General features: G+C 40.5%; 55 protein-coding genes and 2 tRNA genes (2 of these 57 running past the window's edge). 26 read left to right on the top strand and 31 right to left on the bottom strand.

Annotated elements, in window-relative coordinates; genetic code table 11:
• From ACO05G_RS18395 to ACO05G_RS18375, 5 genes are all read right to left on the bottom strand, one after another.
• Positions 1-683, bottom strand: partial view of an SUMF1/EgtB/PvdO family nonheme iron enzyme gene (locus tag ACO05G_RS18395; RefSeq protein WP_348283390.1) — the 5' portion only. The gene continues 352 nt to the left of window position 1, outside the view; only the first 683 of its 1,035 coding nucleotides appear in the window; the start codon lies at positions 681-683; its stop codon lies off the left edge, out of view.
• Between the two features lie 145 nt (positions 684-828).
• Positions 829-1,782 (bottom strand): PorP/SprF family type IX secretion system membrane protein, encoded by a 954-nt coding sequence (locus ACO05G_RS18390; RefSeq protein WP_421764060.1) that lies wholly within the window; start codon positions 1,780-1,782, stop codon positions 829-831.
• Between the two features lie 43 nt (positions 1,783-1,825).
• Positions 1,826-2,617: a uroporphyrinogen-III synthase gene (locus ACO05G_RS18385; RefSeq protein WP_421764059.1), complete on the bottom strand. Its 792-nt coding sequence runs from the start codon at positions 2,615-2,617 to the stop codon at positions 1,826-1,828.
• 21 nt (positions 2,618-2,638) lie between these two features.
• The gene (locus tag ACO05G_RS18380) at positions 2,639-3,721 is read right to left on the bottom strand and encodes a DUF4271 domain-containing protein (protein WP_421764058.1); all 1,083 of its coding nucleotides are present in this window, start codon (positions 3,719-3,721) and stop codon (positions 2,639-2,641) included.
• Positions 3,721-5,334 carry a hypothetical protein gene (locus tag ACO05G_RS18375; protein WP_421764057.1) on the bottom strand — a complete coding sequence of 538 codons (1,614 nt, stop codon included), beginning with the start codon at positions 5,332-5,334 and terminating at the stop codon, positions 3,721-3,723. The genes ACO05G_RS18380 and ACO05G_RS18375 overlap by 1 nt, the downstream gene beginning before the upstream one ends.
• Before the next feature lie 25 nt (positions 5,335-5,359).
• Here ACO05G_RS18375 and hemW point away from each other — a divergent pair, with 25 nt between their 5' ends.
• Complete coding sequence (hemW, locus tag ACO05G_RS18370; protein ID WP_421764056.1) at positions 5,360-6,493, top strand: radical SAM family heme chaperone HemW; 1,134 nt, start codon at positions 5,360-5,362, stop codon at positions 6,491-6,493.
• A gap of 82 nt (positions 6,494-6,575) precedes the next feature.
• A complete protein-coding gene (locus ACO05G_RS18365) occupies positions 6,576-6,941 on the top strand; it encodes a hypothetical protein (RefSeq protein ID WP_421764055.1) in 366 nt (121 codons plus the stop codon).
• Positions 6,942-6,950: 9 nt separating this feature from the next.
• Here ACO05G_RS18365 and ACO05G_RS18360 read toward each other — a convergent pair whose 3' ends face one another.
• On the bottom strand, positions 6,951-7,661 hold the full coding sequence (locus ACO05G_RS18360; protein WP_348283384.1) for a LytR/AlgR family response regulator transcription factor: 711 nt from the start codon (positions 7,659-7,661) through the stop codon (positions 6,951-6,953).
• Positions 7,662-7,728: 67 nt separating this feature from the next.
• Positions 7,729-8,772 (bottom strand): sensor histidine kinase, encoded by a 1,044-nt coding sequence (locus ACO05G_RS18355; protein WP_421764054.1) that lies wholly within the window; start codon positions 8,770-8,772, stop codon positions 7,729-7,731.
• Positions 8,773-8,965: 193 nt separating this feature from the next.
• On the opposite strand from ACO05G_RS18355, the gene ACO05G_RS18350 reads away from it, so the two are divergent.
• Entirely contained in the window at positions 8,966-9,271 is a 306-nt protein-coding gene (locus ACO05G_RS18350; protein ID WP_348283382.1) for a hypothetical protein, read from the top strand.
• A gap of 26 nt (positions 9,272-9,297) precedes the next feature.
• On the opposite strand, the gene uvrA is transcribed toward ACO05G_RS18350, so the two are convergent.
• The 3 genes from uvrA to ACO05G_RS18335 are packed head-to-tail and all read right to left on the bottom strand — an operon-like array spanning position 9,298 to position 13,790.
• The gene (gene uvrA / locus ACO05G_RS18345) at positions 9,298-12,114 is read right to left on the bottom strand and encodes an excinuclease ABC subunit UvrA (RefSeq protein ID WP_421764053.1); all 2,817 of its coding nucleotides are present in this window, start codon (positions 12,112-12,114) and stop codon (positions 9,298-9,300) included.
• A 15-nt stretch (positions 12,115-12,129) separates the two neighbouring features.
• The gene (locus tag ACO05G_RS18340) at positions 12,130-12,861 is read right to left on the bottom strand and encodes a TIGR00730 family Rossman fold protein (protein WP_421764052.1); all 732 of its coding nucleotides are present in this window, start codon (positions 12,859-12,861) and stop codon (positions 12,130-12,132) included.
• A 2-nt stretch (positions 12,862-12,863) separates the two neighbouring features.
• A complete protein-coding gene (locus tag ACO05G_RS18335) occupies positions 12,864-13,790 on the bottom strand; it encodes a TIGR01777 family oxidoreductase (protein ID WP_421764051.1) in 927 nt (308 codons plus the stop codon).
• Between ACO05G_RS18335 and ACO05G_RS18330 the strand changes: the two genes are divergently transcribed.
• Positions 13,789-14,364, top strand: coding sequence for a hypothetical protein (locus tag ACO05G_RS18330; protein WP_348283378.1), 576 nt, complete (start codon positions 13,789-13,791; stop codon positions 14,362-14,364). The two genes, ACO05G_RS18335 and ACO05G_RS18330, sit on opposite strands and share 2 nt — an antisense overlap.
• Positions 14,365-14,419: 55 nt before the next feature.
• On the opposite strand, the gene ACO05G_RS18325 is transcribed toward ACO05G_RS18330, so the two are convergent.
• The 9 genes from ACO05G_RS18325 to arsB form a co-directional block, all read right to left on the bottom strand.
• A complete protein-coding gene (locus ACO05G_RS18325) occupies positions 14,420-17,293 on the bottom strand; it encodes a TonB-dependent receptor domain-containing protein (protein WP_421764050.1) in 2,874 nt (957 codons plus the stop codon).
• A gap of 76 nt (positions 17,294-17,369) precedes the next feature.
• Positions 17,370-18,578: a hypothetical protein gene (locus tag ACO05G_RS18320; RefSeq protein ID WP_421764049.1), complete on the bottom strand. Its 1,209-nt coding sequence runs from the start codon at positions 18,576-18,578 to the stop codon at positions 17,370-17,372.
• Positions 18,579-18,762: 184 nt separating this feature from the next.
• Positions 18,763-19,755 (bottom strand): AAA family ATPase, encoded by a 993-nt coding sequence (locus ACO05G_RS18315; protein WP_421764048.1) that lies wholly within the window; start codon positions 19,753-19,755, stop codon positions 18,763-18,765.
• A 96-nt stretch (positions 19,756-19,851) separates the two neighbouring features.
• The gene (locus ACO05G_RS18310) at positions 19,852-21,177 is read right to left on the bottom strand and encodes an NAD(P)/FAD-dependent oxidoreductase (protein ID WP_421764047.1); all 1,326 of its coding nucleotides are present in this window, start codon (positions 21,175-21,177) and stop codon (positions 19,852-19,854) included.
• Positions 21,178-21,231: 54 nt separating this feature from the next.
• Positions 21,232-21,825 (bottom strand): low molecular weight phosphatase family protein, encoded by a 594-nt coding sequence (locus ACO05G_RS18305; RefSeq protein WP_421764046.1) that lies wholly within the window; start codon positions 21,823-21,825, stop codon positions 21,232-21,234.
• Positions 21,826-21,896: 71 nt separating this feature from the next.
• Positions 21,897-22,319, bottom strand: coding sequence for an ArsI/CadI family heavy metal resistance metalloenzyme (locus ACO05G_RS18300; RefSeq protein WP_421764045.1), 423 nt, complete (start codon positions 22,317-22,319; stop codon positions 21,897-21,899).
• A 12-nt stretch (positions 22,320-22,331) separates the two neighbouring features.
• Positions 22,332-22,709 carry a hypothetical protein gene (locus tag ACO05G_RS18295; RefSeq protein ID WP_421764044.1) on the bottom strand — a complete coding sequence of 126 codons (378 nt, stop codon included), beginning with the start codon at positions 22,707-22,709 and terminating at the stop codon, positions 22,332-22,334.
• Between the two features lie 40 nt (positions 22,710-22,749).
• Positions 22,750-23,076, bottom strand: a complete 327-nt coding sequence (locus ACO05G_RS18290) for an ArsR/SmtB family transcription factor (RefSeq protein WP_421764043.1) — start codon at positions 23,074-23,076, stop codon at positions 22,750-22,752.
• Positions 23,077-23,099: 23 nt separating this feature from the next.
• Positions 23,100-24,137 carry an ACR3 family arsenite efflux transporter gene (gene arsB, locus ACO05G_RS18285; protein ID WP_421764042.1) on the bottom strand — a complete coding sequence of 346 codons (1,038 nt, stop codon included), beginning with the start codon at positions 24,135-24,137 and terminating at the stop codon, positions 23,100-23,102.
• Positions 24,138-24,202: 65 nt separating this feature from the next.
• On the opposite strand from arsB, the gene ACO05G_RS18280 reads away from it, so the two are divergent.
• From ACO05G_RS18280 to ACO05G_RS18205, 16 genes are all read left to right on the top strand, one after another.
• The gene (locus ACO05G_RS18280; RefSeq protein WP_421764041.1) at positions 24,203-24,856 is read left to right on the top strand and encodes a DUF4230 domain-containing protein; all 654 of its coding nucleotides are present in this window, start codon (positions 24,203-24,205) and stop codon (positions 24,854-24,856) included.
• 109 nt (positions 24,857-24,965) lie between these two features.
• The gene (locus ACO05G_RS18275; protein ID WP_421764040.1) at positions 24,966-25,781 is read left to right on the top strand and encodes a 1-acyl-sn-glycerol-3-phosphate acyltransferase; all 816 of its coding nucleotides are present in this window, start codon (positions 24,966-24,968) and stop codon (positions 25,779-25,781) included.
• A gap of 153 nt (positions 25,782-25,934) precedes the next feature.
• Positions 25,935-26,861: a GNAT family N-acetyltransferase gene (locus ACO05G_RS18270; protein WP_421764039.1), complete on the top strand. Its 927-nt coding sequence runs from the start codon at positions 25,935-25,937 to the stop codon at positions 26,859-26,861.
• 58 nt (positions 26,862-26,919) lie between these two features.
• A complete protein-coding gene (locus tag ACO05G_RS18265) occupies positions 26,920-27,192 on the top strand; it encodes a hypothetical protein (RefSeq protein ID WP_421764038.1) in 273 nt (90 codons plus the stop codon).
• Positions 27,193-27,287: 95 nt separating this feature from the next.
• Positions 27,288-27,557 (top strand): hypothetical protein, encoded by a 270-nt coding sequence (locus ACO05G_RS18260; RefSeq protein ID WP_421764037.1) that lies wholly within the window; start codon positions 27,288-27,290, stop codon positions 27,555-27,557.
• A 271-nt stretch (positions 27,558-27,828) separates the two neighbouring features.
• Positions 27,829-29,148: an aspartate aminotransferase family protein gene (locus tag ACO05G_RS18255; protein ID WP_421764036.1), complete on the top strand. Its 1,320-nt coding sequence runs from the start codon at positions 27,829-27,831 to the stop codon at positions 29,146-29,148.
• Positions 29,145-30,089, top strand: a complete 945-nt coding sequence (locus tag ACO05G_RS18250) for a carbon-nitrogen hydrolase family protein (RefSeq protein WP_421764035.1) — start codon at positions 29,145-29,147, stop codon at positions 30,087-30,089. Before ACO05G_RS18255 ends, ACO05G_RS18250 begins: the two co-directional genes overlap by 4 nt.
• A 10-nt stretch (positions 30,090-30,099) precedes the next feature.
• On the top strand, positions 30,100-30,501 hold the full coding sequence (locus ACO05G_RS18245) for a VOC family protein (RefSeq protein WP_348283360.1): 402 nt from the start codon (positions 30,100-30,102) through the stop codon (positions 30,499-30,501).
• A gap of 5 nt (positions 30,502-30,506) precedes the next feature.
• Positions 30,507-33,251 (top strand): aminotransferase class I/II-fold pyridoxal phosphate-dependent enzyme, encoded by a 2,745-nt coding sequence (locus ACO05G_RS18240; protein ID WP_421764034.1) that lies wholly within the window; start codon positions 30,507-30,509, stop codon positions 33,249-33,251.
• 24 nt (positions 33,252-33,275) lie between these two features.
• The gene (locus ACO05G_RS18235; protein ID WP_421764033.1) at positions 33,276-34,862 is read left to right on the top strand and encodes a biotin carboxylase; all 1,587 of its coding nucleotides are present in this window, start codon (positions 33,276-33,278) and stop codon (positions 34,860-34,862) included.
• Between the two features lie 64 nt (positions 34,863-34,926).
• A complete protein-coding gene (locus ACO05G_RS18230) occupies positions 34,927-35,130 on the top strand; it encodes a hypothetical protein (protein ID WP_421764032.1) in 204 nt (67 codons plus the stop codon).
• Positions 35,131-35,134: 4 nt separating this feature from the next.
• Entirely contained in the window at positions 35,135-36,490 is a 1,356-nt protein-coding gene (locus tag ACO05G_RS18225) for an NAD-dependent succinate-semialdehyde dehydrogenase (protein ID WP_421764031.1), read from the top strand.
• A complete protein-coding gene (locus ACO05G_RS18220) occupies positions 36,487-37,884 on the top strand; it encodes an APC family permease (RefSeq protein ID WP_421764030.1) in 1,398 nt (465 codons plus the stop codon). Before ACO05G_RS18225 ends, ACO05G_RS18220 begins: the two co-directional genes overlap by 4 nt.
• Positions 37,885-38,086: 202 nt before the next feature.
• Positions 38,087-38,159 (top strand) — tRNA-Gly (locus tag ACO05G_RS18215).
• 57 nt (positions 38,160-38,216) lie between these two features.
• Positions 38,217-38,301, top strand: a tRNA-Leu gene (locus tag ACO05G_RS18210).
• A gap of 295 nt (positions 38,302-38,596) precedes the next feature.
• Positions 38,597-38,794: a hypothetical protein gene (locus ACO05G_RS18205; RefSeq protein ID WP_421764029.1), complete on the top strand. Its 198-nt coding sequence runs from the start codon at positions 38,597-38,599 to the stop codon at positions 38,792-38,794.
• Here the strand turns inward: ACO05G_RS18205 and mutS are convergent.
• Complete coding sequence (mutS, locus tag ACO05G_RS18200; RefSeq protein ID WP_421764028.1) at positions 38,791-41,412, bottom strand: DNA mismatch repair protein MutS; 2,622 nt, start codon at positions 41,410-41,412, stop codon at positions 38,791-38,793. The genes ACO05G_RS18205 and mutS overlap by 4 nt on opposite strands.
• 178 nt (positions 41,413-41,590) lie before the next feature.
• Between mutS and ACO05G_RS18195 the strand changes: the two genes are divergently transcribed.
• A complete protein-coding gene (locus tag ACO05G_RS18195) occupies positions 41,591-42,130 on the top strand; it encodes an RNA methyltransferase (RefSeq protein WP_421764027.1) in 540 nt (179 codons plus the stop codon).
• 108 nt (positions 42,131-42,238) lie between these two features.
• On the opposite strand, the gene ACO05G_RS18190 is transcribed toward ACO05G_RS18195, so the two are convergent.
• From ACO05G_RS18190 to ACO05G_RS18155, 8 genes are all read right to left on the bottom strand, one after another.
• Positions 42,239-42,766 carry a ferritin gene (locus tag ACO05G_RS18190; RefSeq protein ID WP_421764026.1) on the bottom strand — a complete coding sequence of 176 codons (528 nt, stop codon included), beginning with the start codon at positions 42,764-42,766 and terminating at the stop codon, positions 42,239-42,241.
• 39 nt (positions 42,767-42,805) lie between these two features.
• Entirely contained in the window at positions 42,806-43,141 is a 336-nt protein-coding gene (locus ACO05G_RS18185; RefSeq protein ID WP_348283350.1) for a hypothetical protein, read from the bottom strand.
• Positions 43,122-43,307: a hypothetical protein gene (locus tag ACO05G_RS18180; protein ID WP_421764025.1), complete on the bottom strand. Its 186-nt coding sequence runs from the start codon at positions 43,305-43,307 to the stop codon at positions 43,122-43,124. The genes ACO05G_RS18185 and ACO05G_RS18180 overlap by 20 nt, the downstream gene beginning before the upstream one ends.
• Positions 43,308-43,432: 125 nt before the next feature.
• Positions 43,433-43,879, bottom strand: a complete 447-nt coding sequence (locus ACO05G_RS18175) for a hypothetical protein (protein ID WP_421764024.1) — start codon at positions 43,877-43,879, stop codon at positions 43,433-43,435.
• Positions 43,879-46,458 carry a TonB-dependent receptor domain-containing protein gene (locus ACO05G_RS18170; protein WP_421764023.1) on the bottom strand — a complete coding sequence of 860 codons (2,580 nt, stop codon included), beginning with the start codon at positions 46,456-46,458 and terminating at the stop codon, positions 43,879-43,881. Before ACO05G_RS18170 ends, ACO05G_RS18175 begins: the two co-directional genes overlap by 1 nt.
• Positions 46,439-47,848, bottom strand: a complete 1,410-nt coding sequence (locus ACO05G_RS18165) for an HTTM domain-containing protein (RefSeq protein ID WP_421764022.1) — start codon at positions 47,846-47,848, stop codon at positions 46,439-46,441. Before ACO05G_RS18165 ends, ACO05G_RS18170 begins: the two co-directional genes overlap by 20 nt.
• A 54-nt stretch (positions 47,849-47,902) precedes the next feature.
• Entirely contained in the window at positions 47,903-49,024 is a 1,122-nt protein-coding gene (locus tag ACO05G_RS18160; RefSeq protein ID WP_421764021.1) for an imelysin family protein, read from the bottom strand.
• 50 nt (positions 49,025-49,074) lie between these two features.
• A complete protein-coding gene (locus ACO05G_RS18155) occupies positions 49,075-50,289 on the bottom strand; it encodes a DUF4856 domain-containing protein (RefSeq protein WP_421764020.1) in 1,215 nt (404 codons plus the stop codon).
• A gap of 209 nt (positions 50,290-50,498) precedes the next feature.
• Here ACO05G_RS18155 and ACO05G_RS18150 point away from each other — a divergent pair, with 209 nt between their 5' ends.
• On the top strand, positions 50,499-50,648 hold the full coding sequence (locus ACO05G_RS18150; RefSeq protein WP_421764019.1) for a hypothetical protein: 150 nt from the start codon (positions 50,499-50,501) through the stop codon (positions 50,646-50,648).
• Positions 50,649-50,657: 9 nt separating this feature from the next.
• Here the strand turns inward: ACO05G_RS18150 and ACO05G_RS18145 are convergent, their stop codons facing one another.
• From ACO05G_RS18145 to ACO05G_RS18135, 3 genes are all read right to left on the bottom strand, one after another.
• Entirely contained in the window at positions 50,658-51,890 is a 1,233-nt protein-coding gene (locus ACO05G_RS18145) for a tetratricopeptide repeat protein (protein WP_421764018.1), read from the bottom strand.
• Between the two features lie 71 nt (positions 51,891-51,961).
• Positions 51,962-52,123, bottom strand: coding sequence for a hypothetical protein (locus ACO05G_RS18140; protein WP_421764017.1), 162 nt, complete (start codon positions 52,121-52,123; stop codon positions 51,962-51,964).
• A 55-nt stretch (positions 52,124-52,178) separates the two neighbouring features.
• The gene (locus ACO05G_RS18135; RefSeq protein ID WP_421764016.1) at positions 52,179-52,817 is read right to left on the bottom strand and encodes a response regulator transcription factor; all 639 of its coding nucleotides are present in this window, start codon (positions 52,815-52,817) and stop codon (positions 52,179-52,181) included.
• A gap of 127 nt (positions 52,818-52,944) precedes the next feature.
• Here ACO05G_RS18135 and fumC point away from each other — a divergent pair, with 127 nt between their 5' ends.
• The 4 genes from fumC to ACO05G_RS18115 all read left to right on the top strand — a co-directional run.
• Positions 52,945-54,348, top strand: coding sequence for a class II fumarate hydratase (fumC, locus tag ACO05G_RS18130; RefSeq protein ID WP_421764015.1), 1,404 nt, complete (start codon positions 52,945-52,947; stop codon positions 54,346-54,348).
• A 75-nt stretch (positions 54,349-54,423) separates the two neighbouring features.
• On the top strand, positions 54,424-55,041 hold the full coding sequence (locus tag ACO05G_RS18125) for an Ezrin/radixin/moesin family protein (protein ID WP_421764014.1): 618 nt from the start codon (positions 54,424-54,426) through the stop codon (positions 55,039-55,041).
• A gap of 78 nt (positions 55,042-55,119) precedes the next feature.
• On the top strand, positions 55,120-55,911 hold the full coding sequence (map, locus tag ACO05G_RS18120; RefSeq protein WP_421764013.1) for a type I methionyl aminopeptidase: 792 nt from the start codon (positions 55,120-55,122) through the stop codon (positions 55,909-55,911).
• A 24-nt stretch (positions 55,912-55,935) separates the two neighbouring features.
• Positions 55,936-57,671: the 5' portion of a chloride channel protein gene (locus ACO05G_RS18115; RefSeq protein WP_421764012.1), read on the top strand. The gene runs 58 nt beyond the window's last position; the window shows 1,736 of its 1,794 coding nt (coding positions 1-1,736); its start codon is at positions 55,936-55,938; the stop codon falls past the right edge of the window.

The following is a 57,671-nucleotide window of genomic DNA, read 5'->3' as shown; positions in this document are numbered from 1 at the left end:
GCCAGGAGACATCCTTTAGCATTTCTAATGTACGGATTACCCCATGGATATTTTGCCATATCTCTTCCTCCTCTGGAGGCATATTCCCACTCAGCTTCTGAAGGCAATCGGAAATTTGGCATTACCGGCAAACCTACGCTTGTTCGGTAATCATTTAGATAGTTGGTCCTCCACTCACTGAAGTATTTTGCAGCATTCCAATCAACCCCTACTACAGGGTAATCGTCAAATGCTGGGTGTGACCAATAGTAAGTTACTAACGGGTCTCCCATGTGGTGAGTGTAATCTCTAGTCCAGACTGTTGTGTCGGGTAAAAGATCTGCAATCGAATAACCGGTAGGTAAATCAATTTCAGAACTTTCCTGAAGATTCTGTGTGAACTGTCGATATTCATTATTAGTGATCTCAGTATCATCCATGAAGAATGCCCCAATGGTCACCTGTTTATTGAAATTTATCTGAGTTGCTGCCACATCCTCATCAGCTTGGCCCATGTGAAATGTGCCCGACGGAACGGAAACCATTCCATAAGGCCTGGTCATTTCCCAGCCTAATCTATCGGGAGCACCTATAAGTTCTCCCTTGTCACCTTGGTCTCCGCCAAAAAGTCCACAACCTGAAAGAATTATGGCGCAGCAAATGACAACACAATTTGATATTGTTAAAACACGCATTTTATTCATAACACCTTTATTGAACATGCAAGTATGTAAAATAAACAAACTTTAGCAAGAATTATTGCACGATATTCTGCCTAAATATATAATCATAAATCGATTTAGAACAAGTTTTGCCTCCAATTTTGGATGAAGGCTTTTCTTATTCTGACTAAAATGTGAATCGAGGAGTTTTTACGGCCTTTCTTCCACCAAAAATTAAACCGGGCAAATCATACCTTAAAAACACCTCGTGAGAAGTAGGTTGCTTTGCATCCTGATCTTTTATTATATAATCAAATGAATAGCCAGCCTTCAACTTATTGTTTTCAAGAAAAGAATAACCCAGCAGTAAACTAATGGATTCTGCTCTCCTGAACGCAACTCCGCCCCACATTCGCTCTTGATAAACGGCGATTGTGCTAATATCGTATGTGTAAGCTTTTAAATCTGACCTAATCATGATGCTTGGTTTCAGAATCAAGTCTCTTGCCAGGCCTATGGCAGTTCCTCCCATTAAAGTATAATTATTTGGTATCTCGTTTTTGGCATCAGTGCCAAAATCAAAGCCTGGCTTTAAAATATTTTCTATTGAAGCTCCAATAAAATATTCTCTTTTTGATTGAAAATATATACCAGCGTGCAAATTGGGTTGAATCTGAGATTCGCTCCCTTCTGGAATAAAAGAATCCCCTTGATCAACAAAGCGATAGTTCGCATTTATCGAGGCTACATTCAATGCTGGCATCACACCAAGTGATACACTACCAATGGCCAACTCCTTTCTAATTGAGACTGAAGCTCGAGCCTGAACGGTATTCAATGGGCCCGTCCTGTCATTAGAAACAGACAGACCAATCCCGGAAAACCTTCCTTCAATTGGAACTACAATTGATAAAAGTTGAGTGGAGGGAGCTCCTTCAGGATCAAATGATGCATCATAGCCAGCCCATTGTGTTCTGTGATGCATAGCTGCAAATGCCTTGGTTTCGGTTCCAACCCAGGCAGGATTGTAATAAGATGGGTTGAACATGTAATGATTAAAGAAATAATCATTTTGACCCCATCCTATTAGACTGCACAAGAATAAACTGAAAACTAATGTGACCCTTAGGTAACGATTCATATTGTAAGTATAACGCTTACAACTAATATACCCTTACAGTCCCCTAAATGTTATTTGCTTCCTTGATATAAACCTCTAGTGCTCCTGTCATTGACGGGGCGTTTGGTAAAGGTGCCTGAATATCTAAGATTAGCCCAGCTTCCTTCACTGCTTTTGAGGTTGTAGGGCCAAACGCCGCTATTCTGGTATTGTTCTGCTTAAACTTTGGGAAGTTATGCATCAAAGATTCAATACCGGATGGGCTAAAAAAAGCAATTACATCATAGGTGACATCATCCAAATCTGATAAATCAGAAGCTACCGTACGGTAAATAGTAGCCTCAGACCACTCATATCCGTTCTCATTTAAGAAATCCGGAATGTGATCCGTGCGGATATTTGAACATGGAAATATAAATTTTTCTCCCTTGTGCTTTTTGATCACTTCTAAAAGATCTGCAGCGGTGCGCTCTCCAGTGAAAATTTTCCTTTTTCGAATGACAATATATTTCTGAAGATAATTGGCAGTTGTTTCAGAAATACAGAAATACTTCATGTCTGTCGGTATCTCAATTTTATTTTCAGTTGCCAGTCTGAAAAAATGATCAACCGCATTGCGACTGGTAAAAATCACTGCAGTATGATCCAAAATGTTGACTTTTTGTTTTCTGAACTCTTTGACGTCTACAGGATCTATTTCAATGAATTGTCGGAAGTCAATTTTCAAATTGTACTTTTCCGCTAATTTATGGTAGGGTGAATTTGGATCGGATGGCTCAGGTTGTGATACTAAAATACTCTTTACTTCCTTCAAACGCGCTTTATCCATTACCAAAAGATCATCAGTGGCACTCATGTAGTATCTGCTTAAGTTTAATTATTTAAAGAATAATCCCAACAAAATGACAGCAGGGATGATTTCCGTGGCACAAAGGTAGGAAATAATCATAAGTTTTTTACGCGGGGAATTACTAACAAATTTTAAAGTGAACCAGATTATAAATATTGAAACCAAAATTGGAAACACAATGATGAAGTCATTTCCAATCCAACTCTGCTCAGCAGTATTAAGAATGAAGTCGAGTATCACAAAAAATAGTATAGGTATAAGTAGTAAAATTTGAAAATTGATGAAATCGAATAATTGATAGTTTCTCAATCCTTTAAAATTAAAGAGATGAGCCACAATGGATATGAGGACCCATTTAGCAATTATCAAAAAGAAAACAATTAAGCTTGATTTTAACCATGCAATCAACAAATTAAATACGGTATCACCGCTTTCAATAATGCCATAGTCTAAAAGCGTATTTAGATATACTCCAATAAATGCAATTGACATGGAGTAGCAAATAAGTAAATTCATACTAGCAGCACTAAAAAAACTGGTGTTAACAAATTCGTAAGCACTGATTTTAAATGTGAACGCTTTTTCCAACAAATAAGAAATACGACTTGGATAACTCGATGTAATGATTCCTGTCATTATCAATAATATAATCACGGAGGTAATCACATATTCTCTAAAAGCATTTCGCACATCCCTGGGGATTGGGGCGTCTTCTTTAATAATTCTTAGTTCTTCAAAAGTTACCCAATCGCATTTCAGATCTGCAAGTGAAGATTTTGAGCTAATGGCTATAAATAAGGTATCTGAAGATGAAACCTTTAATAATTCCTTTTGGGAGATAAGATCGCATCCTTCAATCAATTTTAAAAGCTTCCCATTGACCCAGAGCGATGTAGCCTCCTCGTTGCAAACCCTTAACATTCCAGTTTCAAATTCGCTCAGGAAAAAACCGACCTGATAAGCATCCTCTAAAGAAGTAACCGGTTGTAATTGACCACCTGGGCCTGACTCAACAAATACATTGGTGAAATCTGTGACAACTATGGTATCGCTTTGACCAAAAGCATTTGTAGAAAAAATGATAAATACGAATACTAAGAGTCTTTCCATTAAAATTTTGAAATATATCCAAAGTGTGCCTTCATCGCTGAGAAAGAAATTGGTTGAGTCTCAGAATCTCCAACTGCCAGTGCAAAACTAAATTGTCCTGAAGAGGTTGCAAGGGCAAAGCCCAAACCAATCCCGAATGGAGCATCTTTTTTTTCATTGGCGGCAAGGATCAGCTGATCATAAAATAGGTAGGCATAGCTTTCATTTTCAAAGTAAGATCTAAACTCAGCTCGACTTAACATATAGGATTGAGCAAAAATTGATTTTTCATTGAAGCCCCTCAGCGAGTTTAACCCGCCAATTCTAAATAATTCGTTTCTAAGCAATTCATCGTTTATTAAGGAACCCGCACTTAATGAATGAAAAAACGATTGTCTTTTTAAGACTAACAGCTGATAGTCAAGGCCTACTTCCATTCGAAAATAGTCAGTACTAAGTTGAATTGAATCATAGTAGGTGTCCGGAAGACTGAGGTTTCTATCAATTGTTTTTCTTCCTCCTGAAATGGAAATATTCCATGCAATTGAACTGGCATAATTTCTGAAATAGGATTTATTTCCTTCAAATAGCTCTACTTTATATAGCGTGCGATTGAAGTCTGCCAACCCAGACCTGCTCACATTTTCAATATCTGTAGATAGTAGCGTTCCTACTGCTCGCTCATACACTAATGAAATTCCAATTTTGGGAGAAAGGTACGCTTGAATGCCTAGTCCAGTATTTCTTGTTATGAAAGTGGTGTCCTGCTTCAATAAATCAAAGGAGAAGGTGGGTGTTATTTTAGAATCAAATAAAAATGGGTGTTTATAAAAGATATTTAACCGCTGAGACTGCTCCGAAAATCGTTCCCAGGCAAACTGAAATTGTTTACCTGACCGGAATAAGTTTTGAATGTCCAGATCAATATTTCCTACTACTGATGTCTCCCCTGAGGGAACCTGTTGTAATCCTACAACACCCTGAAATGTGTTAGATGCTTGCTCTTTGATATCAAGAAAAATTTTTGCTTTCTTATTCTTGAATGACAAGTCGGTTGGGCTTTGCAACTCAAGAAACGAAGATCGCTTTATTTTTTCATTAATTTTTTTGTATCCCTTTTCGCTAAACTCATCATCGGGAACAATATCCAGCAATTGGTAAACATACTTATGGTTGGTTTTGATCGGGCTTAAGAATTGTGCAGAATCATAAATCACCTCCGGACCCGGCTGTATTACTAGTTTACCTGTCAGCGTTTTATCATTGACACGTACTGAATCGATCTTCATGGAAGCAAATGGATAACCATTATTTACATATTCAGAAAGTGATTTTGACAATTTTGAAATCACTCGTTTTCCCGAAAGGCCATCAATCTGCACGTCTAGTTTGTCTCCCTTGTGCAGATAGACATTTATTGTGTCTAATATATTCGTGATGGAATCTCTACTGGTAAAGTAGTAGCCGTCATTTAACCACTTAATTTGCAGACTCCTGATATGTGCGGAAAGTGCCAGAGAATCCTGAAAAGGATAATATTCATAGGGTTTCGAATCCACAAAAAGCTGTGATTTCACTTGTGCTTGAACACAGCCAGCATAGACAAAAACCAATAGAATGATCATTCTTTGCATCGGTCTTTGCAATTTAGCCCAAATCATGGCTGGTATCTACATTCATATTCCATTTTGCAGGCAAGCCTGTCATTACTGTGATTTTCACTTCAGTACCAATCTTACCCGGATGGAGGAAATGGTACAGGCGATTGGGAAAGAAATAGTTGACAGGAAAGAATATTTAAAGGAACCAATTGAAACCATTTATTTTGGCGGTGGTACGCCTTCCTTACTCACATTCGATCAGATCATGTTCATTTTAGACATTATCGACGGGTCGCATTCCATTTCATCTGAAGCGGAAATCACAGTAGAAGCTAATCCCGAAGACCTTTCAAAAGAAAAGACTAGTCAGTTTTTTAAAGCTGGTATCAACCGATTAAGTATTGGTATTCAAACTTTTGATGAAGCAAAATTGAAATGGATGAATCGAATCCATGATACTAATGAATCATTTACAGCAATAAAAAATGCACGAAACGCTGGGTTTCAAAATATCTCACTGGATCTGATCTATGCCATACCAGACCATAGTCGGGAAAAATGGCAATCCGACCTTGAACAGATCATCAAATTGAACCCCGAGCATGTGTCTTTGTATGGGCTAACAATCGAGGATAAGACCGTTTTTGGGAAATGGGAACATGAGAACAAGCTTATTCAGGTGCCAGAAGATGAAGCTGCTGCTCAATATCTATTGGCAATTGATTTTTTAACAGAGAATGACTACCTGCAATATGAAGTATCCAACTTTGGTAAGCAGGGGTTCTATTCGAAACATAATAATGCCTATTGGTCAGGCGTACCGTATCTCGGCGTAGGGCCTGGTGCGCATTCTTTTGACGGAGAACACACTCGTCGATTTAATGTCAGCAACAATGCTAAATACCTGAAGGCACTACAAGGAGATGGTATTCCATTTTCAGAAAACGAAGTATTATCTACCAAACAACGTTTGAATGAGATGATCTTGACTCAACTACGCACCAAAAAAGGACTTAACCTCAAAGTATTTGAACAGTCAAGCGGTCACGCTCTAGCAAAAGTCCATCAACATTTTCTTGAAGAAACTGCTCATCAAAACTTAGTTGAAATCAGCAATGACTTCCTGCGATTAAAGCCTCTCGGATTTTTAGTGGCTGATGAAATTGCCTTGCGGTTATTTCTGCCGGAGTGATATTCAAAAAATGTTTAAGAGTATAATTAGCTACTTCAATGGGTTAGGGATAATCCATGATAAAGTCTACTTTTGAGCCTGAATGGACGCAACTACTAAAAAGGCTCTTTTACTCTTAAAATCGCTCATCTTTCACTACCACGGACTGGACGATGAGGAGCGCGAAATGTTGGAAGAAACCGCTCAAAAGATGAACGCCAAAGAGGAGATGGACTGGGCCAATAAATTCATTTCTGAGGATTACCTTTCGGCGTTTGAACGTTCCAGAGAATTCCTATCAAAGATCTTTAGCAAGATGGATGAGTCCGACAGGATTAAGCACCTAATGGAGGTCTGGGAAGAAACACACAAAAAGGGATATGTCACCGAAATGGAAACCACTGCTATTCTAACCCTATCCAAAGATTTTCATGTAGAGAAGCAGTTTTTAGAAGCAGTGAAGGGTTGATTATTGAATTTACAAACTCATCATTTCCCTGAACCTCGCCGACTGGCGTCTGCTCACCTCAATTTTTTCGCCTCCTTTAAGTTGTACTAATAATCCACCATTAAACCAGGTGTCGATAGACTCTACCCAACCCAGGTTAATGATGTGTTTTCTACTTGCTCTAAAAAAATGACGATCATCCAGCCGCTCATCAAGTGCGTTCAAGGATTTGTGAATCATGGGTTTGAACTTATCAAAATAGACTTTAATGTAATTTCCGTCTGATTCGAAAAGCCTGACATCTTCCAGTTTTACAAACCAACACTTATCTCCGTCCTTCACAAAAACCTGGTCTTTGCTGCTTAGCTTTTGATCTTTTGCGGCGTTTTTAGCGGCCTTGATGGAAACTTTATTCAAGCTCTCTGTCAGCCTTTCCGGTTGAATCGGTTTTAGCAGATAATCAAGGGCATTGTACTCAAAGGCCTTAAGCGCAAACTCATCGTATGCAGTAGTGAAAATAACCTGAGGGACGCGCTCCATTTCTTCGAGCATTTCAAATCCGGTCTTGCCAGGCATTTGGATATCCAGAAACACAACATCCGGGTCATGTTTTTCAATTTTCTCAACCGCCTCATCCGCATTTGCAGCCTCGTCTATTACTTCTATTTCCGGATGACTAGCTAATAGTGACATTAGTTCTTTTCTCGCCAATCGCTCATCATCAACTATAATCGCTTTCATATTATTCTTATTTGAATGCTTCAGTGAAATCACTTTCACTCATTTCATCTAATTAGGTTACTCTTACTTAATCCAATTCTCTCATCAACTCTTTGATAGGAGGGATGGTTATCGAAGTTAAGACAGTTTTTTTATTCTCGTTCTTTATTTCAAATTTGGCTTCATCCCCAAAGATTAGCTCCAACCTTTTTCTGGTATTAGCCAAGCCAAATCCACTTTCGATACTAATGTCACTGGACAACTGACCGGTATTACGAATTTGCAGCTGAAGTTGTTTTCTCTTAATAGCTGTAGTTATACTAATCTCGCCTCCATGCTTTAAGTTCGAAATGCCATGCTTAATGCCATTCTCCACTAGTGTTTGTAACATCAAGGGTGGAATCATATACTTCCCTGAGTTTCTATCAATATCAAATTTAGTGATCAATCTTTCTTCGTAACGAATGGATTCCAATGCTAAATAATCCATTACTGTTTTTAGCTCTTCCATGAATGGAATCAGTTTCTTTCGATCACTTATAAGGGAATTCCTTAGAATATGTGAGAGTTGAGTGATTGATTCTTTTGATTTTCGAGGGTTTTCATCTACTAGCGCTCTGATACTATTAAGGGCATTAAAAATAAAGTGCGGGTTCAGCTGGGCTTTGAGGTTGATGAGCTCTACTTCTCTGGCAGCTGTCTCAGCCTTTAAGGACTTATTATAGCGTTCTACATAATGAAAAGTGAAATAAAAGATGGTCCAGATAAAATAGATCAACCAGTATCCCAGCACATTGATAAACACTGTAAGTACCATAAGGTCCTGTTTGGAAATACTCCCTGTGAAATATTCCATACTCAATAAGTATCCGTAATTGAGCCAGCTTAAAACAAACGTTGCAATGAGAAGTCTTGGAATCAGAAAACTAAGTCTGAAGTTCAGCCATCCACGTTTTAGAATAACCGCACGAAGCATGTGCGTAGTAATAACAAAATATACCACCTGGAGGAGTACACCGAAGGCCTGGTCCACTTCAAATCTCTTATTAACCGTATAGAGGAAGATTTGGATAAACCCATAAAGTCCCCACCCCAAGATTTGACAGAGCCAATATATTTTTCTTTTGGTCATGAAGCAATAAAGCTAAGTGAAGTGGGAAATATATTTTGTTAGAAAATGCATGGGTGAGCGGATCAATTGATAAGTGGTTCATTTAACAAATCATTAACTATTCCGCCTATGTAATTAAGGAGAATTAACAAACCTGTCGCGTTATTCGTCGTACTAAAAGCAGGACTAAACTCAAATTAAAAAGAATAATTAAATGAAATCACTACTCTTTGTCGCGCTTCTTAGCTTCTCTGCATTTGCAGTTACAGCTGAAGCGCCTATGCAAACCAATCAAGGATTGAGTATGCAATTAGAATCCGATCTGGTTTTCGAAAAAATGGTCATGATATATGACTATAGTGGATCCCTTATTAGAGAGATTCCTTTGAATGATGTGGCTAACAATACTATCGATGTGGTTGATCACATGATTTTAGAGGAGAGCGATTTCGCTTTCGACTATCAGGGCAACTATTATTATTTCGGAGATTCGAAAAATATACCCAGGATCGTAAATTGACTAATGCCGGGTTTTTCCGGCATTTTTTATTTCAATTCTTCTTTTAGAAAGCTGGCGGTGTAGCTTTTCTTTTCCTTGACAATCTCCTCCGGAGTGCCTTGGGCAATTATTTGCCCACCTCCAAAGCCCCCTTCAGGACCAAGGTCAATGATATGATCTGCCACTTTGATCACATCCATATTATGTTCTATAATGAGGACCGTATTGCCTTTATCAACCAATTTCTGGAGCACATCTAAAAGATGTTCTATATCCTGAAAATGCAGTCCGGTGGTTGGCTCATCTAAAATATAGAAGGTTTTACCAGTATCTTTTTTCGAAAGTTCCGTGGCAAGTTTTACCCGCTGAGCTTCACCACCGGAGAGTGTGGTCGCATGCTGCCCCAGAGAAATATATCCCAATCCTACTTCATCGAGAGTTCTTAGCTTTCGAACTATGCGTGGCTGATTTTCAAAAAACTCCACCGACTGTGACACGGTCATATCCAACACATCGGAAATGGATTTTCCTTTAAATCGTACTTCGAGTGTCTCTCGATTGTATCGCTTACCCTTACATGTTTCGCATGGTACATGTACATCCGGGAGGAAATCCATTTCGATTAATCGCATACCTCCTCCTCCGCATGTTTCACACCTACCACCCTTGACATTGAACGAAAATCGGCCCGGTTTATATCCACGAATCTTCGCTTCCGGTAACTGAGCAAAGAGGCTCCTGATTTCAGAGAAAACTCCGGTATAAGTTGCCGGATTTGAACGCGGCGTTCTTCCGATTGGAGACTGATCTACTTCAATTATTTTATCGAAATGATCAATACCTTTTATTTTCTTATATGGGAGTGGTTCTTGTCTGCTTTTGTAAAGGTGTTTTCTGAGAATCGGATAGAGTGTCTCGTGAATAAGGGTTGATTTACCACTTCCTGAAACGCCCGTGACCAAAATCAGATTACCCAATGGTATTTTCAGGTCAACATTTTTCAAGTTGTGTCCGGAAGCGCCGTACAATTCCAGCCATTTACCGTTTGTACTTCTCCTTTCTTGAGGAATTTCAATTTTTCTTTTTCCATTCAGGTAATCCGCTGTGGAACTACCTAGCTTTAAAAACTCATTCGGATTGCCTTTGGCTACAATTTGTCCCCCGTGCCTTCCTGCACCAGGTCCAATGTCCACCACCTCATCTGATTCCATCATCATGTCCTTGTCATGCTCTACAACAATGACGGTATTCCCCAAGTCTCTAAGGTCCTTGAGCGCCTGAATAAGTTTAACGTTATCTCTTTGATGCAGACCGATACTCGGCTCATCCAGAATGTATAGCACGTTTACCAGTTGAGTGCCAATCTGTGTAGCCAGCCTGATCCGCTGAGCTTCTCCTCCTGAAAGTGTCCTTAATGGGCGATTTAAGCTCAAATAATCCAGCCCAACATCCAGCAAAAAACCAATACGCTTACGCAGTTCTTTTAGTATCTCTGTGGCAATAATCAATTGGCGATCATTCAATTGCTTTTCAACTCCGTCCATCCATTGGCCAAGGCTATGGACGTCCATTTCTGCCAACTCCCCAATATGCTTATCTGCAATCTTGTAATGAAGCGCTTCTTTTTTTAGCCGGTATCCTTTGCAGGTTGGACAAACTTTAGTGTCTGTAAATTCTTTAACCCATGTTTGAATTTTTTCCGATCCTCCGTCTTTCTGTTTCTCTAGAAAGTTGATGATCCCCTCAAACTTGGTATGCCAGTCTGTTCCCGGATATTTTACAGAGCTAACTGCCACGGGAACACTGTCTCCATAGAGCAGCACATCAATTATTTCCGTTGGGATTTTTTTAATCGGTGTAGAAAGGTTGACTTTATTCCGTTTTAGTATCGCCTCAATTTTTTTGAATATCCATATATCGCGGTACTCACCCAAAGGGGCAATGCCACCACGACTGATGCTCAAAGATGGATCTGGAATAACAGATTCTTTTGAGATTTCTTCGATAATACCCAGGCCATTGCATTCTGAACAGGCTCCATAAGGAGAGTTGAATGAAAATGTGTTAGGAGCCGGTTCATCATAGGCCAGTCCAGTTTCCGGATCCATCAGGTTTTTGGAAAAATGGGCAATGGAACTATCTTCTTTCTGAATCATCATGACACCATCTCCGTGTCTCAATGAATTGTTCACTGAATCTCTGATGCGCTTTCTGTCTTTTTCAGAAACTTTGATACGGTCGGTGACAATCTCAATGTCATGGGTCTTGTACCTGTCGACCTGCATTTTCGGAACCAGGTCCTGAATCTCCCCATTGACCCTGACTTTTGTGAATCCTAGTTTTCTAACCTGAACAAACAATTCACGGTAATGTCCTTTTCTTCCCTTCACAACCGGAGCTAGTAAAATCAGCTTTTGCCCATCATGATTCTTTAGGATCATGTCAATGATTTGATCCTCTGATTGACGGGTCATTTTATTTCCAGAAAGGTAAGAATAGGCTTCCCCAGCTCGTGCATACAGCAGTCTAAAGAAGTCGTAAATTTCAGTTACTGTGCCGACCGTAGACCTGGGATTACGTGAGGTGGTTTTTTGCTCAATGGATATTACCGGGCTTAAGCCTTCAATCTTGTCGACATCCGGACGCTCCATATCACCAATAAAAGAACGTGCATATGCACTAAAGCTCTCCATATAGCGGCGCTGACCCTCAGCGTAAATGGTATCAAAAGCCAGGGAGGATTTACCACTCCCACTTATTCCAGTAATCACGATCAGCTTATTTCGCGGAAGGGTTACATCGATATTCTTAAGGTTATGCTCCCTCGCACCGATAATTTCTATTACTTCTTCTCGCTTCTTCACCAACTATTGAGAATATTAGAAGTTTGGACTTAAGTTGTACTTGCTGTAGAACTCGTCTATCACTTCAACAGCTTCTGTGGCTGTATCTACCACGTTGAAAAGTTCAAGATCTGTCGGGCTTATGTTACTTTCCATTTCCAGCATTGCCTGTTTGAGCCAATCTACTAAGCCAATCCAATACTCCTTACCAACCAGAACGATTGGGAATCGACCTATTTTTTTGGTTTGGATTAATGTTAGTGCTTCAAAGAGCTCATCCATTGTACCAAAGCCTCCGGGCAGCACAATAAAGCCTTGAGAGTACTTCACGAACATCACCTTACGAACAAAGAAATAATCAAAATCGATGCTCTTGTCTATGTCAATGTAAATATTATTGCTCTGCTCAAATGGAAGATCAATGTTTAGACCTACCGATTTACCTCCTTGAGCGTTGGCTCCTTTGTTACCAGCCTCCATGATACCGGGACCTCCGCCGGTAATTACACCGTATCCGTGTCTGACCACTTTCGCTGCAATCTCTTCTGCAATCTGGTAGTATTTATTATCTGGTTTGGTCCTTGCAGATCCGAATATGGAAACACAAGGGCCAATTTTTGCCATCTTCTCGAAACCCTGAACGAACTCGCCCATCACTTTGAAAATCACCCAGGAGTCTGCACTCTTGATCTCATTCCAATTTTTTTCTTTGAAAGCTTCCAGAATGCGAGCTTCCTCCTCTTTAGATATTATCTTCTTTTCTTCCATAGTTATTCTAGTAAATCTTGCAGCGCATCGTCTAACGACTCAAATCGAAAATTAAATCCCGCATCTTCAATTTTTTTATTTGACACACGATTTCCTCCAATTAATATGTCCGCCATTTCACCTACGATCAAACGGAGCGCAAATTTAGGAACATTTGGTAGCCAAAGTGGCTTTTTTAATTGACTTGCCACAGATTTTGTGAATTCCATGTTGGTTTTCGGTGATGGCCCCACTCCATTAAACGCACCAGGTAATCCATTTTCCAAAACGTAAGCGAAGATGCCACACAGATCATCCAGGTGAATCCAGCTCATGTATTGTTTTCCAGAGCCAAGTGGAGCCCCAACACCAAATTTGATTGGCTTAGCCATTTCTACTAAAGCACCGCCTTTCTCACTTAGCACTATTCCTATGCGTACCATGGAAGATTTAACACCTATTTCATCAAACGCCTTTGCTTCTTTTTCCCAATCTTCAACAACATCTGCTAAAAATCCGGTCCCCTTCTTCGAATCCTCATCAACCAATTTATCTCCGGAATCCCATCCATAGTATCCTACTGCAGATGCAGAGATGAAGTGTTTTAAGTTTGGATTGTGTTTTGCAACTTGTTCTCGCAAGAGTTTCGTTGAATCGATTCTGCTGTTATAGATCTCTTTCTTCCATTCATCCGTCCACCTTTTGTCTGAAACTCCTGCTCCTGCAAGATTTATGATCGCATCCGCAGAGGTAATGGCCTCTTCTTCAATTTCACCTTTTTTTATGTCCCAATAGAATGTCTGGTAATGTTTTTGCGTTGGGTTCCTTGATAAGTGTGTGACTTTGTAACCTGCATTTGTAAGTAGCTTACTTAGATTGCCACCGACCAAGCCGGTTCCACCGGTGATAAGTACCGTTTTAGTTGAGTCGTTTAGTTTTGTTGAAGACATGAGAAAATCCGTTTATAACCATACTCTTGCCAGCCTCCTTTTGTTTTTTACAATCGTGACTTTTGGACAAAAAGAATACGAAGCAAAAGCATCGTCCAGTGTATTGACTCTGGAAGGTAAATCATTAAGCGGCTATAAAACAAGTTTTGATTTTGGGTGGGAAGAAGTGAGAAAAGGTTGGTGGAAATATGCCCGAGATTTTGGCACTCCCTTGAATATGAAAACCTACTATAAGGTGACTATTCCCTCACAAACTACCGATGGAAATGTGAATTTGGAAATATTCACACAAACCACCGAACTAAAAAAGGGATCGGAGTTTTTCCTTGGTCTTCAAAACAAGAAGTACCAAGAGCAGGCGCTAGTTATGTTACTGGATTTTAAAAAGAAATTTTACATTCAATACATGGTTGATTTGCTTAATAGTACCCTCGCAAAGGCAGATAAACTAAGTAATCAATATATAGAAGCGGAGACTGAATCTGAGAAAAAAGAATTCTTAGAAAAACTGAATGAACTGGAAAGCTCCATGGAGCAAATCAAAGAACGAATAAGAGAAATAGAGAAGAGTTAACATAAAAAAAGAGCACCCCATCGAGCGCTCTTTCTAACATCTATCGATTTAACGACTAAAAAAGTGAATACCTGAAGGTTACACTTACTCTTGTGCCCGGATCAAGCGTTTGGAATGGTTGATCTGAAGAACCAAAGTTCTTATACACCAATTCTCTCTTGTCACCAAGCAAGTTTCTTACTCTCATATTAAGTTGGTACTTATCATTCTGTCCGAAAGTTTTATTAACAGAAAGGTTAACACTATTAAAAGGGACGGAGTATACATCCGGGCGATCTGCAATCCCTGTATAAGTCAAAGTTGCACCTTGAACATTATAGTATAGACCTGCTTCTAAGCCTGATTCAGGTTTATTATAAGCGAATCCTACATTGATCAGGTAAGGTGCTTGCCCTTGTAGCTCTCTTGTTCTATCCAGTGTTTCACCATTTCTTACATTTCTTAATCTTGACTCATATTCTTCTTTACCCATGGTAATTTCAGACTTCAGATACGTGAAGTTTCCACTTACCGTAAAGTTTTCAAGAGCACTGGTCAATTTTCCTAAACTCTGTCGAATTTCTAATTCTGTACCAATAACCGTTGCATCTCCCAGATTTCTCGGCTGAAAATTATTATCAGCAGTAGCACTTTGAACCGTTTCAATTGCATCATTAAATTTCTTGTAGAATCCACTCACTGAGATGGTCTGCCCTCCATTTTGGAAAATTTCCCAACGCAAATCAAAATTGTCAATCAGGGTGCTTTTGATGTTTCCATCCCAAATCACTTCATTTCTTCCATTTCTGGCCGGGCTTAGTGCTCCTAGAAATGTTCTACCTGTTAGTGGATCAAAGATCTCAGCAAACGATGCTTCTTTGAACGAAAATCTTGCAGTCGTTCTAGAGTATGAAGCTCTTAAATTCTGCCTATCAGTTAAAGAGTAGATCAAATTCACAGAAGGGAAAAAATTAAGCTCGTCAACAACCTTTTCGTTTTTCAATTCCAGTCCCTGTGAGTTTTGGCCAGTATATAGCTGACTATAATCTTCCGCCCTAACTCCAACAATCGCCTTCAAATTTTCAGTAGCAGAAAATTCGGATGAAACGTAGAACGCATTATTTAAAATCGATGACTCGAAGAAATTGATGTTTCTAGGTACAAAGTCTGCACTGTAGAAATTTCCACCATCTTCCGGGTATAGATTTTCATCGTAAAAAAGTTCATCAGGATTTCCTGTAAGTCCATCATCATCTCCAATAATTATTGAAAAGGTTCTGATTGAAAAATCTCTTGATTTAAACGTGGACCCTCCTCCAAATTTTAATTTGGCATCTCTTCCAAAAAGCTGATGCTCTTTAGTTACTCCTACAGTTGAAGCAATATTATATTCATTCAAGTCTCTCCAAATTCTTCTTGGAAATCCAGCTTCTCCACTACCAATTTGAAACTCTCCTCTTTCTACCTGGTACCTTGTAAATCTGATATCCGGATCTTTAATGGAAGATAGGGTTGGGGATACTTTCCAGTTAAGCTGCCATGAATCATTCTTTAGGTAATGATCACCTGCAAATAATAAATTGGTCAATGCTCTTTGGCTGTACTCCAGGTTGTGCTGGATTCCAACAAAGTCAGAACCTTCATCACTACCCACATAGTCGAAAATACCTGCTTTGTTCTCACCATTTTGAAGGCGTAAAATATTCAAGCGGTATTTAGCCTGGTCTCTATTTAATGCCAATCCAGCCATTCCACCAAGCAATACATTATTTACTCCATAATCTCCTGACTGAAATTCTCTTCTTTCCAATTGTAGGTCTGATGGATCAGAGTCGTTGATTCCGTATCTGGAAAATACTGCACCCTCGTAAAACTCAGAAGTTTTTCTATAAGTAAGTGCGAAATTGTACCCCAAACTACCAAGTGATGTCTCTTTTTGATTTCCGAATGAGTATCCGAAATTGTAATCCATGAAGTTGGTTTTTCTTTCCGCACCTAGCGTTCGGTTAAATCCTCTTAGCTGTGCGGCATACTGTTGCCCTAATGGGCTTGTTGGCGCATAAATCTGACCATTAAGGATAACATCATCATCATTTATATGCAATGATCTAGTGCCATCATCAAATCCAAGAAAATCTGTAGAACCTCCATTATACGTCAGATTATTACTATTGAAGTGCATGCTCGGATTGAAACCCAATCCAAGTGACATGTTCATTGTCTTTTCATCCGGAAGATCTTTGGTTTCAATATTTACCAAACCGCCTGTAAAATCGGCGGGTAGATCTGGGGTGAATGTCTTAGCCACCATAATATTGTTTAACACATTAGTAGGGAAGATGTCCATCTGCAATGTGTTTCTATCTGGGTCCAAACCAGGAACGTCCATGCCATTTAGGAGTGTCTTTGTATATCGATCACCTAATCCACGAACAAATACATACTTACCTCCTTCTATGGATACTCCGGTAATTCTTTTTGCTGCAGCAGCGGCATCTGAATCTCCTATTTTTCGAAAACTTGCTGAGGAAATACCGTCTAGCAGGTTTGGGGATTTTCTTTTTACAGTTAATAAGGCTGCTTCTGTTGTTCGAATAACCTCTGCGGTTACAACTACTTCTTCTAATAATTCCACATCTTCTTTCAATGGAATTTGATCAATCAATGTTACTTCATTTGGCTTGACCTCCAGACCACTAATGGTTACCGTCTGGAAAGAGACGAATGAGGCTTGAATGTCATAAGATCCTGGTGTTGCAGGGATTTGGAATTTCCCGTCAAAATCAGTTATTGATCCATTTGTAGTCCCTTTAATTACCACAGTTACTCCATATAGGGGCTCACCTGTAGCCTCCTCTATGACTGTACCTCGAATGGTACCATTTTGTCCTACTGCTGTGATGCTAATTGTCATTAGCCAGAGTAAGATGATAAAGTTTAATCGTTTCATTTTAAAAATTCAATAGATGTTAAATAAGTAAACCCACTGGCTCATCACCAGTGGGTGTTTTGTATTGTCCTATGACTTAAAAGTCACTTAATTCTCCTGTTAGGCTTGCAAATGTCCAGTCTGCAAATACTGAAGCATCTGCTCCTACAGTAGCTGTTGTCACAGCTGTAGCGTTTGTTCCCATGTCTGTGAAAAAATCAGCTACTGTGTAGGTTGCGGCATTACCATCTGCATCGACCGTTGGAAGTACTGCCTCAATTGAAGTAGCACCAAATCCAGCCTGAGCTGCAAATGCTGTATACTCTTCAACATCCTGACCGATGGTCAAATCGAAGAAGAAGATATTAGATAAAGTAGCGTCTGTTGTCGCATCAAAATCGATGAGGCCAGCAGCTCCGTCAGCTTTTACTGATCCATTCGTAATCGTATGACCAGATCCAACGAAAGTTCCTTCCGGACCATCTAATTCGAATGCCTCGTCTCCAGGATTAATTACTATAAAGTTGTTTAATGTACCTGACCATGCCTGATCTGTATCGATCGCATCATCACCTGCACCAACCACTATTGCGTTAGATACATTAACCGAACCTCCGAACCATTCGATTCCGTCATCCTGGTTACCAATTACTTCTACATATTCGATGGTCGTTCCAGAACCAACTCCTCCTAAAGTGATTCCATTAATTTCGTTTCCTTCTCCAATGTTTGCTCCACCATGTCGGACTGATACATATCTGATTACTCCGGAATTATCGGCATCATCAGTACCTCCATAAAGACCGTTAATGTCGGTCGCAGGGATTCCTTCGATTTGCTCAGCGTTGTTATCAGCAGAGATTCTAGCATTTCCCAGAACTAGCAAACCTCCCCAAAGACCATTCAAGTCAGCAGTAAGATTAGGACTCTGAATTTGACCTAATGTGATTTGATCAGCTTCCGCTGTAAATATGATTGGGTTGGCAGCAGTTCCTTCTGCCATCAACTTCGCTCCTCTGGCAATTAAAAGAGCAGTAGCATTAGCACCTGTACCAGCTCTCCCTTTTACAATACATCCTGGCTCTATTGTCAAAGTTGCGCCAGACTCAACAGTAACTCTTGAGGCCAGCACATAAATGGAATCATTGGACCATGTTGTGTTTGAGGTAATATTAGCATCTACCAATACTCCTAGGCCTCCTTCTAATATCCCGGATGGATCAATGGTTGTTCCATCATCACTTCCACAAGAAACCATCATTAAAGTTCCTGTTAGAAGAATTGCGATTGCAACTAATTTTTTCATTTCAATTTTGCGATTTAAATAGTTAGTTAGATCAATTTGTACCGCAAAATTGAAGTCCGAATGTTAACTGCCTTAGGAAAGGCAGTTACGATATCATTAAAGAAACCGATATTTTGTTAGCTCAGTATTACAAATGTTAAGGAATTGTAAAGAGCAACGCTGAAATAATCTTTTGTGAGAAGGTCTATTTACTGATAGTAACCTTAGATAGTATGGATTTTATGATGTCATGAGTCGTTACTTCATCAGCTTCAGCTTCATAGTTTAGCAAAATTCTGTGATTCAATACGTCATCGGCTATCTCTTTGATATCCTCAGGCAATACGTAATCCCGCTGATTGAAAAATGCCATCGCTTTCGCTGCAAGATTTAGATTGATTGAAGCACGAGGTGAAGCTCCAAACTGAATGTACTGTGCTTCATCATTCAGTTTATAATCAAGTGGATTTCGTGTGGCAAAAACCAACTCAATGATGTATTTCTCAATTGACTCAGAGATAGTCACCTGATTGATCTCGTTTCGTATGGAGAAAATATCTTCCTTGGTAAGGATGGTCTCCAGCTGTGGATTGAAACTCATATTAGAGATTCGTCTCATCACTTCCAGCTCATCATCTTTACTCAAGTAATCGACGTGCACTTTCAGCATGAATCTATCTACCTGAGCTTCCGGTAAAGGATAGGTTCCTTCCTGATCAATCGGGTTCTGTGTTGCCAAAACAAGGAAGGGACGATCCAGCTTGTAGGTAGTCTCACCAATGGAAACCGTTTTTTCCTGCATTGCTTCAAGAAGAGCCGATTGAACTTTTGCAGGAGATCTATTTACCTCATCGGCTAATATCAAATTAGCGAAAATGGGTCCTTTCTTTACTTCAAACTCAGCCTTTTGCTGATTGTAAATCATGGTCCCTACTAAATCAGCTGGTAATAAATCCGGGGTAAACTGAATTCGTTGAAAATCTAATTTGAGAACATCGGCCAGGGCATTTACTGTAAGTGTCTTTGCCAATCCCGGCACACCTTCCAATAGAATATGTCCTTGTGTGAAGAGTCCGACCAAAAGTCTGTTTACCATATACTCCTGACCAATTACTACTTTCCCTACCTCAGAAATTACTTTCTTGATCTTGTCCTGATGCTCCTTTTGAAGATCTTTATCCAGTACTTGCTCTTCCATGTTTATTTTAATTGAGTTTTGGCTTGCAAAAATATAATTTGAGTTCAAATATTAAAGAACCATTTGAGGTAAGGAAAAAACGAAGGATTTTCGGTGTTAAATCTTGTTAACAGCCTTTGGCCTTCTCAAAAACTTTCGGTTGAATGTTCGAATAATCAACCTAGTTCCCTTATCGTATGTAAAGTAGCTCCATATCCAGTTATTTATGGTAATAAGCTTATTTCTGAATCCGATCAAGTACATAATATGAACAAACATCCAGATCAGCCAGGCAAAAAAACCTTTGAAATGCATCCCATTGGGCATATCCACCACAGCTTTATTCTTACCAATGGTTGCCATTGAGCCTTTGTCAAAGTATTTAAACGCTTCCATTTTATCACTCTGAATTTCCTTTTTCAGATTCTTAGCCAGATGTCTTCCCTGTTGCATGGCCACAGGTGCCACCATTGGGTGGCCATTGGGGTAATTTTTGTTCTGCATCATCGCGACATCTCCGATGGCGAAAACATTTTCTGTCCCTTTAACCTTATTGAATTCATCAACTAATATTCTACTTCTTTCTACCGAAGATGCATCCAATCCCTCTACCACATTGCCTCTAACCCCAGCTGACCAAACGACCGTGGCAGTTTCAATTGTGCCATTATTCAGTGTTACGGTATCGCCATCATAGTCTTCTACAAACGTATTTAATTGCACCTCAACGCCCATTTTTTTGACATAATTGAGGGCTTCCTTTCCTGCAAAATCACTCATTCCATTGAGTAAACGTTCTGATCCTTCAATTAAGTGAATCTTCATTTGCGTAAAATCCAGATCCGGATAGTCCTTGGGTAAAATGTGCTTTCTTAATTCTGCCAGCGCCCCGCTTACCTCAACACCTGTAGGTCCTCCACCAACAACAACGATATTCATCATCTTCTCAAACTCCGCCTGATCCTGAGTCATCACCGCCTGCTCGAAGTTTTGTAAGATGTGACTTCTTACATCCAGCGCATGTACAATTCGTTTTAAAGGAAGGACTTTTGGTCGGAAGTCTTTCTTATTGAAATAATTGGTTACTGAGCCGTTTGCCAATACGAGATAGTCATAGGATAAATTGCCAATACTTGTTTCTACTTCATTGTTTTTCGGATTGACTCCTGTCACCTTCACCATTCGAAAGAAATAGTTAGGGTTGCCTTCAAAAGACTTTCTGAGCGGACCGGCAATCGAATCCGGCTCCAGGCCCGCAGTTGCGACCTGATAGAGCAAGGGCTGAAATGTATGGAAATTGTTTTTATCCAGGAGTACAACCTGAGCCTTGGTTTTTCTTAATGCTTTTGCCAGATTTAGTCCTGCGAAACCTCCACCTACAATCACAATTCTTGGCAGATCAACATCAGGTATAGCTAAGGAAAGATAAGCGGGTATTGGCATGATGACATTGTTTTTCTAATAAACACCCAATGCCCAAAAAAATTCTTTTTTGTCCTATTTAATTGAGGAAAAAACGTAATTCATTTCTGCTGCAATTTGAGCGCATCTTTCACCATAAATCTTTGCCTCTTCTGAGGTTCCATCCGATACCTTGGGATCATCAAAGAAAAGCTTGATCCTGGCACTTGCACCCGGGACAAATGGGCAATCAGCATCTGCCTCAGAGCAGGTCATGATTGCAGCAAAATTTGCTTGCGGGTTAACCGGATCATCAAATGTTTTTGAGTAACATATCATTGAGTCCGCTTTTTCAGAGAACGAAACCGAATACCTGGGATTACTTCCTTCGCCCCTGGTGATCTCTAAACCTGCTCTTTTCAATGTTGCTACCGCGTTTGGGTGAAAAGCGGTGGCCTCTGTACCCCCTGAAAAAGTTGAGACGTTGATTCCATACTGATGTGCCAGAACCTGTGCCCAGATCTGGCTTAGGTGGCTTCTTCTGGAATTGTGCGTACAAATGAAGTTGAGTTTGGGATCATCAGTAGACTTTATATAGTCTACAATTTGATTGAGCATCAATTTACGTTCATCAGTAATTTTAACTGATAAAGATTTATCGAGAAACGATTTTATTTTGGGATAGGTCATATGCGTATTTTCAAAAAATTAACAACCCCCTAACCCCCTTTAATAAGGGGGAATTTAGGGAATTTTAAATTTTAGCAACAAGCTGCAGCTTGCTTCTCTTCTTTCTCTTCCAGGTCACCTAAAAAGTGATAAACCTCCCACTCATAGCCATCCGGATCATTTACCCAAAACTTGTCCTGAATAGCGTAGCAACAGGCCGTCTCAGCCTCTTCCAGTTGCACCAATTTCTGACCTCTTGCCAGGTTAAGCTTATCATTCAATTCTTCTTTGGTTTTTACCTGAATACCAAAGTGACCTATCTCAGCATTCACTTTTTTCGGATTTTGGATGAATGAAATCGTGAGGGCCGGGGCATCCAATTCATATTTGGCGTAATCCTCCTTCACCTTGGCCGCTCCTTCATTGAAAAATTTATCATAAAACTGCACCGTCTCACTAATATCACTCACAAAAAGTGAGATATGTGTGCGGGGAAATACATTTTTCTGTTCCATAATTATAGTTGTTTAAATAGTTATTAATTCGATGTAGCATTTTTTAAAGTCGACTTTCACTTCTGGGTCGCCTATTACCCATCTATTTCCATTTGGATCCGTAAGTCCAATCGCCCGATCAACCACCTCACAATCCTTTATAATTTTCTCAATAGCATTAAACCTGCTCATACGCTGATTAATTTTAGCCAACTCATGCGCATCTTGTATTTCAAATACATTCGTCTGCATTTTATGTGCACCAATTGACTCGGCTACTTCCAGAATAAAATGCTCAGTCTCGAATTGAATGCATGAAGGCGTAATCTCAAGAGGCATTCGATTTAACAAAGCCCTATAAAAAACCAGGCTATTATTCAGGTTACTACTTTGGATCTTAATTATCTTCATCTATATATCGTATTATTACGATTAAATAATTCAAATTTTTTTAACAGCATTTAGCCGGATCATAGCTATCCATCAAGCCATGAAGTCTGCTTTTTACTTTATTCCACACTTCTGCATTGATGCAATAGCACATGGAAGTCCCTTCCACTGTTCCGGCAATCAATCCCACACTTTTCAATTCTTTCAGGTGCTGTGAAATAGTCGCCTGTGCTAAGCCTAATTCTTCAACCAAATCACTGTTGATGCATTGATTGGCTTGGATCAGGTGCTCGATGATTGCAACACGAGCCGGGTGAGCAAATGCTTTAGCCACAAGAGCCAACTCATTTTGCTCTTCAGTAAATAAGTCCGTTTTACTAATTCCCATATCGCAATATTACGATGAATAAATTATTTGGTTGCACTATAATATTTTTTTCTAAGCCAGAAAGCTACCCGAACTAATAAAATTAATGCGGGAACTTCAACCAATGGTCCTATTACTCCTGCAAAAGCTTGTCCAGAATTCAACCCAAATACAGCAATAGCTACAGCAATAGCCAATTCAAAATTATTTCCAGCAGCTGTAAAAGCCACCGAGGCATTCTTGTCATATTCGGCCCCTACAGCTTTACTCACAAAAAATCCTATCAGGAACATAAGTACGAAGTAGATCAACAATGGCACTGCAATTCTCAGCACATCCATTGGAATTTCTACGATAAGCTGACCTTTCAATGAGAACATGACCACAATCGTGAACAGTAAAGCTATCAGGGTAACGGGCGAAATAGTGGGGATGAAGGTGTTGTTATACCAATCCACTCCTTTTATTTTCACCAAAATCCAACGACTAAGCATTCCTGCAAGGAAAGGGATCCCAAGGTAAATCGCTACACTCTCAGCAATGGTCACAATGGAGATATCCACTATCGCTCCATCAAACCCGAAGTATGGTGGAAGTACCGTAATGAACAACCATGCATAAAAGCTATAGCCAAAGACCTGAAAAATACTATTAAGAGCTACAAGCCCCGCACCATATTCACTACTTCCTTCAGCCAGATCGTTCCACACCAGTACCATGGCAATGCATCGTGCTAAACCAATCAAGATTAAACCAATCATATACTCGGGATAGTCCTGTAGAAATGTGATGGCCAGCACAAACATGAGTAAGGGTCCTATTATCCAATTGAGTAAAAGTGATAACGAAAGGATCTTGACATTCCTGAATACTTTTGGAAGAAGTGTGTAGTTCACCTTTGCTAGCGGTGGATACATCATCAGGATTAATCCTATCGCGATTGGTACATTGGTGCTACCGGTACTCATGGAGTTAACTGAATCTGCCACCGCAGGAAAAAAATACCCAATTCCAACCCCTACAATCATGGCGCTGAAAATCCACAGGGTAAGGTGCCTGTCCAGAAAGCTTAATTTCTTCATATTGTTTTTAATTCATCGCAATATTACAATGAATAGATAAGAATCAAAAGTTGTATCTTAATCCCATGATCAATCTCTTGAAATTGCTTTTAAAAATTCTTCCTTGGCTCCTGGTGGTAGGACTCCTTAGCTGGATGCTCATACAAGAGAAAATGAATTTTTCAAAAGAGCGTATCACTGAGATCGAAACGAATACAATTTTGACTAAGGTGGAGCAATTAGGCAAAATGGAGTTGGTGAAGTATAATTTCCAGGAGGTAACAGAGATCAGAAAAATTGCCAACTCCATAGATTTCAAATTTTTCAAATACAAACCGCTCCCTGATTCCAAAGGCGTTTTGATTAGTCAAGGGAGTGCAGCCGGCTGTATCGACCTTTCTAAGATTCAACTGAAAGATGTTCTAGGCAGAAACGATACCATTTTTATCTCTCTTCCTACTCCGGAGATTTGCTACTTCAAAATCGATCTGGAGAAGTCCAGACTTTACGACCTACAGATCGAATATATGAGACAGGAGGATCGTCGAGACTTTGTACAAGAGCTTTATAAAGTAGCTGAAAAGCAGATCAAAAATTCTTCACTTGAATCCGGCATCCTGGAACAGACTCGGGAAAATGCACATTCCGTATTGCGGCCCATACTGGAGAGTATTTCTGACAAAACGATCATTTTAAGGTTTGAACTGGATGAGCCAACGATCATCATGAATGATAATTAAATTGATCCAATGATTCCCAATGCTTGTCATATCGAGTGAATTTGAGATATCTCACTGATTAACTTCTTTTGCCCATGCCCTCAAAGCATTTTATCATTGCCTTTACCTAATGGAGAAATTTGTAGAAGTAAGAAAATTAATTGCCGATAAGAATCCTACTTTGCTCAAGTGGCTACCTGGTTTTGTCATCCGGTGGATTGAAAAGGTCATACACCAAGATCAGGTAAATGCCTTCATGGCTGCCAATAGGGATGCCGATGCTTTTGAATTCTCCGAAGCTACCGTCAAACTGCTTAAACAAAAACTAAGCATCAATGGACTGGAAAATATACCTCAACCTCCTCAGAGCTGCATTTTCGTATCAAATCATCCCTTTGGAGGCATGGATGCGATTACTATCATCCATTTATTAAAAGACGTTCGCCCGGATATCACCTTCATTGTCAATGACCTGCTCATGGCTGTCAAAAACCTGAAGGAAAAATTTGTGGGTGTAAATAAGGTCGGACGCAGTGCCGCCGAATCATTGCAAAAAGTAGAAGAGCAGTTTGCCTCCGATTCTGCCACATTCCTTTTTCCGGCAGGATTAGTTAGCCGAAAGATTGATGGTGAAATCATGGATCTGGAGTGGAAGAAAACCTTTGTGACTAAAGCAAAAAAATATGGGAAGCCAGTCGTTCCCGTACATATTGATGGTAGGCTGACCAACCGATTTTACCGACTCGCTAAGATTCGTAAATTTTTAGGCATTAAATTGAATATTGAAATGTTCTTCCTGGTAGATGAGCTCTTTAAGCAGCAAAATAAGGAAGTAAACATTGTCATTGGAGCGCCTGTTTTACCCAACACCTTTACTCGGGATAAGACAGATTTGGAGTGGGCGCAATGGATGAAGGGCGAAGTGTATAAATTAAAGAATAGTTGATGATAACCGTCAACTTTTAAATTAACAATTCCTCCCTTGAGGTCGGACAAACGTTTTTGAGGTTAGGAAGGTGTTTAATCGATTTCAAAACACCCCTATAGTCCCGATTCGTCGGACCGCCTCAAGGGGATAATTGGATAGCAAAAAAGAGAAATGCAAAAAGAAGACATCATACCGCCAGTAGATCGTGACCTGTTAGAAAAAGAGCTGAATGAAGATAGGTTTGTGCGAGACACTAACAAAGGAGGAAATAAAATCTACATCATCAATCATCATAATTCTCCCAATACCATGCGGGAAATTGGGCGTTTACGAGAGGTCTCCTTTCGCTATGCCGGAGGAGGTACCGGAGGTGAAATAGATATGGATGAGGCCGATACGCGTGAACGTTGCTACGAGCAGTTAGTCGTGTACAGTCCGGAAGATCGCGAGATTGTCGGAGGTTATCGGTTTATTACAGGGGAACGAGCTGAAAATCCGGACTCTGGTGATTTTGAGCTTTCTACCGCTCATTACTTTGACTTTTCCGAGCAGATGAAAAAAGACTTTCTTCCTTACTCCATCGAGCTGGGGAGGTCGTGGGTACAACCCAATTATCAACCTTCGATCAACCCTCGCAAGGGGTTATTTGCATTGATGAACATTTGGGATGGGTTGGGCTGCCTAACCACACAATACCCGGACATAAAGTACTTTTTTGGAAAGGTGACCATGTACACCAGTTATAATAAAGAAGCACGGGACCTTCTGCTTTCATTTATGGCACATTACTTTCCTAACCGAATGCGTTTGTGCGAACCAAAACCGGAACTAAAAGCCGGCTTTGATGACTCGTTGTTTAAAGAACATTTTGCTACTGAAATGAGCTATCAGGATGGGTTCAAACTGCTCCATAAACTGTTGAAAGAGCGAGGCGAATTTGTGCCTCCTTTGATCAATATCTACATGAGTCTGTCTGACACCATGATGACGTTTGGTACGGCTCAAAATCCGGATTTTGGGGATGTGGAAGAGACGGCTATTTTGGTTACGATTGCTGACATTCACCCGGAGGTGATTGATCGGCATGTGAATTATTAGAGTAACCTTTTAAGCATATTCCTAAAACCTCAGTTAGTAGAAAACAGAATGATAGATTATGTCGAGGAAAGACTTAAAATCAAAATTTAAACATCAGGAAAGAGAACTGAGAACAATTATTAACTCATGGGAACTAATACCGGGTAGTCCTTCTGATGAATTTGATTCGTTAAATCACAAGCTCTTAGGTTTCCTTCGTAAAAAGGTTGATAAAGAAAAAATCAACAAAATCATTCACTCTGATTTAATTACTTATTATGGACTTTCAATCAACCAAGAAATGGTTGATGAATTTACTAAGGAAGTCATTAAATGGTGGGATAATCAATAACAGGATAGTAGAATTTAGGACCATTATCAAATAAAGTCCACTAGTGAATATATGAAGGACAACCAAAATCAATGTATTAGCGTGTAATTATTTATATGGGAGCAGGATTAGGATTTGTAAGAGATGCGTTAAACAATGCCAAAAGGAACAGAAACAATCTCAAGAACAAACCGAATTTCAAACAGACTTACAAAGCCAAAACTCCAAACACGCAGCTAAATTATCGGAAATCATCACCAGAAGAACTTGCCCAATTCAAGGCTGAATTTATTCAAAAACAGAAGCTCAGAAGAAGGAAAGATATCCTGCTCTTCGGTACAATCATTTTAGGTTTAGTTACTCTTGTTTGGTATCTCTTTACATAATACCCAGATCTTACTCCCCCTTCAAAGTCACTCCTAAGAACTCTTGAGATAACCTATCAAACCCCTCCAAAACCCACAAATACCCCCTTTTTGGTTTTTTTTGACTATATTATAAGGATATCAATCCCAGTCTGAGTTTTACTCTTTGTTGTTGAATACGCAAGAAGGATATCCTTACTATCAGTTATCTGAGTTATCATATTCGCCTTACTCTCCAACTCAATGTGACTTTATACGATTACTCAGTCTAATTAGAATTAAACAAAAATTGATGTCTATAAACCTTACAAAGTCTCAGGCGCTGCTTGAAAGAAGAAAGAATGTCGTAGCAAATGGAGTTGGAGTGTTCAACACCGCCACCGTTAGTGAGGCGCATGGAGCCACCGTGATTGATGTGGATGGCAATGAGTTGATTGATTTTGCCGGTGGTATTGGTGTGGTGAATGCCGGACACTGTCCGGAACCAGTGGTAGCCGCCATACGCGAGCAGGCAGGCAAGTACCTCCACACCAGCTTCAATGTGGTAACCTATGAGCCCTACATCAAATTGTGTGAAGAGCTTGCTGAGATTTTGCCGCATGGCAAGAAGACTAAGGCGATGTTGGTAAGCACTGGAGCAGAAGCTGTGGAAAATGCGATCAAAATTGCGCGTCAGGCGACCAAACGTCAGGGCATACTGTGTTTCACAGATGCCTACCATGGTCGTACCATGATGGCTATGACACTTACCAGTAAGATTGACTACAAAATCGATTGTGGTCCATTTTCACCGGAGGTCTACCGTATTCCTTTTCCTAATTTCTATCGATATAGTGAAGGCAAGTCCATGGATGAGTTTGTGGAGTGGAAGCTTAAAAGTCTGAAGGCTAGCGAAAAGAATCTGGTAGATCCAAAAAGCCTGGCTGCTGTCATTATTGAGCCTATCCAGGGCGAAGGTGGATTTAACTCCGTACCTCAAAAATACATGGAGGGCCTTAGAGCTTTCTGCGATGAGCACGGCATCATGCTCATCATTGATGAAATACAAAGTGGTTTTGCCCGAACGGGCAACTGGGCCAGCTGGCAAAACTATGGCGTGACACCAGACATTAGCACGTATGCCAAATCTATGGGATCGGGACTCCCGATTGCTGCGGTACTAGGTAGAGCGGAAGTGATGGATGCAGCAGCACCCGGCACCATTGGAGGTACTTATATTGGTAGCCCAATAAGTTGTGTGGCAGCCTCAGCTACCATTCAATACATGAAGGACATCAACCTTAATAAACGTGGAACAGAAATCGGCAAAATCATCACGGATAGGCTTGATGCTTTAAAGAAAAAATGCACAGACATTGGAGATGTTAGGGGTCAGGGCGCGATGATCGCCATTGAGTTTGTGAAAAACAGTGATCCAAGACAGCCAAATGGGGAGCTGTGCGGTGCAATCGTCAAGGCCTGTGCTGCCAGAGGGTTAATCATACTTAGTGCCGGTACCTACAAAAACGTCATTCGAATCCTTTCTCCACTGGTTATTACCAATGAGCAACTAAATGCGGGGCTCGACATTTTAGAACAAGAAATATTAAACAATTCAAAAACAAATAAATGAAACCATTCTCTATTGCAGGTATACAAATGAAGGTGTCAGCCACCTATTCCAACGTGGAAATGATGAAGCTGAAACTGGATATTACCATGAATCTTTATCCATGGATAGACATGGTGGTTTTCAGTGAGCTGTGTGCATTCGGTCCACTCACTCATACCGCTCAGGAAGTACCTGGATTGTTTGAGCAGGAAATGCAAAAAATGGCAAAAAAGTATGGCATCTGGTTGGTGCCGGGCTCCATTTTTGAAAAGCGTGCAAATAAGATTTATAACACTGCTTCGGTAATCAACCCACAGGGAGAAGTAGTTACCCGATACAGCAAAATGTTTCCTTTCTACCCATACGAAGTGGGTGTGACTCCCGGTGATCAGTTTTGTGTCTTTGATGTGCCGGATGTTGGTCGTTTTGGCATTTCTATCTGCTACGATATGTGGTTCCCGGAGACGGTGAGAACACTGGCAGTAATGGGCGCAGAGGTTATTCTTCACCCAACCATGACAGGGACCATCGACCGAGACATTGAACTTTCGATTGCCAGAGCCATGGCAACCGTAAATCAGTGCTTTTTCTTTGATGTGAATGGCCTGGATACCGGCGGTAGCGGTTGCTCGATTGTGTGCGGACCAGACGGAAGAGTACTCTATCAGGCAGGAAGCACAGAAGAGATCATCCCAATTGAACTAGATATTGAGCGAGTAAAACGAAGCAGAGAACTGGGAGTGTTGAGATTGGGTCAGCCGCTGAAAAGTTTCAGAGATCATATCGGCGATTTTACCATCTATCAACCGGGAGCGAAACATCCATATTTAGAATCACTAGGACCGCTTATTAAGCCTACTAAGTTGAGCAAGCTCGCAGAGCTAAAAAAGAAAGAAAGTGACTTAAACCAAAGTGAGCCGGCGATCGGATACAAAGGGTTTAATACAAGTTTTAACACATAAACACAGATAAATGGGATCGACTTCATCTAAAAAATCAGATAAAAAATTAAGGCACTATGTTAATTGGTTCGAAATACCGGCATTGAACCTTCGACGAGCGGTCTCATTTTACAACCACATTTATGACATTGAAATGGAAACAACCGAGTCACCTGCTTATGCAATGGCCTTTTTTCCTGCTGACAATGGAATTGGGGGTGCTGTGGTGATGGGAGAAGGATGCGTGCCAAGTGAAGTGGGTCCCCTTGTTTATCTCAACGGAGGTAAGGATTTGAGTCCGGTACTCAACAGGGTGGAAGAAGCGGGAGGGCGTATCGTGATGCCCAAAACATTAATAGACGAAGACTCTGGATACTTTGCCCTATTTATCGATTCTGAAGGAAATCGTCTGGCATTACACTCTAAAAGCTAAGGTGAATGTCAACTCGTAAAAAACAAATAAGTGCACCGTATTACAGCATTGGTCAGTTAAGACTCAACCATTGGAATGCCTTAAAAAATGAGTGTGTAGAGCTGTCTCATTGCCGGAGGGGCTCTGCGAATGAAACCAGTCACAAAGAAAAAGTACAGGCTCTACTCAAGAACTTGAAAACAGTAGAGCAATACTTTGCTGTACCCGGCAAATTAGTGGTTGATAAATTGGCCAAATCCCTTGCAAGAAGGGAGCACGAAGCTTTAGCCAACTCAGTGGCACGACTTACCCGACAACTAGTGAGTGATGAGTACAGTGAAAACATATTCGCACCGATCGATGACGATAGTGAAGAAGCGATTACGGAAGAAAGTGGTGAGCAAATTGTTAGTAAAAGAAAGAATTACTTCGAGGTTCTTTTTCTGGAGGACTTGAGCACTTCGGATGAGGCGGCCTTGCACCTCAAAGTAAAAAGTCTACATGACCCACATGAAGAGTTTAACTACAGTGTAAATGTTCAACACTCTTTTCAGGACGCATTAATTGCACTTTTTTTTAATCACAACATTCAGGCTGTAGTTATCCGATACGCTCCACCTTATCGTTCTTCAAATATTTCTCCGTTAATTAAGCCTTACATTCAAAATGTATTGAAGATCGATTTGAATTCCATTCCGGAATCAGATTTAGGTCCGAGGTTGGGAGAGCTGATTAAGCAATTCAGACCTGAGCTAGACACCTATTATGTCACCGACACGGCATTGACTGATCTGAAGGATACAACCCTTCAACTATTCCGTCGGATTTACTACCGTAAAGAAGATTTACAGGAACTGCATCTGGCTATCATCCGAGGCATTAGGGAGCGGCATCAGACGCCCTTTTTTAGCGCCCTTAAAGAATACAGCCAAAAACCCACCGGAATCTTTCATGCCATGCCCATCTCACGTGGTAACTCCGTATTTAAGTCTCGTTGGATAAAAGATTTCGGAGACTTTTATGGCCGAAATATGTTCCTGGCTGAGACTTCTTCCACAACCGGAGGAATGGATTCGTTGCTCCAGCCGACAGGGCCTTTGAAAAAAGCTCAGGAAATGGCTGCTAAAGCCTACCGGGCTCAAAAAACATATTTTGTAACTAACGGAACATCTACTGCAAATAAGATAGTGGTTCAGGCTCTGGTAGAGCCAGGAGATCTGGTCATGATTGATCGAGATTGTCATAAATCTCACCATTATGGACTGGTGCTATCCGGCGCATATCCGGTGTATCTGGATTCGTATCCCATTGAAAAATACTCGATGTACGGAGCAGTTCCTTTGGAACAAATCCTGAGTAAACTGCTACAATTAAAGGCGGCAGGTAGGCTGGACAAAGTGAAAATGTTGTTGCTTACCAACTGCACCTTTGATGGACTGGTCTACAATGTTCAGCGAGTGATGGAACGGGTTTTGGCCATTAAGCCTGACATGGTATTTCTTTGGGATGAAGCCTGGTTTGCATTTGCAAGCTTCACCTACACATACAAGCAACGAACAGGTATGTTCTCTGCAGAGAAACTGTGTAGAAAATACCAAGGCCCTGCCTACCGAAGGCAATATCAAGAGCATATCAAAGCACTTAAACAAGGTGAAGAACCAAAACTTCCGAACCCTGACAAGGTGCGGATAAGAGTTTATGCGACCCAAAGCACTCATAAAACACTGAGTAGTTTTCGCCAAGGATCGATGATCCACATATGGGATCAGGATTTTCGTAAAAAATCTGAAAGTACCTTCCTGGAAGCCTACATGACGCACACGTCTACCTCTCCGAACTATCAAATGTTAGCTTCTTTGGATGTAGGTAGAAGACAAGCTCAGTTTGAAGGATATGAAATGGTGGAGAAGAGTGTGGAGCTGGCGATGGTTTTGAGAGCCAAAGTGATCGACAATCCCCAACTCAGTAAATATTTTGATGTGTTGACGTTGAAGGACTTCATTCCTGATCAATATCGTGAAAGCGGGCTGGCTGAATACTATGATTCAGCCACCGGATGGAACCGAATGGAAGAAGCCTGGGAGCAAGATGAATTTATGTTGGACCCTACTAAAATCACGCTATTTATTGGACGTACAGGAGTTGATGGAGATACGTTCAAAAACAAGTATCTGATGGATCAATACAACATTCAGATCAATAAGACCTCCCGAAACACGGTGCTCTTCATGACTAATATTGGCACCACCAGAGGTAGTGTGGCATACTTGACAAAAGTGCTTCTAAAAATTTCGAAGCAACTTGACGATGAATACAATTCGCTAAACAAACGTGAAAGTGAGATTGCCAGATTGCGAATCAAATCGATGACGGAAGATTTACCACCCCTGCCTGATTTCAGCCGATTCAATGCATCCTTTTTGGCTGTTCCGGGAGTACCTGGCGGTAATCTGAGAGCAGCATACTTTCTTTCTTACAATGAAGAAAACTGTGAATACATCCCTATTCGATCTTGCATGGAAGCCATTCAAAATGGAAGAGAGCTGGTCGCCTCATCTTTCGTGATACCTTATCCACCCGGCTTTCCGGTACTGGTACCGGGACAGGTTGTGAGTGAGGAAATTATCAGATTCATGCTAGCACTGGATGTGAAAGAAATTCATGGATATCGAGCTGATCTGGGTCTTCGGATATTCAGAGAAAGCGTATTGAACCGTCAAAAAACGGCCACCGCGATGGGCGGAATGGCTATGTCAAAAAAGAAAAAATAGAATAAGAACCCTAACAATAAAAAAATGAGTGATAATACCAAAAAAACAAAACCTGCTAAAAAAGCTCCTGCCAAGAAAAAGCCAGCAGCCAAAAAAGCAGTGGCCGCTAAAAAAGCAGGTGCAGTAAAAGTAACTTCCAAGAAGGCTGCAACAGCAAAACCAATCCTTAATGGCGTGCCTGACATCCGACGATTTTTCTACAAGAATGAGACTCCTATTTATTTCATGAGTGCAACCAATTTCAACCTATTGGGTGCTGATGAGTGGATCAAGGGATTTAAATTCATTTGTAACATTGAGTGTTTTGGTGGCCTGCATCCCAATGTGTTCTCACCGAAAAATGAAATGCCTCATGATGAATTTGAGAGTATTGAAGACATTAATAACTACCTGCTTCAGCACCCTGAAGTTCAGTCGTATATCCAATCCAGAAAAAAAGGTGGTAAAGCTGGCAAAGTGCTTTTTTTAATGTTCAATGAGAAAACGGAAAAGCTTGCTAAAAAACTTGGCCTGGAGGTTATTTTCCCGTCAGCCAAGATGCGAACATTCATGGACAATAAAGTGAATACAAATCGCATTGCAGAAAAGGCTAGTGTTCCGTGTGTGCCGAATGTATTGACAAGGGTAAAAAGCTACAAACATCTGTGTGAAGTTTCAAAAAAATTAGGGAAAGACCTGGTAATACAGACACCATTTGGAGATTCCGGTCACACTACTTTTTTCATTTCTAATGAAGAAGAGTATAAGAAATACGCAGAAGAGATTGAGCAGGAAGATGAAGTGAAAGTGATGAAACGCATCAATTGTCGAGGTTCAGCAATAGAAGCATGTGTAACCAGGCATGGCACCATTGTGGCGCCACTAATGACCGAATTGGTTGGATTCAAAGAACTCACTCCCTATAAAGGAGGATGGTGTGGAAATGAGATTTTCCCAGACGCATTTAACCCTGAAATCAGGCAAAAGGCGTTAAAATTTACCCAACAGTTTGGAGATCAACTAAGGAAAGAGGGGTACAAAGGATACTTCGAATTGGACTTTTTGATTGATCAGGATAATGGAGAAATGTATCTTGGGGAACTTAATCCACGAGTAACCGGAGCAAGCTCCATTACCAATCATGCTGTGTTTGCATTGGCAGATGCACCACTTTATCTATTTCATATTTTGGAATACATGGATGTGGACTATGAGCTTGATGTAAAAGAAATAAATGCTCGCTGGGCAAAACAGGAAAATATCGATACCTGGAGCCAACTGATTGTTAAGCATACGGAAGACACTATTGAGTATGTGACTGCAGCTCCCGGTTCAGGAATCTGGCGCATGTTTGATAATGGCCATATTCAGTTTGACAGAATGGACACTCACAGAAGAGCAGTGGAAAGTGAAAATGAAGCTTTCTTCCTGCGTATCACGCAAAAAGGAGACTACCTGTATGATGGTGCTGACCTGGGCATTCTGGTATCCAGAGGAAGAATGATGACCAAAGACTTTAAGTTGACCGCTCGGGCGAAAAACTGGATCACGGCTATTCGTTCTCAATACGCTTCTCAATTGATTGAGGATAAAAGAGAGCAACCTGCCTTAATCGGAAGTTTGACTAAATAATTATTATATCGGCCTAACATGAATTACAAATATCAAGTTGAGCTCCACGAAATGAAGGAGATGCATGAACTGCCAGATGCATGGACTAATCGCATCCAATAAGTTTGAAGAATCAGCGCATATTATCTGGAAAATGCAAGAAGAAGGGTTCAATCCGGAAGATCGGTCCAATAAGATCACTGTTTATACTTCATGGAATTGGGTAGATGAATTGAAAGGGATTAAAAATTATGAATCTACCGCATTTTCTGACGGACAATTAAATTAACAAAATGGAATTTACGAGCATCAATCCCTACAATGGGGAGCAAGTAGGAAAATACACCTCGCACACGAAAGAACAGACGCAAACTATGCTGGAAAAGGTTCAAAAAGCTTTTGAAAGCTGGAGGCATGTACCCATAGCAGAACGAGCCAGGCTCATGTCCAAAGCAGGTCAGGTTCTTCGTGACAATGTGGAAGAATATGCTAAAATGATCACACTGGAAATGGGAAAGCCTATCTCTGAATCCAGAGCCGAAGTGAACAAGTGTGCGTGGGTATGTGATTACTATGCTGAAAATACAGCTGACTTTCTTGCGGATGAGATCATCAAAACTGACGCTCAGAAGAGTTTTGTGAAACACGAACCGATTGGATGTGTGCTGGCTATCATGCCATGGAACTTTCCATTTTGGCAGGTTTTTCGTTTTGCCGCTCCGACATTAATGGCTGGGAATACTGGTATGTTGAAGCATGCCCCAAATGTGTTTGGATGTGCCGAGCAGATAGCAGGCGTTTTTCAAAAGGCTGGTTTTCCTGAAGGTGTTTTTCAAAATCTGATTGTTCATCACGACCAAACAGAAAGCATCATAGCTCATAATGCAATTAAAGCGGTGACGCTCACCGGTAGCGAACGAGCTGGCTCTTCCGTTGCAGCGCTTGCCGGAAAATACCTCAAGAAATCCTTAATGGAGTTGGGTGGAAACAATGCCTTCATTGTGTGGGAAGATGCTGATATTGACAAGGCAGTAAAAACAGCCATCACCGCACGAATGATGAATTGTGGTCAAAGCTGTATCGCAGCAAAACGCTTCATTTTGGTAGGTAATGTGTATGATAAATTCGTTTCGAAATTTACCGAAGAGGTGAAAAAGTTGAATGCAGGCGACACCATGAACGAGGAAACGAAAATTGGTACCCTGGCCAGGAAAGATCTGGCAGATCAACTTCAGGTGCAGGTGAAAAAATCTATTGAAGCAGGAGCTGAGTTACTATTTGGGGGAAACAAGAAGGAATGCTTTCATGAGCCCACTATCTTGGGAAACGTAACACCAGGAATGCCTGCCTTTGATGAAGAAACTTTCGGCCCATTAGCGGCTATGATCAAGGCGAAGGACATAGAAGAAGCTTTTGCCCTTTCGGAACAATCAAAATATGGTCTGGGCGTAACTGTCTGTACAACCAATATTGAAAAAGCTTTGGCCATGTCAGACCAGGTAAGTGATGGAGCTTACTTCATCAATGAGCTGGTAAAATCAGATCCACGTCTTCCGTTTGGTGGTACTAAGCGATCCGGCTATGGTCGGGAACTAGCCAAAGACGGCATGATGGAGTTTATGAATCGGAAAACGATTTATGTAAAATGAACTCCAATTTCAATCGGGTCTTAGGTAAATGGGACATTTTCACCCTTTCCTTTGGTGCGATGATCGGTTGGGGCTGGGTTGTTCTTACCAGCGAATGGATTCTCACTGCGGGAGTAGTAGGAGCCATATCTGCCTTCTTCATAGGTGGGCTGCTAGTTGCTCTCGTAGGTCTCACCTATTCGGAGCTCACCTCTGCAATGCCTAAGGTAGGTGGTGAACATGTTTTTAGTTTTCGTGGGCTTGGTCTCAATGCCTCTTTTTTTTGTACATGGTTTATCATTCTTGGTTACGTATCTGTATGCGCATTTGAGGCTGTAGCTCTACCTGTAGTGCTGGGCAACATAACAGACCTTTCCCAAGGCGATCCGCTTTGGTCTATCCAGAACAAACCTATTTATCCAAACTGGATAGTTATTGGTGTTGTGGGTTCTGTGCTCATTGGGGTGATCAATTTTTATGGGGTAAAGTCAGCAGCATTTATTCAAACGGTTTTCACATTTTTTATCCTTATAGCGGGTCTTATGTTGATCTTCGGCAGTTTGTTTTCACCAAACGTGCCTGCTACATCCAGTGAAGTATGGAATCTGGATAAAATATCAACCGGTTTATTGACCGTACTCGTCATGACACCTTTTATGTTTGTTGGTTTTGATGTCATCCCACAGGCCGCAGAAGAAATCAATTTACCATTTAAGCAAATAGGCAAGATCCTTATACTTTCTGTTCTACTCGCTGTTGCCTGGTACTCTGCTATTATCTACAGTGTGGGGACGACACTGACTTCAGGCGAATTAGCGGGAAACACACTAGCTCCTGCTGTGGCCATGCAAAAAATCTATGCTGGCGAATGGGCCAAAAAATTATTAATTCTGGCAGGTTTGGCAGGTATAATTACCAGTTGGAACAGCTTCTTTGTAGGCGCCACACGTGCCATATATGCGATGGGGCACTCTGGAATGCTCCCAAAAGCATTTGCTAGCTTGCATCCAAAATTCAAATCTCCTGTAACTGCGATCGTATTCGTTACATGTACTTCCATAATTGCCACCCTTTTTGGGAAAGAAACCATGGGATGGTTAGTGAATGCCGGCGGTTTGGGGATTGTTATCTCCTGGAGTCTGGTAGCTCTTTCTTTTTATCAACTTAGAAAGAATGAACCAAATATGACTCGGCCCTTTAAGGTAATTCTTGGAAAGTGGGTTGGAGCGTTCGCCATTCTATCCAGTATAGTTCTTATTTATTTATATCTACCCGGCAATGCTTCGGCACTGAATGCAATCGAATGGTCTATTGTGGGAGGTTGGCTTTTTATTGGTTTGCTATTCTTTATTCTGGCTAATCGCATGTATGGAAGGGAGAGAATGAGAGATAAAATGAATAGGCACTTGGAGTGAGAATGTTGCCTAATTATTGAATTCGAATGCAAGAGGGACTGACTTAAAGCGTGTAATTAAAATCGAGATACTTTAATCACATAGATAGCAATATGCTATTAGAAATCAATAATTTCAGCTTATTTAAAAGACATCAACTTTCTTATTGTAATTTTAAATGGTTCATATAAATTTGCAGTCCTTTTCAAAGGAAGAAGGATAAGCGAGAGTAGCTCAGCTGGTAGAGCACAACCTTGCCAAGGTTGGGGTCGCGGGTTCGAATCCCGTCTCCCGCTCAAGGACACAAAATGTCATGCCGCACTCGATGCGGCATCTTTTTTTGTGGACACCACGCCTCGGTGGTGGAATTGGTAGACACGCAGGACTTAAAATCCTGTGGGCATTGCGCCCGTGCGGGTTCAAGTCCCGCCCGAGGTACTTTAAAAGCCTGATGATCTGTGATTGTCAGGCTTTTTATTTTCCTGACAGGATGATTATCTCTTTTGAGGATTCTTACCCTCAATAACTATCTAGATTATACATTCAATTATTACCCAAATCCAAATCATTTCGATCAATCAGAGCATCCAAATCGATGAATCACACCATTTCTTCGGAAAGCTAAATCATGCGAAAATCAGCTAGTGATTTTACGTAGTTGAATATTGATATTTACACAGGAAGTAGGCGTCTTTCAATTCCTCATCTTTGTATTGTTCATAAGGAAAGAAAAATGTCAACCCCACAAAAAAGAAAGATCATGTTTAGAGAAGAAGTAGAAATGACCCTTGAATGCGCTGTGAAAATGCGAAAACATTTGGTACGAATTCTTGAAAACAGAACCGACTCTAAACTTGAAGCTCAGCTTAGGTATGTAAACAGCCTGATCATGGAAGCTGACTCCATGCAAATGCTTGCAGCTGTAGCTTAATTGCCCTTTAGGACATCTTTAAGCTCGTTCAACTTCAAGAGCGCCTCCACCGGGGAGGTCGTATTTACATCTATACTTCTGAGGATATCCAGCATGCGCTCCATGCGGGGATCAGCCTCAAATAAATTCATTTGGAACTGTCTGTCCCGATAACTATCTGGAGGCAGTTCTTCTAATTTCTGACGGTCCGAATCCGTTAACTTTTCCTTTTCGAGGTGCTTTAAAATCTCATTTGCCCGAATGACAATCTCATTAGGCATGCCGGCCATCTGAGCCACATGGATCCCAAAGCTGTGCTCGCTTCCTCCTTCTACCAGCTTTCGCATAAAAATTACCTTATTCTCCAACTCCTTTACCGAAACGTTGAAGTTCTTCACTCTCACTAAATCTTTTGCAAGCTCATTGAGCTCATGATAGTGTGTAGCAAACAAGGTCTTCGCTTTCGCTTTGGGATGATTGTGAAGATGTTCTACAATGGACCAGGCAATGGATATTCCATCATACGTACTCGTTCCTCTACCAATCTCGTCCATCAATACCAGCGACCGATCACTTAGGTTATTCAAAATACTGGCTGTCTCCGTCATCTCCACCATGAAGGTAGACTCGCCTCGTGATAGGTTGTCAGATGCTCCCACACGGGTAAAGACTTTGTCCACCAACCCGATCTTTGCATAGCCCGCCGGGACAAATGAACCCATCTGTGCCATCAAGGTAATTAAAGCAGTCTGCCTCAACAATGCGGACTTCCCTGCCATGTTTGGCCCGGTGATGATCATCACTTGCTGTGACTCATTGTCCAGATAGAGATCATTGGAAATATATTCTTCTCCCTGGGTAAGATTTCTTTCGATAACCGGATGACGACCTGCCTTAATGTCGATGATTTTTTCTTCAGAGATATTTGGTCTACAGTAATTGTAAGACTGAGCCTGTTCAGCAAAGCAAGACAAACAATCCAGCTGTGCGATCACCTTTGCATTTTGCTGAATGGCATCTATATACGTGTGTGCAAATGCCACAACCTCCCCGTATAGCTTTTGCTCTAAAACAGAAATTTGAGATTCAGCATTGAGGATCTTTTCTTCGTATTGTTTGAGCTCTTCGGTAATGTATCGTTCGGCATTTACCAGTGTCTGCTTTCGTATCCACTCCTCAGGCACTTTGTCTTTATGGGCATTTGAAACCTCCAGGTAATAGCCAAATACTTTGTTATAAGCAATCTTCAATGAACTGATCCCGGTCCGTTCGATTTCTCTATCTCTAATGCCGGAAAGAAAATCTTTCCCTGATGTAGAAATTGCTCTTAGTTCATCCAGGTCAGCATTGACACCCGTTTCAATAACACCTCCTTGGTGAAGCTGTAGGGGTGCGTCTTCTTTTAGTTCCTGTGAGAGTTTTTCAATTAGTTTATCACATGGATTTAATAAATCATGGAAAGCATTGAATGACTTTTGGTCTTTCAGCATTTCCTGTACCGGCTGAACCTGGGAAAGGCTCTTTTTTAGCTGAAGCAGCTCACGCGGATTCACCCGACTGGTAGCCACCTTCCCAACCAATCGCTCCAGATCTCCAATTTTCTCCAGATGCTCGCGAAGTGTGGATTGCAGTTCATCTTCATTGGTTAGGGTTTCAACAACATCTAGTCGCTGGTCTATTTCCGGCTTGCTTTTGAGTGGAAGAACCATCCATTTTCGAAGCAATCGCCCTCCCATCGGGGTAAGTGTTTGGTTGATTGTATCAATGAGCGATATTCCATCCGGCTGTGCGGATTGGATCAATTCCAAATTACGGATGGTGAAACGATCCAGCCAAACGTACCTATTCTCGTCAATACGAGCAATTGATTTAATGTGGTTGGTTTCTTTATGCTCTGTTTCATCCAGGTAATAAAGAATAGCTCCTGCAGCTAAGATGCCCTCTGTCAGTTCCTCAATTCCGTACCCCTTGAGATTGGGCACGTTGAAATGAGTGGTCAGCTTTTCATACCCATAATCCTTACTGAAGATCCAATCCTCGAGTGCAAAAGAAGAGAAATGTTCGCCGTATTTTGTTCCATACCAATCTCGGTTTGGTTTTGGATATATAATCTCGGAAGGTTGAAAACCTCGAATCAATTTATCCACATAGTCTTCTGTGCCAGCTGACACCATAAACTCACCCGTAGACAAATCAAGGAAAGCAACCCCACACTTTTCTTTGTGAGGATATACTGAGGCGAGGAAGTTATTCTTCCGCTGCTCCAGGACATTATCATTGAGTGAAAGTCCGGGGGTCACCAGTTCGGTGACTCCACGCTTTACGATTCCTTTTACTGACTTGGGATCTTCCAGCTGATCGCAGATGGCCACCCGATAGCCTGCCCGAACCAGCTTTGGCAAATACGTATCCATCGCATGGTGTGGAAACCCTGCCAATTCCATCTCTTTCTGGGAGCCGTTGGCACGTTTTGTCAGGACAATATCCAGTGTCTTACTGGCCTTTACCGCATCTTCACCAAAGGTCTCATAAAAGTCTCCCACCCTAAACAAAAGCAATGCACCCGGGTACTTGCTTTTGATCGCATTGTACTGCTTCATGAGTGGAGTTTCTTTTGCTTTGGTCTTGGTGCCTGCCATGCAGATGAATCGGTTTAATTTTGGGGTTTAGTTTGCAATATTAATGGTTAAGAACGACTAATGTTGACTTTGAAAATGAGTCCATTTATCAATATGTCATCCTGAGGTACGAAGGATCTCACTAACAATTAAAAAAGATTCTTCACTGCGTTCAGAATGACAATACTAATAATTTAGAATGCGGAAAATTAAGAATGAAGAGCTGAACAGGCTTTCACCGGAAGAATTTAAAAATGCTGAGAAAATACCGGTTGTTTTGGTGCTGGATGATGTGAGAAGTGCCATGAATGTGGGTTCAGCTTTCCGTACCTCTGATGCGTTTTGTTTAGAGAAGATTTATCTGTGTGGCATCACTGCTCAACCTCCACATAGAGAAATCAATAAAACAGCTCTGGGTGCGCAAGACTCTGTTGAGTGGGTGCATAAAGAAACAATTTACGAGTGCATTGATGAGCTAAAAAAAGATAACTATGAGATTGTCGCGGTGGAGCAAGCAGATGAAAGCACCTCCTTGTTGGACTTTCAGATTCAGGCAGAAGCTAAGTATGCCTTTGTGTTTGGAAATGAAGTTTTCGGTGTGAATGATAAAGTAGTGGAGACTGCTGATACGGTATTGGAAATCCCTCAATACGGCACCAAACACTCGCTGAATATCTCGGTAAGTATAGGGGTAGTATTATGGGATTTTGTGAGTAAACAAAAAAAGCTTCCTCAATAGGAAGCTTTGGTTTTTTTGTCATTTCGCCAACGGGAGAAATCTTTATTTTTTTCCTACCCCATAAGGCTAAAGATTCATCATTCTGTTCGGAATGACATATTAGGCGAATTATCCTGCTTCGTATTCGATTCCAAGAATTCGCTCTTCGAACATTCCAAGTGCGATTTTATCTTCGCCCAATACATCAAATAGCTCCAGCGCTCTCCTCGCAATGTATTCTTCTTCGATTTGCTCCTGAACAAACCAACGCATGAATTCTTCTGTCGCAATGTCATTGTACTTTCTGCACTCTCCTACAATCTCATGAATGGAATCTGAGACGGCAATTTCATGTTCCAGTGCTTTTTCAAAAACTTCTCTTAATGATCCAAAGTCGTGCTGGCTCTCACCTACGGTAGGAGATACTGCATCACACTCCATGTCACACAAGTAGTGAAAAAGCTTCAATTGATGTTTTCGTTCTTCATCAGATTGTTGGAAGAAAAATTCAGCACTATTGTCGTACCCTCGCACGTCACACCATGCCGCCATAGCAAGGTAAGATGCGGAAGAATGGGCTTCCATTTTTATTTGACGGTTAATGACATCAACAATCTCATCCTTAAGTACGTGATGTCTTCTTAAAATATCTTTCATATCTAGTTCTGTTCTTAATTGGCTTGTAAAATCAACCAGTCAAAAGTTGAAAACGTTCTTTCGTAAAATCTTCTGAATGGCACTGTTAAGTGCTAAGGTATCGAACGTTCCGTTTAGAAGCTCTCTAAATTCCAGTATCTCCTTTAAGCTGAGGAGCAAGAAACGATCGCAATGAGGCAAGTGTACAAGCTCCACATCAGGAGCCGAGCTTTCCAAAAGCTCCATGATATCGAATGCCATGATTTTCTTTCGAAAAGTAAATAAGTCGCACAGCTTAAACTGTATCTCCTCCTGATCAAACGTCAAAAGAAAGCTATCTGAAAGCTCACATTGTGCGATTGAAGCACTTTTCGTTCTATAAATCTCTTCCTGCATTTTGGCACATTGCGTGTAATGTTGGACATGACTTGCAGTATTTCCCCTTTTTCTTCATGTACTTAAAGCAGCATTCATCTTTTAATTTCTTACCCTTCTTTTTCTTTTTTTGAAGGTGCTCCTCATAAAGCTTAGAAACCGGAAGTTGCACAGTGACTCTACTCATCAATTCTCCTTATTTAGATAGATTCTAAATAGACTGCAAACCTAGTGCCGAAAGCTCATTTGAACAAGCTTATTTAGAATAATTCTAAATGATTTTTGTCAGGTCATTAACACTAAATGAATGGATCACTTACTGGTAAAATCCTGATTCCAGATCTTGGAGTCATTTGGCACTAAAATCTTGATGAAATTATGCTTTGTCGCATTATGGCATAGGTTACATGAGCTGATCATGAGCTCATAGTTTTCCAGAAAAAGCACCTGATCTTTCTTTCTAATTGCTTCCTCAACCTTTTCAATTTTGGGTAGCAACATCGCTTCTGAAAGGTTACTGATATTGTAATCATCATGAATCACATTACCTTCAACCAACCGTTCTGTTACCTCCTCTAATTCATGTGTATAAAAATCAGCTAATTCCCAGTTCTGATTTTGACCTGCCAGCCAAAGTTTCTGTGAAAAGCGCTGGTAATAACCCATGGTCTCAAGCACCGGATAATTTTCAACTTCCTTTTCTGCTTGCTGTGGTTTACATGAAACAATAAGTATTAAGGCTAAAAAACAATACCTCATTAAATCTTGAATTGAAAGGTTAAATAATAATTTCTAGGCTCAGAAGGAATGATCCCCGGACCCGGATATCCTGTTGCTCTTCTTGTAAAATACTTTTCATCTAACAGGTTGTTTACTCCTGTTTCAATCTTAAATCGATCGATAACATAAGAAAGCGATAAGTCCATGATACCGTAGGCAGGTATTTTTCCGATTATTCCATTTCTGTTATTGCTAACATCCGGAATTGGTGAGTTTTCTACGTCGGTGTACTGCTCTGACAAATAGGTATATTGAAAACTGCCCAGCAGATTTTTATAACCAAACCTAAGACCCGTTTTCATATTTATAGTAGGTATGAACTCCACCTTCTTACCCCTCACATTGTTATCATCTGATTTCAAATACTCTGATTCCGTCACTGCTGCATTGATAAACCAGTTCAGCTTATAAGCGTTGGCAGGAAGTTTGAAAGATTTGGCCAGATTAAAATCGATGAAAAACTCCAAACCAACAATCAGTGCGTCTCCAATATTTCCTCGTACTCTTTTGGCCCGGTCATCGAAAATGACACCTATTCGATCTCTGTATAGTAAACTAAATAGTCCAATATCATAGGACACTAAATCATGCCATTTTCCACGTATTCCTACATCAAAGGTGTAGCCCTCTTCATCCCGAATGTTCGGATCAATGGAAAAGGTGGGGTTAGTGATTCGGATATCAGAGAAGGTCACTGATCGGTAATTCTCAGAAATATTAGCGTAGAGCTCCAGTTCGTCTGAAGGTAAATAGCTAAGACCTAACCCAAGTAAAACAAATGAACGCTGGAATGTACGATTATCTGTGCTGTCTCCTAGCGAAGTGACATTTCTTGCAAGATCTATATCCTCTACATTGTACGAACCGCGACTGGCTGTTCGAATAAATTCATATCTGAAGCCGGGTGTAATCGACAGCCGATGATTAATGAAGAGGATGTTTTCTCCGAAAAAAGCGAGGTTCCTGTTAGGAAATTCAAAATCAGACTGATTGACATAATCCGGATTTTCTTCTGTGGCAAAATCAAAATCAGCACCTGTACCTCTGCTTCCTGGGCCTTGTCTGCTTGTGTTATTCGCATGGTAATACTTAGAGCCCAGAAGTAGAACAGCATCTTTTTTGCCCAGAGCATACCGAGTCAGGAAACGAGCTTCTGCTCCCCAATTTCGAAATTGTCCCTTAATCAAATCCCTGGAGTACACGAAACTGCCATCACTTTCCTGTTCGTCCTCCTGCAGAATTGGGTTTGCGTTCAATTCCCTGGGATCTCCCCTAAACCCAACGGCGTTTCTTGAAGCATCCAAACCAAAAACAGTTAAACTGAGATCTGTCCGGGTTGAAACCTTATGCTTTAGCTTCATGGCATAAAGTTTCCAGTTTACCTCAAACCAGTTTCGAGATCGATTGCTTACTGTATATGCCGAATCTGACTGGAACCATGGATCAGTCAAGCCTCCGGGCTGTTGGGCCAGGTAATTCAGTGAAGTGAATTCAAAAGTTGCAGTTGTGTGCTCTGAAAATTCGTATCCAAAACTTCCAAAATAATTTTTGGATTCAAATCCTGAATTTGGCCGAAAGCCATCACCTGTCTTGTAGTTGAAATAGGTGTAGTATGAGAAATTACCAACTGTCCCACTTAGTGAATTGAAGGTATTAAACAGTCCGAAAGAGCCCACTGATTGTCTGGTCACCAACTCTATCGGCTTATTTGCCGGTTGCTTCATCTTGAAATTAATCAAGCCTCCAAACTGGGTTCCGTATTGGAGAGAAGCAGCTCCTCTAACTACTTGTATTTCTCTCAAAGCCTCTGCTGGTGGTGTGTAATAGCTCTCAGGATAGCCAAGGACATCTGCGCTGATGTCATACCCATTCTGCCTCGTATTGAAATTCGAGGTTCGGTTTGGGTCTAAGCCTCGTCCACCTATATTCAATTGAAGTCCTGCATCTATGCTTTCATAAATATTCAGCCCTACCACCTGCGAATAAATCTGGCGGGCATTGTTGGTAGCAGCATTCCCTACCATTTGATCAAGCAACACTACTTCTGATTTTTTACCTGCATAAATCGCTGTTCCCTCCACAGGCTGAAGTCGGTTCAGCGCAAAAATCTCTTCTCGTTTTCGGCTGATTACTACTTCTGAAAGTTCCTGCTGGAAGTCTTCCATTGGAATCGTAATTGTCTGATTATCCTTCAGCTCGATTGCTTTTTCCAGCGTCTGATATTCCAATGACATCACTACAATTTGATGGGTTCCCGGTTCCAGGTTATTAAGCTCAAAATAGCCTGTCCTACTCGTACTGATCAGCTGGCTTGAGTTTCGATCATAGATCTCAGCCTGAGTGATTGGCTTTCCGCTTTCGGCATCAACGATGGTACCAGACAAGGTTAACTGAGCCATTAATGGCCCTGCGATTATTATGCCCAGACAAACAAGCCAAATCTTTAGTAATAGTGGTCTGACGACTTTACTTTTCTGTAAGGTTGTCATTTCACTATCCCCATCCATTGGGTTCTTTGAGTCGTCTGACCACTGAACGCTAAATCCCTTGAATCTCATCCTTGAATGGCAGTAACCAGTTTTTGTGTTTGAATGATTCTTTCTGTTTAACCAAGTCAACCGACGGGTCGATATATGGTTGGCTCCTTCGTCCATTTAGCGCCACGAAACTCTCCACATATACCTCAACCTCTTGTCCCTGGGTTGCAAAATGATCGCGAAGATAATGGGCATATTCCAGGATGAAATCGGGCTGAAACGACATTTGTTTTTCCTGAAAGCTTGTGAGGAAGTCGCTGTTATCGATGTAAAAAACTTCATCGTTTGTCCGATCCACAATCTTGAAGTTTGCATAGCCAGCTTTCTCCATCAGCATCACTCTCCAAGAAAAACGAAAACCCTCTTCCGTCCAGAAAAGCTCTCCAGGGTATAGGAGGTAGCGCCATGGGAGTAACAGTTGGATGCCGAAGAAGATGGTAAGAAGGATCAGTTTCCATTTTGGGGTTCTTCTATTCTCCTCCTTTGTCATCTTGAGCATAGTGAGAGATCTATCCCCTTTACTAGTGCTGCCTTCTTTTGAGAATAGATTTCTCGTTGCACTCGAAATGACAATCAGAATTTTGCTTATCCCACTAATAATCCTATCATGCACCCGCGCATCAAAGAAGATCAGCGCACTCACAATCATGATGTATGGAAACATCCCGATTGGGAAAAGTACTCGAGTGAGGACATGAAAAATGACCACCATGATAAACGCAAAGACTCGTGTTCTTTTCCAAAGCAGTAAAAAAGGAATACTCAAGTCGTAAATCACGCCACCCCAGCTAAAAGCATAAATCACCCATTCCTGATGTAGAAAATCACCCAGAACAGGAATATCATAACGACCGGGGAGCCAGATTTTTAAAGGCATGGCCCGAAAAAGCCAGTCTGAGTTGAGTTTAGTCAAGCCGGCATAGAAGTAAACAATTCCAAGTATTAATTTGATACTATCAATCGACCACTTAGGTACTATGCCAATTGGCCCTGTTCTTTTGGCATCCCATGAAAAAAACTTTTCCGCAGGTAGAAAGATCATTAAGAAGCTAAGTATGCTTATGAAATAATAGTGGTTTAGGTAAGTGGTTTTATCCATCAGTTCGATGTATGTAAAGCTGAGGAAGAAGGTAGTAATGGCCAACTTATATCGGAATCCAATAGCTACAGCCAATGCTGAAAGGCCACAAACTGCAAAAAGCAGATACGTGTAATTGCCAAGAGGTTTGACCCATTCAAACCCGTAATACGAAAAGAAAAAAGATGGCTCAATATATAGCTTTTCGATCCAGCCATTCGCCCAGAACCGAATGATGCTTATGAACATCATCAATCCAAAGAAAATACGAAAGACTGCCAGTGGGGCAGCCTTTGTTGTTTGGTTGATATATCGATTGATTGAGTCTTTCAATTTTTAAAGATTTCTCCTATCGTCGAAATGACACCATTGATTAAAAAAGTATTATTAATCTCCATCAGCATCTACATAATCCACCCGAATGTTGAGTGCCTGAAGCATATCCACTTTCATATTCACCACATTCCTTTGAAGCTCATCATAGGTTTGAAGCATCAGCGAATTATCGTTTTCGACCTGGGCCGAGAAATCATCAGATAATAACTCCGCCTGATCCCTGGCCAATTCAAATTGTGCGTTTATCAACGAGCCAAGATCCTCACCATCGCTAATTTCCTGTACAAAATCCAGGTATGATTTTAGTCCTTCCCCTTCAACAGGAAGATTGGTGTCAGATGACTTTCCATTGAAAAAATCTTGCGTTGCATCAAGTCCTGCCATAAAAAGTACTTTCGATTTACCACTGTAAAGGCCCTCTACTTTTTCTGAAGATTCTGAACCGGTGAAAACTCCAGCCGGTATTCCGATTTTTCCGGCTCTGAGATGCTTCTCATAATAGAAAATGTAGTCGTTAACCAGCTTATTAACAGAGGCAGTTGCCTCAGAACCGTCATTGTTTACAAACGTTTCCCGATAGCCATTTTTCCAATCATCATGCACTGATTTAGCAAGCGTTTCTAGTCGCTGCGTAAGGTCCTTTAGGAAGATTTTATATGGGTGATTTGCCATTTCCTGAGAGTACAAATCGATAATTGCCTGATCAGTATCACGAACTCCATATATCAGATATTCAATGGCTGGAAACCCTTGTTCATCCTGTTTATTTACAGAGCTCAAATCGTAATCTCCGGATTCGATGGTTTTGATCATATCCTCTGTATTTGTGGGATAGATATTAGTGTAATTGATAAGTGTGATTGATTCTGCTTTTCCTATTTCAAACATGGCTACAGCTTGCCAGTTTATATACGCCTCCAGCCATTTCGCTCTTACATCTGTTAGATGTTCTAGATTAGGGTTGGATGTAAATGTTGAAACAGCTGCATCTAGAGATTCGAGTGAAGAAACATAGGATTCATAACCTGGAACAATGATATTGTCTGCCCAGATTTTCAGCATCTCTTGCCTATCAAATCCATCACCGGACTTGCCGAGATCATCTTTTGAACATCCAGTAATCAGAACTACCAAAAGTGCCAGGAGGCCAAAACTCAAAAACGTCTGTTTCATTCTTCTCAATTTTCTAAAACACTTATATACCCGCATAATTCTTATTCCATTTAGCTCCCAGCTTCCTCAACAGTAAAGGAAAATTTAGCTGCTATATCTGCCGAGACTTCATCCAATGTTGTTGAAGTGACATCCCAGAATCCATTTCCTGTCAAAAGCTCATTAATCATCGCTTTAACTTCCTCATTAGTGAAATAGGGAGCGTTTGTATCTGGTTGCCTTGTAAATTGAAGACTATAAATAAACCCAAATCCTTCAGACAAATCATGAAATATGGATCCATAGTCTACCGTTCCAGCTTCCATGCCAGCTTTAGCTTGTTGTAGATAGTATACTGCTCGAACAGCAAGAACAGTAGAAATTTTCTCTCGGATGATTGCGGCCTGCGCATCTCTTGTTTCATAATCTCCAGCAACAATGGCAGCCCTTCCCAACTTAAATGCTTTATAGATATCCGAAGCAATACCCGCAAAATCAGCATCTCCTTCCACTCTACCAATGTATTTGAAAAGGAAGCTATCATTTTCACCAAGCGACGCATTAGGGTCTGACTCAGTTGTAGCTTTAGCGTATGCATAGCCGTATGCCTCATCCCACTTATGTTCCATATTTGTATAGGACTTACCATCAACGAGGACTTCTTCTTCATTGTCTTCGACATTGCTACCCGCGTCGAGCACCGAGGTGCTTACATAATTATTCAGAATCTGATCCACGAATAGCGCACCAATCAATCCTTTACTGAAAGCTTGATCCAGTTCAAGCCCTTTTTCATTCACATATCTCACTGATCCACCCCCAGCTTCCTGAATTTGACCGGCAACACCAGCGCTAGCTTCAACAGCCCAGTTAGGATAAACATCAGCAACTTGATCGGCGATCCATCCATCAAAATCTGCTTTAATTGAAGAGGCTAAAGTGGTGTTTGCTGAAAAGAAATCTGATGAAGCAGCGGTTTTACTTCTTACACTTTTGTCAGATGTATTTAGATCAGTACTCGAAAAGTCATTATTTCCTTCTACATGTGCAAACATTGCATCAATTTGTGCCTCAGTAAAATCCGTATTTTTTAATGCACTGATGATTTCTTCTGCCATTAATGTTCTGGTAGTCTGACCGCTAAAAGAAACTGTTGATTCTCCGTTTCTTGTGAAGATATATGTCGATGGCTCATCTATTAGGACTCTCGGATCGTCGCTATTTCCACAGCTAGTTGTGCTAGCTGCGATACATAAAATAGTAAGTGCGAATAACTTGTTTTTCATCGGGTATTTAAGTTTTGCAAAAATAAGTTTGAACTAGTTGTTTAGAATGATTCTAAACAATGCAAAATTGAATTTGTAATGAAAAACCTGCAATCGCTATGGGTGGGGAATTTTCTATCACTAGAACTAGTGATACGAGTAGCCAAACATAGTGAGCTTAATCATTATTCTTAAAAGCTGTTGGTACTATTGTGAAATTAATAGGTAGGGTGACTGATATAGGAAATACCAGTCTAAAAGTATCCGTTCAAATTTTCATTGATGAGATGTACGCGGGAAAGAGAGAACAAGCTATCGAAGGTGAATTTTCATTTGTTTCTACAGACAAAAACAGGAGTCTATGCCGAATTCCCAGATAGGAAAAATGATCAATATCTGGTTCCTCGCTCCAAAACTGTAACGGCCTCTTTAATCGTTTTCTTCATCAGACTCTTTCGTATATACAGCGTTGTAATAATCACCATACTTAAGAATAGGATTGCATAAATCCATTTAAAGAGAAAAACCTTTTGCTGCCTAGATAATTGTTCTTGTTGAAAAGCTGCCAATATCAAGTCTGACTTGAATGCATCCTTTAATGCTATGAGTTCAGTTTGTTGATTATAAAATCGGGTTGACTCTTCTGCAAAAGAATTCGAATAAAAATGTGATTTCTGATAGGAACTGTTCGCGAAGAAAATCACTTCCAGCAAATGGTAGATTTCAAATGTTTCGGGTCTAACCGAGACATTTTCATAAAGTTTTTCAGCTTCAAGTGCATAAAATTTTGCCTCTTCCCAGTCCTTTTCGACCATTTTAAGAGCTGCCAGTTCCTTTAAGGTTCTGAAAAGCGATTCTTCCCTTCCTAATTCTTTTTTAATTGTTAGTGCTTTCTTTAGACAATTATCCGCTTCAATGAAATCTTGCTCTTCTTTATACGTAATAGCCATGTTATGGTAGGCTTTACTGACAATATCTTTAGAAGTAGACAGGGTGATTATTTTTTTATAAAAAGTTCTGGATCTTTGGTAATCCTCAAGGTCCTTAAAAACAAGCCCCTGGAGATTCCATACTTTTAGCAAAAGCCAGTTATAATCAAGTTTTTCAGAAATAGTAGCAGCTTCAGTGAGGTAATTAAGTGCTGAATTTAAATCACCTACATCCTGGTGGACTGATGCTATATTGAAACAAAGGTTGGCCCTTCGTTTATCAAAATCATCTTTTGATATTAAATCCAATCCTCTCTCATAGAATTGAATCGCTTCATCATACTTACTATTTCTGCGTAAAATACTGCCAATATTAAGAATAACATCAATGCGGGTTTTGAGGAATCTTTCTTCGTCTTTATTCTTTAATTGATCCTCTGCCTTTAGATAGAATAGGAAGGCTTTATCCAGCTCGTTCTTTTCGTCGTAGATATAGGCTTTTATGTAATATGAGTTGGCTATCCCCCATCCATAATCGATATTATTCGCTTGATTCAATGCTCGATCAGTGATCAAAAGTGCCGAATCTAAATTCGATTCCAATAAATCATAGGATTGCTGATGAAGCTGATCTACAGCACTCTCATCATATCCATAGAAGAGTGAGAATAAATTAAAAAGTAAGGTTAGCATTCGAAACACAACCAAACTTAAAAAAAAGGCGAGTAAAAAACACTCGCCTAATCAAAAATTGTCAATTAACGCTAGTTTGAACCCGGTTTAGCCTTTACGTCATCCTTGTCATCAGATGAATCTGTCATGGAATCTTCAACTACTACCTCTTCGAGGTTCGAAGTTGTCTCACAAGATGTGGTAGATATTCCTAATAAAAATACGGTGGCAACAATCGATAGTGCTCTTTTCATAACTGTAAAATTTAAATTGGTTTAAAACTGAAAGATACAAAATGAAGACTTTGAACTATCGAGATTTCTTCACTAATCCGGTTTCTAAAGCATATACGACTAGTTCTGTAGGAGAATTAAGCCTGAGTTTCTTTAGAATGTTCTTCCTATGCGAGTTGATAGTGTGAACACTAAGGTTTAGTTGATTTGCAATTTGCGCAGTTGTCAAACCCTTTGTGATCAAATCTAGTACTTCAAATTCTCTTGGTGTTAGAGAGGTTGGTTCACAATCGTCAACCTCCTTTGGGTTGTCAACAACCAAATCCAGAATGTTATTGCAGAAGAATCGATTCCCTAATGAAACTGCTCGTAAAGCGCTAATGATCTCTTCTTCGCTACAGTTTTTCGTCAAAACACCTTTAATACCCATGGTTAAGAGTTCCTGTATCGAATTTCGTGTTTGGCTATTAGATATCACTAAAAAATTACAGCTTGTCGTTTCCTTTAAGAATTTGAGCTGAGGGACCAGTTCTTTATCCTTATCAGAAATATCGATAACCACTAAATCTGGATTAATGGTCGTTACAAAATCAACTAGTGAGTGAGGTGAATCGATTGATTTAATTAAATCAAATCCCGGCATTGCCTTGATCAAAGAGGCTATCCCTTGCCTGGTTAGGTACTGAAAATCCGCTAAGAGGACTGAGGTAGCCAATTTGATTTATTATTTAGAATGATTCTAAACAAAGGTAGTTAGGGAAAACTGATTCAACAAAATCATTTGAATATGAAATCCAAAAGACCAATGCATTGTTAGATTTGTAGTAACTAATTTTTGAAACATGGATTACCGAATAGAACATGATACGATGGGCGAGGTTAAAGTACCCGCCGATAAATATTGGGGTGCACAAACTCAACGATCTAGAGACAATTTCAAAATCGGAGGTGAGAAGAATCAGATGCCGATGGAAATCATACATGCATTTGCCATACTGAAGAAATCCGCTGCTGAAACTAATATGGATTTGGGTGTCCTTGACGAAGAGAAAGCGGAGCTTATTAGCAAAGTATGCGATGAGATTTTAGACGGAAAATTAGACGATCAATTTCCGCTTGTTGTTTGGCAGACGGGCTCTGGTACTCAATCAAATATGAATAGCAATGAAGTAATTGCAAACCGAGCTCATGTGATCAATGGTGGCGCATTGTCTGATGACAAAAAAGTTATTCATCCGAATGATGATGTGAATAAAAGTCAAAGCTCAAATGATACCTTCCCAACGGCCATGCACATTGCCAGCTATAAGATGGTGGTGGAGAACACTATCCCTAAAGTGAAGAAGCTGCGAGATACACTTCACAAAAAATCAGAAGCTTTCATAGATGTGGTTAAAATAGGGCGTACGCATTTTATGGATGCTACGCCTCTAAGTCTTGGGCAAGAATTCTCTGGATATGTCTCTCAACTGGATCATGGACTAAAGGCACTAAATAATACGCTTAATCACCTTTCAGAGCTTGCATTGGGAGGAACAGCCGTAGGAACCGGGCTAAACACCCCTGAAGGTTATGCGGAACTGGTGGCAAAAAAGATTGCCAAACATTCAGGTATGCCAATGAGGACCGCAGAAAATAAATTTGAAGCCTTAGCCGCGCATGATGCCATCGTTGAGACGCATGGAGCACTAAAGCAGGTTGCAGTTTCACTAATGAAAATAGCTAACGATATTCGAATGCTTTGCTCAGGCCCAAGGAGTGGAATTGGAGAAATTATAATTCCTGAGAATGAGCCGGGCTCATCAATCATGCCAGGCAAAGTGAACCCGACGCAGTGTGAAGCTTTAACAATGGTATGCGCTCAGGTTATGGGAAATGATGTAGCGGTATCTACAGGTGGTGCAACTGGTCACTTTGAATTGAATGTTTTTAAACCTATGATGGTTTTCAATTTGCTTAATTCTGCCCGATTAATCGGAGATGCATGCGAATCGTTTAATGATAATTGTGCAGTAGGAATTGAACCAAATCATGATGTAATCAAAGAAAAACTGGATAACTCATTAATGCTTGTCACTGCCTTAAACACCCACATTGGTTATGAGAATGCAGCTAAAATCGCTAAAAAAGCACACAAGGAGAGTACAACATTAAGAAAAGCTGCGATTGAGCTTGGACTTGTTACGGATGAACAGTTTACGGAATGGGTTAAACCTGAAGATATGATTGGATCGCTAAAAAGCTGATTCATTATCCATTATCAAGAGATTTTTGTACTTTAGTAACATTAATGATTGCAGAAAAAACAATTTCATAGGAAGATGAAAAAAACAATATCACTTATCGCACTGGCACTCTGTTGTGTTTTTGCATTTGAAGCCAATGCTCAGATGGACAAAAAAGAGAAAAAAGAGTGGAAGAAAAGGATTAAGAAGTTAGAGCCTGAACAATACAAGCAGTTGCTCGATGAAAATAAATCTTTAAAAGGACAGGTAACCAGTTTAAAAACTGAACTTGGTAACGTAGATGACAGACTTGCTGAAAAGGATGAGCAAATTCTCACTTATCAATCTCAGATTGGCGACCTAAGGGAAGAGCTGTCGAGACTTCAGAGCAAGCAACCAGCAGAAAATGTTGCTAGCACCAATACCGGTGGCAGCATCGATGAAAATAAAGGAATTGTATTCAAAGTGCAGCTTGGAGCCTACGGTAAGAAAGAAGATTTATCTAAATATGCCAATTCGCCAAATTTTGGTGCTGAAAACGCTGATGGACTACAAAAGTTTACAATTGGTGTTTTCCGTGATTATTGGGAAGCAGATAATTTTAAGAAACACCTTCGGGCTATGGGAGTGAAAGGTGCATGGGTTGTTTCTTATAAAGATGGAGTTCGAGTCCCTATTAAGGACGTTTTAGAAGGTGTGACAAAGAAGTCATAATAAAGACTATCATTACAATAAGCCCTGGTTCTTTGCAAGAAAGGAACCAGGGTTTTTTGTTTGTATTTTTGCAGTCGAATGATAAAGTACAAAACATTAGAAGAGATTGAAATCATTAGGGAGAGTGCACTGATTGTTTCAAAAACTTTGGGGCTGATGGCCGAGAAGATTGAACCAGGGGTAACCCCGCTAGATCTTGATAAAATAGCGGATGAGTTTATCCGAGATCATGGAGGTGTGCCTGCATTCCTCGGACTTTATGACTATCCTAAGTCAATAATAACTTCAGTAAATGAACAGGTAGTTCACGGTATTCCAACCGATAGGCCACTCCAGGAAGGGGATATCGTCGGTGTAGATATTGGTGTTTTGAAAAACGAATACTACGGCGATCACGCATACACCTTTGCTGTCGGAGAAATTGATGAAGAGGTTAAAAAGTTACTTCGGGTTACTAAAGAGTGTCTCGATAGAGGCATAGAACAATTAGTTGCTGGAAACAGAATAGGTGATCTGAGTTTTGCAATTCAGAAGCACGCAGAGGATCATGGGTATGGAGTCGTGAGAGAACTGGTTGGTCATGGTTTGGGCAAAAAAATGCATGAGTCACCGGAAGTGCCAAATTTTGGAAAACGAGGTAGAGGAAGCAAAATCCAAGAGGGGCTCGTAGTGGCCATTGAACCAATGATCAACATGGGAACACGAAGGGTTATTCAATTGAATGATGGTTGGACCATAATAACTGCCGATAAAAAGCCATCCGCCCATTTCGAGCATGATGTGGCAGTGGTCAATGGAAAACCGGAGGTTCTATCAACATTCAAGTACGTAGAAGAAGCACTTGAAAAGAAAAACGCAGTGATTATTTAAGGCTTAGATGCCTGCCTATAAAAAATGGCAACCCAGGGAAAAAGCACATTTAGCACAGTTATGATGAAATTTCTGGTGTGGCGCATACGTCACATTGGTGATAACAATTTTCTGCTTATAACAGCTGGATTGATTGGTATATTTTCCGGATTAGCTGCAGTTGTTCTTAAAAGTACCGTACATACAATCATTCATTACCTGGAGCTTAACCTGAATCTTTTTGGTTTTAACTATTTATATCTGGGCTATCCGCTAATAGGTATTGTTTTAACTGTGCTTGTTTCAAAGTATCTATTCAAAGAGCCCTTGGGACACGGGATCACACAGATCCTCTATTCCATTTCCAAGAATTCCAGTCTGATTCGAAAAACGCGTATGTATTCCAGGATGGTTACAAGTGCAATCACAGTAGGTTTTGGTGGTTCAGTAGGATTGGAGGCTCCTATTGTAGTAACTGGCTCAGCTATTGGATCCAACCTGGCACGACTTTTCCATTTAGGATATAAAAAAAGGACCGTATTACTTGGATGCGGTGCTGCGGGAGCCATTTCTGCGATATTTAACTCACCTGTAACGGGTGTCATATTCGCTATGGAGGTAATCCTTACCGAAGTTAAAATAAGTAGGTTTATCCCTCTTTTAATTGCCTCTGTTTGTGGTCAGCTAGTCGCTTTAGTTTTACTCGGTGAAGATATTTTGTTCTCATTCCAATTGACGGATAGCTTCATTGCAAGAGAAACAGGTTATTACTTACTTTTTGGGGCTGTCTGCGGCATTATCTCCTTATACTTCACTCGCATTATGTATGTATTTGAAGGGGGTATCCAAAAGTTGAAGAATGATTTTGGAAGAGCCACAGTTGGAGGGTTATCCCTGGCGTTGATCATTTTAACTTTTCCTCCCATATATGGGGAGGGTTATGATACGATCAAAAACCTGTTGCAGGGAAACTCTGCAGATGTATTTCATCATAGTTTTTTTTACCAGCTTTCTGATCATCAGGCGGCACTTATTGTATTTCTATTCCTCATCTTATTGGTAAAGCCAATGGCGACCGCACTTACTATTGGAGCAGGAGGTAGCGGTGGAATCTTTGCACCATCACTTTTCATGGGAGGACTCTCAGGTTTTGTTTTTAGCTCAACTTCCAATTCAATTTTAAATACTTCACTAAGTACAAGCAATTTCACTCTTGTAGGCATGTGTGGGGTCATGAGTGGAGTGCTACATGCTCCATTAACTGCCATATTTTTAATTGCTGAAATAACAAGTGGATACATGTTGTTTGTCCCGCTAATGCTGGTATCTGCCATTTCATTCAGTACGATCTCTTATTTTGAAAAACACAGCATTTATACCAAAAGACTTATTGAAACGGGTGATCTGATTCAATATGACAAGGATCAGATTGTATTAAGTCTCATTGACCTAAAGAAAATAGTAGAGAAAGACCTTCTCACGATAAAGCCTGATGCTACTCTTGAAGATTTGGTCAAATTAGTAATGAAGAGCAATAGAAATATTTTCCCTGTAGTAGATGACGAGAAGGCACTTCAGGGAATTGTGACACTGGATGATATAAGGGAGCAGATGTTTGATGAAGATTCAAGAAAAAACGTTATCATAAAAACGATCATGCAGAAGCCTCCAGCCAGCGTGTCGCCTAAAGAAAAAATGCAATCGGTCATGAACAAATTTGAAGTGACTCAGGCTTGGAATCTGCCAGTAATTGACAATGGAAAATACATTGGGTTTATTTC

It is taken from the genome of Ekhidna sp., assembly GCF_965227465.1.
Taxonomy (GTDB): domain Bacteria; phylum Bacteroidota; class Bacteroidia; order Cytophagales; family Cyclobacteriaceae; genus Ekhidna.
This window is presented reverse-complemented; position numbering and strand designations above follow the sequence as displayed.

Excerpts from the sequence above, each read along its gene's own strand:
- ACO05G_RS18300 (WP_421764045.1), bottom strand. The coding sequence starts at position 22,319 with ATGGAACAGAAAAATGTATTTCCCCGCACACATATCTCACTTTTTGTG.
- ACO05G_RS18240 (WP_421764034.1), top strand. The coding sequence starts at position 30,507 with ATGTCAACTCGTAAAAAACAAATAAGTGCACCGTATTACAGCATTGGT.
- ACO05G_RS18320 (WP_421764049.1), bottom strand. The coding sequence starts at position 18,578 with ATGAAAAAATTAGTTGCAATCGCAATTCTTCTAACAGGAACTTTAATG.
- ACO05G_RS18340 (WP_421764052.1), bottom strand. The coding sequence starts at position 12,861 with ATGGAAGAAAAGAAGATAATATCTAAAGAGGAGGAAGCTCGCATTCTG.
- ACO05G_RS18185 (WP_348283350.1), bottom strand. The coding sequence starts at position 43,141 with ATGCAGGAAGAGATTTATAGAACGAAAAGTGCTTCAATCGCACAATGT.
- ACO05G_RS18160 (WP_421764021.1), bottom strand. The coding sequence starts at position 49,024 with ATGAAACAGACGTTTTTGAGTTTTGGCCTCCTGGCACTTTTGGTAGTT.
- map (WP_421764013.1), top strand. The coding sequence starts at position 55,120 with ATGATAAAGTACAAAACATTAGAAGAGATTGAAATCATTAGGGAGAGT.
- ACO05G_RS18385 (WP_421764059.1), bottom strand. The coding sequence starts at position 2,617 with ATGAGTGCCACTGATGATCTTTTGGTAATGGATAAAGCGCGTTTGAAG.
- ACO05G_RS18335 (WP_421764051.1), bottom strand. The coding sequence starts at position 13,790 with ATGTCTTCAACAAAACTAAACGACTCAACTAAAACGGTACTTATCACC.
- ACO05G_RS18360 (WP_348283384.1), bottom strand. The coding sequence starts at position 7,661 with ATGAAAGCGATTATAGTTGATGATGAGCGATTGGCGAGAAAAGAACTA.
- ACO05G_RS18375 (WP_421764057.1), bottom strand. The coding sequence starts at position 5,334 with ATGCAAAGAATGATCATTCTATTGGTTTTTGTCTATGCTGGCTGTGTT.
- ACO05G_RS18140 (WP_421764017.1), bottom strand. The coding sequence starts at position 52,123 with ATGAAAAGAGCACTATCGATTGTTGCCACCGTATTTTTATTAGGAATA.
- ACO05G_RS18390 (WP_421764060.1), bottom strand. The coding sequence starts at position 1,782 with ATGAATCGTTACCTAAGGGTCACATTAGTTTTCAGTTTATTCTTGTGC.
- ACO05G_RS18220 (WP_421764030.1), top strand. The coding sequence starts at position 36,487 with ATGAACTCCAATTTCAATCGGGTCTTAGGTAAATGGGACATTTTCACC.
- ACO05G_RS18250 (WP_421764035.1), top strand. The coding sequence starts at position 29,145 with ATGAAACCATTCTCTATTGCAGGTATACAAATGAAGGTGTCAGCCACC.
- ACO05G_RS18145 (WP_421764018.1), bottom strand. The coding sequence starts at position 51,890 with ATGCTAACCTTACTTTTTAATTTATTCTCACTCTTCTATGGATATGAT.
- ACO05G_RS18170 (WP_421764023.1), bottom strand. The coding sequence starts at position 46,458 with ATGAGATTCAAGGGATTTAGCGTTCAGTGGTCAGACGACTCAAAGAAC.
- ACO05G_RS18355 (WP_421764054.1), bottom strand. The coding sequence starts at position 8,772 with ATGACCAAAAGAAAAATATATTGGCTCTGTCAAATCTTGGGGTGGGGA.
- ACO05G_RS18195 (WP_421764027.1), top strand. The coding sequence starts at position 41,591 with ATGCGGAAAATTAAGAATGAAGAGCTGAACAGGCTTTCACCGGAAGAA.
- ACO05G_RS18175 (WP_421764024.1), bottom strand. The coding sequence starts at position 43,879 with ATGAGGTATTGTTTTTTAGCCTTAATACTTATTGTTTCATGTAAACCA.
- ACO05G_RS18330 (WP_348283378.1), top strand. The coding sequence starts at position 13,789 with ATGAGAAAATCCGTTTATAACCATACTCTTGCCAGCCTCCTTTTGTTT.
- ACO05G_RS18270 (WP_421764039.1), top strand. The coding sequence starts at position 25,935 with ATGCAAAAAGAAGACATCATACCGCCAGTAGATCGTGACCTGTTAGAA.
- ACO05G_RS18290 (WP_421764043.1), bottom strand. The coding sequence starts at position 23,076 with ATGGGAATTAGTAAAACGGACTTATTTACTGAAGAGCAAAATGAGTTG.
- ACO05G_RS18260 (WP_421764037.1), top strand. The coding sequence starts at position 27,288 with ATGGGAGCAGGATTAGGATTTGTAAGAGATGCGTTAAACAATGCCAAA.
- ACO05G_RS18325 (WP_421764050.1), bottom strand. The coding sequence starts at position 17,293 with ATGAAACGATTAAACTTTATCATCTTACTCTGGCTAATGACAATTAGC.
- ACO05G_RS18265 (WP_421764038.1), top strand. The coding sequence starts at position 26,920 with ATGTCGAGGAAAGACTTAAAATCAAAATTTAAACATCAGGAAAGAGAA.
- ACO05G_RS18280 (WP_421764041.1), top strand. The coding sequence starts at position 24,203 with ATGATCAATCTCTTGAAATTGCTTTTAAAAATTCTTCCTTGGCTCCTG.
- ACO05G_RS18275 (WP_421764040.1), top strand. The coding sequence starts at position 24,966 with ATGGAGAAATTTGTAGAAGTAAGAAAATTAATTGCCGATAAGAATCCT.
- fumC (WP_421764015.1), top strand. The coding sequence starts at position 52,945 with ATGGATTACCGAATAGAACATGATACGATGGGCGAGGTTAAAGTACCC.
- ACO05G_RS18380 (WP_421764058.1), bottom strand. The coding sequence starts at position 3,721 with ATGGAAAGACTCTTAGTATTCGTATTTATCATTTTTTCTACAAATGCT.
- hemW (WP_421764056.1), top strand. The coding sequence starts at position 5,360 with ATGGCTGGTATCTACATTCATATTCCATTTTGCAGGCAAGCCTGTCAT.
- ACO05G_RS18155 (WP_421764020.1), bottom strand. The coding sequence starts at position 50,289 with ATGAAAAACAAGTTATTCGCACTTACTATTTTATGTATCGCAGCTAGC.
- ACO05G_RS18295 (WP_421764044.1), bottom strand. The coding sequence starts at position 22,709 with ATGAAGATAATTAAGATCCAAAGTAGTAACCTGAATAATAGCCTGGTT.
- mutS (WP_421764028.1), bottom strand. The coding sequence starts at position 41,412 with ATGGCAGGCACCAAGACCAAAGCAAAAGAAACTCCACTCATGAAGCAG.
- ACO05G_RS18125 (WP_421764014.1), top strand. The coding sequence starts at position 54,424 with ATGAAAAAAACAATATCACTTATCGCACTGGCACTCTGTTGTGTTTTT.
- ACO05G_RS18365 (WP_421764055.1), top strand. The coding sequence starts at position 6,576 with ATGGACGCAACTACTAAAAAGGCTCTTTTACTCTTAAAATCGCTCATC.
- ACO05G_RS18190 (WP_421764026.1), bottom strand. The coding sequence starts at position 42,766 with ATGAAAGATATTTTAAGAAGACATCACGTACTTAAGGATGAGATTGTT.
- arsB (WP_421764042.1), bottom strand. The coding sequence starts at position 24,137 with ATGAAGAAATTAAGCTTTCTGGACAGGCACCTTACCCTGTGGATTTTC.
- ACO05G_RS18310 (WP_421764047.1), bottom strand. The coding sequence starts at position 21,177 with ATGCCAATACCCGCTTATCTTTCCTTAGCTATACCTGATGTTGATCTG.
- ACO05G_RS18230 (WP_421764032.1), top strand. The coding sequence starts at position 34,927 with ATGAACTGCCAGATGCATGGACTAATCGCATCCAATAAGTTTGAAGAA.
- ACO05G_RS18315 (WP_421764048.1), bottom strand. The coding sequence starts at position 19,755 with ATGGAAGAGCAAGTACTGGATAAAGATCTTCAAAAGGAGCATCAGGAC.
- ACO05G_RS18305 (WP_421764046.1), bottom strand. The coding sequence starts at position 21,825 with ATGACCTATCCCAAAATAAAATCGTTTCTCGATAAATCTTTATCAGTT.
- ACO05G_RS18350 (WP_348283382.1), top strand. The coding sequence starts at position 8,966 with ATGAAATCACTACTCTTTGTCGCGCTTCTTAGCTTCTCTGCATTTGCA.
- ACO05G_RS18225 (WP_421764031.1), top strand. The coding sequence starts at position 35,135 with ATGGAATTTACGAGCATCAATCCCTACAATGGGGAGCAAGTAGGAAAA.
- ACO05G_RS18205 (WP_421764029.1), top strand. The coding sequence starts at position 38,597 with ATGTCAACCCCACAAAAAAGAAAGATCATGTTTAGAGAAGAAGTAGAA.
- ACO05G_RS18180 (WP_421764025.1), bottom strand. The coding sequence starts at position 43,307 with ATGAGTAGAGTCACTGTGCAACTTCCGGTTTCTAAGCTTTATGAGGAG.
- ACO05G_RS18235 (WP_421764033.1), top strand. The coding sequence starts at position 33,276 with ATGAGTGATAATACCAAAAAAACAAAACCTGCTAAAAAAGCTCCTGCC.
- ACO05G_RS18245 (WP_348283360.1), top strand. The coding sequence starts at position 30,100 with ATGGGATCGACTTCATCTAAAAAATCAGATAAAAAATTAAGGCACTAT.
- ACO05G_RS18255 (WP_421764036.1), top strand. The coding sequence starts at position 27,829 with ATGTCTATAAACCTTACAAAGTCTCAGGCGCTGCTTGAAAGAAGAAAG.